Consider the following 55,775-nt stretch of genomic DNA (forward strand, 5'->3'; position numbering starts at 1 on the left):
TGTCACGCAGCAGTTGTCCGAGCTGCTTCGGATCGGTGATCGCTGGGAAATGGCGGGCGCGAGGCGGCGGCAATCCCCCGGTACGGCCGTTCACAAAATTCTTGGCCGGCTCGAGCGCGCCCACGTCGACCGCGTATTGAAAGACGTGCTGCACCGCCTCGCGTACCCGCTGAGCCGTCTCCAGGTGGCCCCGCTCCTTGATTCGGTGCAGGCATCGCACGAGCTCGGTTGGCAAGATGCCATCCATGGGGCGATCGCCAATCCAAGGAAAGACGTGCAACTCAAGGTGCCGCAGCACTTTCTCAGCGTAGCCGACAGACCATTCGCGGTCCTTCCACGCCTGCGCGTGCCAAGCACGGGCCATTCGATCGAAGGTGTTCAGGCGCGCCACGCGCTGCCGCTCCTGATCCTCTCGGCGAACGTCGCGCGGGTCCACGCCCTCGTGGCGCTTTCTCGCCTCGTCAAGAGCCTTCTTGCGCGCGGCCGCCAAGGACACCACTGGATAGCTGCCCAGGCTCATTTTGGTCGGCCGGCCCAGATGCTTGTAGCGGTAGATCCAAACCTTGCCGCCCGGCCGAACGCGAAGATAGAGGCCCTCGCCATCAGCCAGCATGTACTCGGCATCGCGCGGCTGCGCCGCCTTGATCAAGAGATCAGTAAGGTGTCCCAAGGTGTACCCCCAGAAAAACTGCAGTTGAAAAGCAGTCTGGGGTACACCTAGGGGTACACGCAAAAACGGGACGTTGTGGGATTTGACGATACCGCCTGAGCCGCCTTTTCAGGCTAAGTCCTTGAATTACAAGGACTTTTGAGCTGTCTTGGGATCGTCTGAGAAAGAGAGGTGGTGGCCTGGGGCGGAATCGAACCACCGACACGCGGATTTTCAATCCGCTGCTCTACCAACTGAGCTACCGGGCCATGTACGCTTCGGTGACCGAACAATCAGTGGTGGTCTCGAAAGACTCGACCGGCGTTTCGGGCCTTGGCGTGCAGCCGGCGATTATACATTGCCGCGCCGGCCTCTCGACAGGTCGACGCCAAGTTGCTTGAGCTTGCGGTAGAGATGGGTGCGTTCGAGGCCGGTCTTTTCCGCCACCCTCGTCATCGATCCGTTCTCCATCGCCAGATGGAACTCGAAGTACGCCTTCTCGAAGCCGTCGCGCGCATCGCGCAGCGGGCGGTCGAGGTCGAAGCTCTGGACGGAGTGCGGCCCCGGATCGGGCAAAGGCGCCGCAGACGCCGGCGGCACCAGCGCGCTGTCACCGACGGTCGTCACCACGGCGGCAAAGCCGCTCGCTGCCGGCACGACGCTCGCCGCGGCACGGCGCGCGCTCTCGCGCGCCAGACCCTGTTCGACCGCCTTCAGCAGCTTCTGCAAGGTGATGGGTTTTTCGAGGAATGCAAAGGCGCCGATGCGCGTGGCGTCGACCGCGGTGTCGATCGTCGCATGACCGCTCATCATGACGACGGGCATGCTCAGCAGGCCGGCGGCAGCCCACTCCTTGAGCAGCGTCACGCCGTCGGTGTCGGGCATCCAGATGTCGAGCAGCACGAGGTCGGGGCGGGCGCGCTGTCGGGCGGCGCGCGCCTCGGCCGCGTTCTCGGCGAGTTCGACGTTGTGGCCTTCGTCATTGAGAATTTCGAAGAGCAGGTCCCGAATGCCCAGCTCGTCGTCGACCACGAGAATGTTTGCCATGAGTGCCTGAGTTGTGCGCTGCTATTTATGGAGTGATGCGATGCGTCCGCTCGCCGGCTCGCCGCCGCGTTTGCACAGACGCTCAGGCGGTGGACGGCTTCGAATCTTCGGTGTAAGCGACCGCTCCTCGCGGCTCTGCTGCAAGCGCGAATGATAGCGAGACTTGCGCCCCGGCTACAGCCCCCTCGACTATGCGATTGGAAAGTTCGATGCGCGCGCCGTGCTCGTCGGCGATTTTCTTGACCACCGCCAGGCCGAGCCCGGTGCCCTTGGTCTTCGTCGTGACGTACGGTTCGAAGGCTCGCTTGAGAATGTTGTCGACGAAGCCCGGTCCGTTGTCCTGTACGGTGAGGCGCACGCGCTGGCCCGAATCGCCAAGCCGGGTGCGGATGATGACTTCGCCCCTGCGGCCATGGCCGCTGACCGCGGCCTCGGCCGCATCCTGGGCGTTCTGCAGCAGGTTGTGGATGATCTGCCGGATCTGCTGCGCATCGCCGCGGATCGGCGGGCAACGCTCGTCCAGTTCGGAATGCAGTGCAATGGGTGCGTTCTCTGCGGCGTAGAGCTGCAGCACGTCCGTCACCAGCGCGTTCAGATCGACCGGCTTCAGATCGGCCGCGGGCAGGCGGGCGTAGTCGCGGAACTCGTTGACCAGGCGCTTCATCGCATCGACCTGGTCGACGATGGTCTTGACCGACTTGGTGAGGATCGCCTGCTCGGGCGGATCGACCTTGCCGGAGAGTTTCATCTCGAGGCGCTCGGCCGACAGCTGGATCGGCGTCAGCGGATTCTTGATCTCGTGGGCAAGGCGTCGCGCCACCTCGCCCCAGGCCTGGGCGCGCTGCGCCGACACGATCTCGGAGATGTCGTCGAACACCAGCAGCCTTGCCGCCTCCGGCAGCGCGGCGCCGCGGGCGACGATGTTGATGGTGTCCTGCGACATCCCTTCGCCGTCCGGATGAAGCTCGAACGCGTGCTGCCAGTGGTCGAGTCCGTGCTGCAGTCGCTCGACCTCGAACTCGTCGAACTGCTGCTGCACGCCCAGCGCGAATTCGATCAAGCCCGGCACCTCGGCCAGCGGCTGGCCCTCGTAGGCCGCCAGCGGCGCGCGCAGGACGCGGGTCGCGCCGGGATTGGTCGACATCACCACGCCCCGGGCGTCGAGCACGATCACGCCCGAAGTCAGGTTGTCGAGGATGGTCTGCAGGTTGGAGCGCGCGGCGTCGAGCTCGCCCATGGTCTGCTCGATCGCACCGCGCGCATCGGCCAGCTGCTGGGTCATGACGGCGAACGAGCGCGTCAGGCCGCCGAGCTCGTCCTTGCCTTGCAGCACCGCCGTCGGCCGCAGATCGCCGGCGGCGACCTGGCGAACGCCGTCGGCCAGCACCAGGAGCGGCCGCGCAAGCTGGTTGCCGAACAGGACGGCAAGCAGCACGGCACCGAACACGGCGAGGAACAGCGTCAGCGTGAGCGTGCCGATGTACATCCGGCGCAGGCCTTCGCGCCCGAGCGCCCTTTCCTGGTATTCGCGATTGGCTTCCTGCACGGCCAGTGCGTTGGCCACGATCGCCGGCGGCAGCGGCAAGGTGATCTGCAGGAATCGAGGCTCGGTGTTGAACTCGAATCCCGTCCGCTGCACCAGCGCGAGCGATCGCACGCTGGCGGGCGGTGGCGCTGCTGCGCCCGGCGCGGGCGCCTCGTCGAGCCCTTCGATGTGGGCGATCGCCCGATCGGCGCGCACCTGGCGAAACTGCTGCTGCGTCGGCCGCTCGGGATTGAGCTGGAAGCGCGACGTGCCCGCGCCCGCCACCTGCTGGCCGCTGCCGGTCCACAGCACGACGTCGCTGGCACCCAGTTGATCGCGGATGCGTTCGAGCACGAGGCCGGCGCGGGTGTCCGGCACGTCGACCAATTGAAGGCTCGCCGTGCGCGTCTTGCTCACGAGATCGTCGGACAGCGAATCCAGCGTGGCGCGGCCCAGGTTCAGGCCGGCATCGAGCGCGCCTTCGACCTTGACGTCGAACCAGCTCTCGATCGACCGGGCCACGAACTGATAGGACACGACATACACCAGCACGCCGGGCACCACGCCGACCAGCGCGAAGATGGCGGCCAGCTTGATCAGCAGGCGGCTGCCGAACTTGCCCTGGCGCAGGCGCCGCAGCAGCCGGAACGCGACCCATCCGATCACCAGGATCAGCACCACCGCGACAACCACGTTGATGCCGAACAGGCGCGCGTAGTTGCGCTCGTAGAACGCGCGGTTGTTGGTGGCCTGGGCCAGCAGGAACATGAGCACGAGGCCGATGGCGGTCACCAACGCGGCCGTGACGCCCAGCGCCCAGCGCACGGCGCGGGAACGGCGTTTCGGCGCCGCCGCGGTAGCGGCGCCATGCGGACCGGTGCTCATCGGCCCTTCTCCAGCGGCAGCCGGGCGCTGCGCTCGGCCGAGATGTTCCAGTCCGACTGGCCCACCGCACCAATCTGGAAGGGCCGCGGCAGCTGGGAGGTGTCGAGCCGGAAACGGAATGTCACGGGATGGGTCGCTTCATCACCGATCTCGGACATGTCGCCCAGCCGCAACCGGCCCACGCGCCGGATGGCCTCGAGCGCATCCGGCAGCGTGTCGAAGTTCTGGTTGAGCGACACACCGAAGCCCGCGTTGACGATCGGCACCGGCGACACGTTGAGCCGCCAGCGGCGCGTGAGCGGCTGATAGGCCAGGCGCATGTAGCGCGTGACCTGCCCCACCTTGCGGTCGGTCCAGTACCAGCGCTCCCGATAGAGCTCGGCCTCCGCCACGAAGTAGATCGCGATCCCCTTCTCGAGCACGTCTTCGACCAGGGGCGGGAGCTCGAACTGCACCTGGGCGGTCAGGTACACCCCGTCGTCGCCCTCGTCGAGCCGCAGGTGGGTGACCGAGGCGTCGCGCGACTGCGCCGACGCCTGTCCGGGCAGCCAGGCCAGGACCGAGACGAGGAGCAACAGCACGACCAGCCAGGCCGGGCTGCGCCTTTCAGCGCGGCCGCTTTTCAAGCAGGGCGTAGAAGAAACCGTCGTGATCACCCAAGGCATTGTCCGGGACGCTGCGGGCATTCCCTCTGCTTTGAGGCAGCAAATGCCCCGGCGAGAGCAGCAAAGCAGCGTCGGTGTTGTGCGCAAGGAACGCATCGATCTGGTGCGCCCCCTCTTCCCGGAAGACGGAGCAGGTGCAGTAGAGCAGGCGGCCGCCCGGCCGCACCAGGGGCCACAGGGCAGCCAGCAGCATGGCCTGCTGGAGCGCCAGCTGCTCGATATCGCTCTCGCGGCGCAGCCAGCGCACGTCCGGATGGCGGCGCACGATGCCCGACGCGGTACAGGGTGCGTCGAGCAGGATGGCGTCGAAGGGCGTGCCGTCCCACCACTGCGCCGGGCGCGCGGCATCGGCCACGACGATCTTCGCGGCGAGGCCGAGCCGGCCCAGCGTCTCGTCGATGCGCCGGCTGCGTGCGGCATCGATTTCCAGCGCCGTGAGCTCGATGACGCCCGGACCCGCCACCTCGAGCAGATGAGCGGTCTTGCCGCCGGGCGCGGCGCAGGCATCGAGCACGCGCAGCGGCGCAGCAGTCCCTTTCGCTGCCTGGCCGAGGCCGCCGAGCAGCAGCGGCGCCGCGAGTTGCGCGGCGGCGTCCTGCACCGACCATTCGCCTTCGGCGAAGCCCGGCAGCTGATGAACCGGCCGCGCACGCCCCAGCTGCAGGCCGCTGGCGCCGACCCGGACCGCCGGCACGTCGGCGATCTGCAGCCCTGCCATGCAGGACGCCATATCGGTCTTGCGCAGGTTGACGCGCAGCGTCATCGGCGCCTGCGTGTTGTCGGTCGCGAGCACCTGCTGCCAATCGCGCGGATGGTCGCGCTTGAGCCGCTCGATCCACCATCGCGGATGGTTCCATTGCGCCACGGGCTCGCGCTCGGTGGCCGCCACCAGCTCGTCGCGCTCGCGCAGAAAACGCCGCAGGCAGGCATTGACGAAGCTGGCCTGCGCGCGCGTGCCCGGATTGCGCTTCGCGGCCTCGACTGCCTGATCGACCAGCGTGAAGGGTTCGTACGGCGACAACGCCGCATCCCAGGCCAGCGCGAGCGCGGTGCAAAGCAGCGCGTCGGCCGCTGGCGGCGGCGTGCGCCTGGCCAGCTGACGGCGCAGCGCCTCGGCGCGGCCGAGCCAGCGCAGCACCTGGAAGCCGAGCGCCTGCACGCCCGCGCGCAAGCCTGGCTCGACGGCAGCGAAGGCGACCGAGCCCGACACGCCGTCGCGAATCGAAGCGATGGCGACGGCCGTCAACTGCAATTGCCGCCAGAGCGGCGGCGACTGCAGCAATGCGACGGGAAAGGAGTCTGATGGATCTGGCAACTTGTTCCGATGGTAGAGGACCGATCTGGTCGGCACGCCGATCAACGCAGCGGCGCGGCCTGCCGCAGTTGCATGATCCACGCCACCAGCAGCGCCGGGAATTGCGTGATCGCGCCGTTGTACTGCGCCACGGCGAGGTTGAACTGGTTGCGCGCGATCTCGGCGGCCGCCGAAGGCTCGGGCCAGGCGATGGGTGCCGCCCCGTCCGCGGACGGCTCGAGCGTGCCCGTGAGCGGTGCGGGACGGGACAGCACGCCATCCGCATCGAAGCTGACCACCGAATCCGGATGCAGCCGCTGCCAGGCCGACAACAGCACGTGCAGCGCCGTCGCCAGCGCCGCAATGCCGGCCGGATTGAGCGGACGCAGGCGCGTGGCTGCCAGGAGCGTCGCCAACTGCCCAGCCGCCGCGGGCAGCGAGGCGCCGCCGGATCCGTTCTCGAACACGGCACCCGTGGCCGGCTCGGCCGCGACACGCGCCTGCACGAAGTCGAGCTGCCGCACGAGCGCCGCATCGAGCGCCGCGTAGGCCTGCAACGCCGCCGAGCGCAGGCGCACCAGGCGGTTGTAGGCGCCGACGAACCAGAACAGCGCCAGCGCGCCGGCGAGCCAGTACGGCAGTGAATCGGGCAGCTTGCTCATGGAAGCCGCCGGCAGAAAAAAGCCCCCCGTCCGCGGGCGGAAGGGGGGCGTTCGGGACCGGTCATGGCCGGTGATGCTAACCAGTTATTCGGTCGCGGCGCCTTCGCTGGCGTCGACCGTGCTTGCATCGTCCGTCGAGTTGCCCGCCAGCTCGGCGGCTTCCGACTCGGCGATCGCGCGGCGCTCGGCCTCGTCCATCGCGTCCTTGACCTTGCGCGCCTGGTGGTACGCCATGCCGGTGCCTGCGGGAATCAGGCGGCCGACGATGACGTTTTCCTTCAGACCGCGCAGCTCGTCGCGCTTGCCCATGATCGCGGCTTCGGTCAGCACGCGCGTCGTTTCCTGGAACGATGCGGCGCTGATGAAGCTGTCGGTCGACAGCGATGCCTTCGTGATGCCGAGCAGCAGGTTGGTGAAGGTCGCGGGCATCTTGCCTTCGGCGCGCAGGGCGTCGTTGGTGTTGAGCATCTCGCTGCGTTCGACCTGTTCGCCGGCGATGTAGTTGGCGTCGCCGACGTTCTCGACCACGACGCGGCGCAGCATCTGGCGAACGATCACCTCGATGTGCTTGTCGTTGATCTTCACGCCCTGCAGACGGTACACGTCCTGCACCTCGTCCACGATGTAGCGCGCGAGTTCTTCCGAGCCCAGCAGGCGCAGGATGTCCTGCGGATCGGCCGGACCGTCGACCACGCTCTCGCCTTTGTTCACCACCTGGCCTTCGTGCACCAGGATGTTCTTCTCCTTGGGCACCAGGTCCTCCCAGACCTTGCCCTCGGGGTCGGTGATCTGCAGACGGATCTTGCCCTTGGTCTCCTTGCCGAACGACACGGTGCCGGTCATCTCGGCCAGCATGCCCTTGTCCTTCGGCGAACGCGCCTCGAACAGCTCGGCCACACGCGGCAGGCCGCCGGTGATGTCGCGGGTCTTCTGGCCTTCGACCGGAATACGCGCCAGCACCTCGCCGGGGCCCACGTCCTGGCCGTCGCGCACCTGGACCAGCGCACCGATCGGGAAGCCGATGGTCACCGAGTGGTCGGTGCCGGGGATCTTGACCTCGTTGCCCGAGGCATCGATCAGCTTCACCTGCGGACGCACGACCTTGGCCGCGCCGCGGCGCTTCGGATCGATCACCACCAGCGTCGACAGGCCCGTGACCTCGTCGACCTGCTTGGCGACCGTCAGGCCTTCCTCGACGTTCTCGAAGCGGGTCAGGCCGGCGAACTCGGTGATGATCGGGCGCGTCAGCGGATCCCAGTTGGCCAGCACGTGGCCGGCCTTGACCTGCTGATCGGCCTTGACCGCCAGCGTCGCGCCGTACGGCACCTTGTGGCGCTCGCGCTCGCGGCCGTGCTCGTCATGGATGACGATCTCGCCCGAACGCGCGATCACGACCAGCTCGCTCTTGCTGTTGGTCACGTAGCGCATGGTGGCGTTGAAGCCGATCACGCCGTTGGACTTGGCTTCGACGCTGGAAGCGACCGCCGCACGCGATGCCGCGCCACCGATGTGGAAGGTCCGCATCGTCAGCTGCGTGCCGGGTTCGCCGATCGACTGCGCCGCGATCACGCCGACCGCTTCACCGTTGTTGACCAGTCCGCCGCGGCCGAGGTCGCGGCCGTAGCACTTGGCGCAGAGGCCGAAGCGCGTCGAGCAGGTCAGCGCGGTGCGCACCTTGACTTCGTCGACGCCTTCGAGTTCGAGCGCCTCGATCACGTCCTCGTCGAGCATGTCGCCGGCCTGGGCCAGCACGGCGCGCGTTTCCGGATGCACGATGTCTTCGGCCGCGGTGCGACCGAGGATGCGGTCGCGCAGCGATTCGATGACTTCACCGCCTTCGACGATCGCGCGCATCACTGCGCCGTCCTGCGTGCCGCAGTCCTGTTCGATCACGACCAGATCCTGCGTCACGTCGACCAGGCGGCGCGTCAGGTAGCCGGAGTTCGCGGTCTTCAGCGCCGTGTCGGCCAGACCCTTTCGGGCACCGTGCGTGGAGATGAAGTACTCCAGCACGTTCAGGCCTTCGCGGAAGTTCGCGGTGATGGGCGTCTCGATGATCGAGCCGTCGGGCTTGGCCATCAGGCCCCGCATGCCGGCGACCTGCCGGATCTGCGCGGCGGAACCGCGCGCACCGGAGTCGGCCATCATGTAGATCGAGTTGAAGGACTCCTGCTCGACTTCCTTGCCGTGGCGGTCGATGGCCTTCTCTTTCGAGAGCTTGGCCATCATGACCTTCGACACTTCGTCGCCGGCCTTGCCCCAGATGTCCACCACCTTGTTGTAGCGCTCGCCGGAGGTGACCAGGCCCGAGACGTACTGCTGCTCGATCTCCTTCACTTCCTTGGCGGAGCGCTCGATGATGCCGTGCTTCTCGGCCGGCACCAGCATGTCGTCGATGGCGATCGAGATCCCGGCCTTGGTCGCCAGCCGGAAGCCGTTCTGCAACAGCTTGTCGGCGAAGACCACGGTCTCCTTCAGGCCGCACTTGCGGAACGAGACGTTGATGAGCTTGGAGATTTCCTTCTTCTTCAGCGCCTTGTTGATGTTCGAGAACGGCAGCCCCTTGGGCAGGATCTCGGACAGCAGCGCGCGGCCCACGGTCGTGTCGACGAGCTCGGTCGAAGGCTTGAACTCACCCGTTTCCTTGTCCTTCGTGTACTCGGTGATGCGCACGCTGACCTTGGCGGTGAGCTCGGCCACGTTGGCGTCGAGCGCGCGCTGCACTTCGCCGATGTCGGAGAAGATCAGGCCCTCGCCGCGGCCGTTGATGCGCTCGCGGGTCGTGTAGTACAGACCCAGCACCACGTCCTGCGACGGCACGATCGACGGTTCGCCGTTGGCCGGGAACAGCACGTTGTTGGAGGCCAGCATCAGCGTGCGGGCTTCCATCTGCGCTTCCACCGACAGCGGCACGTGGACGGCCATCTGGTCGCCGTCGAAGTCGGCGTTGAAGGCCGCGCAGACCAGCGGATGCAGCTGGATCGCCTTGCCTTCGATCAGGATCGGCTCGAAGGCCTGGATGCCCAGGCGGTGCAAGGTCGGTGCGCGGTTCAGCATCACCGGGTGTTCCTTGATCACTTCCTCGAGGATGTCCCAGACCACCGGCGTGCCGGATTCGACTTCCTTCTTGGCCGCCTTGATGGTGGTCGCGATGCCCATGGCTTCGAGGCGCGAGAAGATGAAGGGCTTGAACAGCTCGAGCGCCATCAGCTTCGGCAGGCCGCACTGGTGCAGCTTGAGCGTCGGGCCGACCACGATGACCGAACGGCCCGAGTAGTCGACGCGCTTGCCCAGCAGGTTCTGGCGGAAGCGGCCGCTCTTGCCCTTGATCATGTCGGCCAGCGACTTGAGCGCGCGCTTGTTGGCGCCCGTCATGGCCTTGCCGCGGCGGCCGTTGTCCAGCAGCGAATCGACCGCTTCCTGCAGCATCCGCTTCTCGTTGCGCGCGATGATTTCCGGCGCCTTCAGTTCGAGCAGGCGACGCAGGCGGCTGTTGCGGTTGATGACGCGGCGGTAGAGGTCGTTCAGGTCCGAGGTGGCGAAACGGCCGCCGTCCAGCGGCACCAGCGGACGCAGGTCCGGCGGCAGCACGGGCAGCACTTCGAGCACCATCCAGTTGGGCTTGATGCCCGACTTGCGGAAGGCCTCAAGCACCTTGAGGCGCTTGGAGTTCTTCTTGACCTTGACTTCGGAGCCGGTCAGGTCGCCGCGCAGCTTCTCGATCTCGCTGTCGAGCTCGATGCCTTCCAGCAGGTCCTTGATGCCTTCGGCGCCCATCTTGGCAACGAACTCGTCGCCGTATTCCTTGCGCTTGGCGTCATAGTCGTCCTCGGACATGATGCCGAACTTCTTCAGCGGGGTCATGCCGGGGTCGGTGATCACATAGGCTTCGAAGTACAGCACGCGTTCGATGTCGCGCAGCGTCATGTCGAGCACGAGGCCCAGGCGCGACGGCAGCGACTTCAGGAACCAGATGTGCGCGCAGGGCGCGGCCAGGTCGATGTGACCCATGCGCTCGCGGCGCACCTTGGTCTGCGTGACTTCGACGCCGCACTTCTCGCAGATCACGCCGCGGTGCTTGAGGCGCTTGTACTTGCCGCACAGGCACTCGTAGTCCTTGATCGGGCCGAAGATCTTGGCGCAGAACAGGCCGTCGCGCTCGGGCTTGAAGGTCCGGTAGTTGATCGTCTCTGGCTTCTTCACCTCGCCGAAAGACCACGAACGGATCTTCTCGGGCGAAGCCATGCCGATCTTGATGGCATCGAAATGCTCATCGGGCGTGAATTGCTTGAACAGGTCGAGTAGCGATTTCATAAGACTCTTTCCCTTTTCAAATTAAGAACGCTCGAGCTCGATGTCGAGCCCCAGCGAACGAATTTCCTTGACCAGCACGTTGAACGATTCCGGCATGCCGGCCTCGATCGAGTGTTCGCCCTTGACGATGCTCTCGTAGACCTTGGTACGGCCCTGCACGTCGTCGGACTTCACCGTCAGCATTTCCTGCAGCACGTAGGCGGCGCCGTAGGCCTCGAGCGCCCACACTTCCATTTCGCCGAAACGCTGGCCGCCGAATTGGGCCTTGCCGCCCAGCGGCTGCTGCGTGACCAGGCTGTACGGGCCGGTCGAGCGCGCGTGCATCTTGTCGTCCACCAGATGGTGCAGCTTGAGCACGTGCATGTAGCCGACCGTGACGGGCCGCTCGAACTGGTCGCCGGTGCGGCCGTCGTACAGGTAGGCCTGGGTGCGCGTGTCGGTCAGGCCCTTGACCTTGGCGATCTCTTCCGGATAGGCCAGCTTCAGCATGCCGCGGATTTCCTCTTCCGAGGCACCGTCGAACACCGGCGTCGCGAACGGCACGCCGGTCGACAGGTTGCCGGCCATCTCGAGCACGTCGGCGTCGCTGAGCTTGCTCAGGTCTTCCTTGCGGCCCGAGCCGTTGTAGAGCTGGTCCATGAACTTGCGCAGCTCGGCCACCTTGGCCTCGGCCTGCAGCATGTCGCCGATGCGCTGGCCGATACCCTTGCCGGCCCAGCCCAGATGCACCTCGAGCACCTGCCCGACGTTCATCCGCGAGGGCACGCCCAGCGGATTCAGGCAGATGTCGCACGGCGTGCCGTCGGCCATGTGGGGCATGTCCTCGACCGGAACGATCTTCGACACCACGCCCTTGTTGCCGTGGCGGCCGGCCATCTTGTCGCCGGGTTGCAGGCGGCGCTTGACGGCCAGGTAGACCTTGACCATCTTGAGCACGCCCGCGGGCAGCTCGTCGCCCTGCGTGAGCTTCTTGCGCTTTTCCTCGAACGCGAGGTCGAAGCTGTGGCGCGTCTGCTCAAGCGAGTTCTTGATCGATTCGAGCTGCGATGCCACCTCGTCGTCCGCCGGGCGGATGTCGAACCAGTGGAACTTCTCGATCGACGACAGGTAGGCGCGGTCGAGCTTGGTGCCCTTGGCCAGCTTGTTCGGGCCGCCGTTGGCGGCCTTGCCGATCAGCAGCTTCTCGATGCGGTCGAAGGCGTCGGCCTCGACGATGCGCAGCTGGTCGTTCAGGTCGAGGCGGAAGCGCTTGAGCTCGTCATCGATGATCTGCTGGGCGCGCTTGTCGCGCGTGATGCCTTCGCGGGTGAACACCTGCACGTCGATCACGGTGCCTTGCGAGCCCTGGTCGACGCGCAGCGAGGTGTCCTTCACGTCGGAGGCCTTCTCGCCGAAGATCGCGCGCAGCAGCTTTTCTTCCGGCGTCAGCGTGGTCTCGCCCTTGGGCGTGACCTTGCCGACCAGCGTGTCGCCCGGCTGCACTTCGGCGCCGACGTAGATGATGCCGGACTCGTCCAGGCGATTGAGCTGCTGCTCGGCCAGGTTCGGGATGTCGCGCGTGATTTCCTCGGCACCGAGCTTGGTGTCGCGGGCCATCACCACCAGTTCCTCGATGTGGATCGAGGTGTAGCGGTCTTCGGCGACGACTCTTTCGCTGATCAGGATCGAGTCTTCGAAGTTGTAGCCGTTCCAGGGCATGAACGCGACCAGCATGTTCTGGCCGAGGGCCAGTTCGCCGAGGTCGGTCGAGGCGCCGTCGGCCACCACGTCGCCCTTGTCGATCTTGTCGCCGCGCTTGACGATCGGGCGCTGGTGGATGTTGGTGTTCTGGTTCGAACGCTGATACTTGATCAGGTTGTAGATGTCCACACCGACTTCACCGGCCGCCGCTTCGGCGTCGTTCACGCGCACCACGATGCGGGTGGCATCGACGTAGTCGACGATGCCGCCTCGGGTCGCGGTGACCACGGTGCCCGAGTCGACCGCGGAGACGCGCTCGATGCCGGTACCGACGAAGGCCTTCTCGGGACGCAGCACCGGCACGGCCTGGCGCTGCATGTTGGCGCCCATCAGCGCGCGGTTCGCATCGTCGTGCTCGAGGAAGGGCACCAGCGAGGCGGCCACCGACACGATCTGCGCCGGTGACACGTCCATGTACTGCACGCGCTCGGCGCCGACCAGGATCGACTCGCCGGTTTCGCGCGCGGACACGAGGTCGCCGGTCAGGCGGCCGTCCTTGTCGAGCGCGGCGTTGGCCTGGGCGATGACGTACTTGCCTTCCTCGATGGCCGACAGGTAGTCGATGTCCATCGTGACCTTGCTGTCGACCACGCGGCGGTACGGCGTCTCGATGAAGCCGTATTCGTTCAGGCGGGCGTACAGGGCCAGCGAGTTGATCAGGCCGATGTTCGGGCCTTCGGGCGTTTCGATCGGGCACACGCGGCCGTAGTGCGTGACGTGCACGTCACGCACTTCGAAGCCGGCGCGTTCGCGCGTCAGACCGCCCGGGCCGAGGGCCGAGACGCGACGCTTGTGCGTGATCTCGGACAGCGGGTTGGTCTGGTCCATGAACTGCGACAGCTGCGAGGCACCGAAGAATTCCTTCAGCGCGGCCGAGATCGGCTTGCTGTTGATCAGGTCGTGCGGCATCAGCGGCTCTTGTTCCGCTTGACCCAGACGTTCCTTGACGGCCTTCTCGATGCGGGCCAGGCCGGTGCGGTACTGGTTCTCGGCCAGTTCGCCGACGCAGCGCACGCGGCGGTTGCCCAGGTGGTCGATGTCGTCGACTTCGCCGCGGCCGTTGCGCAGGTCGACGAGGATCTTGACCACGGCCAGGATGTCCTCGTTGGTCAGCACCATCGGGCCGGTGGATTCGTCGCGGCCGACCTTGGCGTTGAACTTCATGCGGCCGACGCGCGACAGGTCGTAGGTGTCGGGGTTGTAGAACAGGCGCTGGAACAGGGCCTGCACCGCGTCTTCCGTCGGCGGCTCGCCGGGGCGCATCATGCGGTAGATGGCCACGCGCGCGGCGAACTCATCGGCCGTCTCGTCGATGCGCAGGGTCTGCGAGATGTAGGCGCCCTGGTCGAGTTCGTTGGTGTAGATGGCCTGCACGTCCTGCACGCCGGCGGCGCGCAGCTTCTTGAGCAGCGCTTCGGTCAGCTCGTCGTTGGCCTTGGCCAGGATCTCGCCCGAGTCCGTGTCGACGATGTTGCGGGCGATGACGCGGCCGACCAGGAAGTCTTCCGGCACGCTGATGTGCGTGGTGCTCGTCTGTTCGAGCTCGCGCGTGTGGCGCGCGGTGACGCGCTTGTCCTTGGCGACCACGACCTTGCCGGACTTGTCGGTGATGTCGAAGCGTGCGACTTCGCCGCGCAGGCGCTCGGAGACGAACTCCATCTGCGCACCGCTGTCCATCAGGCGAAAGTTGTCGTTGACGAAGAAGTTCGCGAGGATCGATTCCGGGTTCAGGCCGATGGCCTTCAGGAGGATCGTCACCGGCATCTTGCGGCGGCGGTCGACGCGGAAGTACAGCATGTCCTTCGGGTCGAACTCGAAGTCGAGCCACGAGCCGCGATAAGGAATCACGCGGGCCGAGAACAGCAGCTTGCCCGAGCTGTGCGTCTTGCCCTTGTCATGCTCGAAGAACACGCCCGGCGAACGGTGCAGCTGCGAGACGATCACGCGTTCGGTGCCGTTGATGATGAAGGAACCCTTGTCGGTCATGAGCGGCACTTCGCCCATGTAGACCTCCTGCTCCTTCACTTCCTTGACCACCTTCGACTGCGAGGTCGACGACTCGCGGTCATAGATGATCAGCTGGACCTTGGCGCGCACCGCCGAGGCGAAGGTCAGCCCGCGGGTCTGGCATTCACGCACGTCGAAGGCCGGCTTCGCGAGGTTGTACTCGAGGAACTTCATCTCGACGAAACCGTTGTGCGAGACGATCGGGAACGCAGCGTCGAACGCGGCCTGCAGGCCTTCCACGGTGCGTTTCTGGGGCGGGATGCCGGCTTGCAGGAACGCGGTGTAGGCGTCCTTCTGCATCTGCAGCAGGTAGGGAATTTCGACGACGCTGTCGCGATTGCCGAAGTTCTTTCGGATGCGCTTGCGTTCGGTGTAACTGTACGTGGACGTTTGGGCCATGAGAGCTCCGGAGCTTGAGATCTTCAGCGACTTGTCAGCAGTGCTTTCGCACCACTGCTTGGCGGCTGGCCACTACCAGCCGTTGGCGGACGGCGATGCGTTGCACATCGCCCGAACCAAGGGGTCTTCTGCAGTCGGGGTCAGAAGACACTCAAAAACCGTCTTGCGGGAGCGGTTTTTGGGTGCGCTCTGAAAGCGGCAAAGGCTGGAGGGCCTTTCGGCACACTCCAGCCCTCGAGGGGGATCGAATTACTTCAGTTCCACCTTGGCGCCGGCATCTTCCAGCTTCTTCTTGGCGGCTTCGGCGTCTGCCTTCGACAGGCCTTCCTTGACAGCCTTCGGCGCGGCTTCCACCAGGTCCTTGGCTTCCTTGAGGCCCAGGCCGGTGATTTCGCGCACGGCCTTGATCGCCGACACCTTGTTCGCGCCCGCTTCCATCAGCATGACGTTGAACTCGGTCTGCTCTTCGGCCACGGCGGCGGCAGCGCCACCGGCAGCGGCGGGAGCCGACATCGCTGCGGCGCTCACGCCGAACTTCTCTTCGATGGCTTTCACCAGGTCGTTGAGTTCCAGGACCGTCATGCTGTCGAGCGCGGTCAGAAATGCGTCTTTATCGAATGCCATTTTTGCTTCCTAACAATGGGGTTGAATTTTCCAAACGCAAGCCGACCTCAGGCGGGCTGCGCCTCGGCCGGTGCTTCGGCCTGTGCTTCGCCGCCGCCGCGCTTCTCCGCCAGCGCAGCCAGGACACGGGCCGTGCGCGAGATCGGGGATTGCAACAAGCCCAGCAATTGCGCCAGCAGCACTTCCTTCGAAGGAATGCTGGCCAGTTGCTTCACGCCGTTCACGTCCAGGGCCTTGCCGCCGAACGCACCGCCGCGAATCACCAACTTGTCGTTGGTCTTCGCGAAATCGGCCACCACCTTCGCGGCAGCCACAGCGTCTTCGGAAAAGCCGTAGATCAGCGGACCGGTCATCTGGTCGCCGACGATCTCAAACGCGCTCCCGGCGACAGCACGGCGTGCCAGCGTGTTCTTGAACACGCTGAGCGTCACGCCCTTGCTGCGCGCTTCGTTGCGCAGTTTGGTCATATCGGCCACCGTGATGCCACGGTATTCCGCCATCACGAGCGTTTGAGCTTTTGCGGCGAGGTTGGTCACATCACTGATGACCGCTTCTTTCTCACTGCGATTCAGACTCAAGGTCTACTCCTTTTCAATGCGTCGTTCGACCGGAGCCTCGCGACGCGCTTTACGCAGCGACCAACTGTTTCGGAAACAAAATTCCTTGCAGTGGGATCGCCATCTGCGCTGGCCGCCGCACCCGGTGCGGCGATTAAGTGCAGGCTTGCCCTGCACACCAGCGGTCTTGGATGGCCCGCAGCAGCCGAAACCGCTGCGACCCACCACATCGCCCCACCCCGTCAAGGGCAAGGCAAATCTCTCTCTCAGCTCGCCGAGATGGTTTGCGTGTCCACGCGGACACCCAGACCCATGGTCGACGACACCGCCACCTTGCGCAGGTACACGCCCTTGCTGGTCGCAGGCTTGGCCTTGACCAGCGCCTCGATCAGCGCAGCGAGGTTGCCCTGCAGCTTGTCGGTGTCGAACGAACGGCGGCCGATCGTGCCGTGCACGATGCCGGCCTTGTCGACGCGGAACTGAACCTGACCGGCCTTGGCGTTCTTGACTGCCGTGGCAACGTCCGGCGTGACCGTGCCGACCTTCGGATTCGGCATCAGGCCGCGCGGGCCGAGGATCTGGCCCAGCGTGCCGACCACGCGCATCGCGTCCGGCGCGGCGATCACGACGTCGAAGGGCATGTCGCCCGCCTTGACCATCGCGGCCAGGTCGTCCATGCCGACGATGTCGGCGCCGGCGGCCTTGGCTTCCTCGGCCTTGGCGCCCTGGGCGAACACGGCGACGCGCTTGGTCTTGCCGGTGCCGTTGGGCATCACGACGGCGCCACGCACCACCTGGTCGGACTTCTTGGCGTCGATGCCGAGCTGCACGGCCACGTCGATCGACTCATCGAACTTCGCGGTGGCGGCTTCCTTGACGATGCCGATGGCGTCGGCCAACGGGTACAGCTTGTTGCTGTCGACCTTGCCGGCGAGCGTCTTTTGCTTCTTGGTGGTCTTGGCCATTTACACGCCCTCCACATTCACGCCCATCGAACGGGCAGAGCCGGCGATGGTACGAACCGCGGCGTCCAGGTCGGCAGCGGTCAGGTCCTTCATCTTGGCCTTGGCGATTTCTTCGAGCTGCGCGCGCGTGATCTTGCCGACCTTGTCGGTGTGCGGGCGGGCGGAGCCCTTCTCGAGCTTGATCGCCTTCTTGATCAAGGTGATCGCCGGCGGCGTCTTGATGATGAAGGTGAAGCTCTTGTCGGCGAACGCGGTGATGACCACCGGCAGCGGCAGGCCCGGCTCGACGCCCTGGGTCTGCGCGTTGAACGCCTTGCAGAATTCCATGATGTTCAAACCGCGCTGGCCCAGTGCGGGACCGATCGGCGGCGACGGATTGGCTTTACCAGCTGGTACTTGCAGCTTGATGAAGCCGACGATTTTTTTCGCCATGCTTTTCTCCTTGCGGGTGATGACGCCTTGGCTTGTTCAGCCGCAGCTCCCCGGGGTTGACGACTCTTGAAACGAAGTCCGGCGCCGAGTCGGGTAGCGCTGGACCGAAACTGCCTCAGGTCTTCTCGACCTGACTGAATTCGAGTTCGACAGGCGTCGCGCGGCCGAAAATCATGACCGACACGCGCACCTTGCTCTTCTCATAGTTGACTTCCTCGACCGTGCCGTTGAAGTCGGTGAACGGACCTTCCTTGACGCGCACGAATTCGCCGACGATGAACTCGACCTTGTGACGCGGCTTCGCGGTGCCCTGCTGCATCTGGCCGACGATGTCCTCGACCTCTTTCTGCGAGATCGGAGCCGGCCGGTTCTTGGCGCCGCCGACGAAGCCGGTCACCTTGTTGGTGTGCTTCACCAGATGCCAGCTCTCGTCGTCCATGATCATCTCGACCAGCACGTAGCCCGGGAAGAAACGCCGCTCGGTCGTGCGCTTCTGGCCGTTCTTGATCTCGACCACTTCTTCGGTCGGCACCAGGATGCGGCCGAACTTGCTCTGCATGCCGGCGCGGTTGATGCGCTCGAGGATGTTGCGCTCGACGGCCTTTTCCATGCCGGAATAAGCGTGCACCACGTACCAGCGCAGATCCGGATTGGACGCGGGGACCAGCAGAGGATGGATGTCCTGCGCGGCTTCGACGGCTTCGTCAGTCATTATTTTCTCCAGCCCAGAATGAGGTCAAAGAACACCCATTCGAGCGTCTTGTCGGTGAGCCAGAGGAAGATGGACATGATCGCGACAAAGGCGAACACATAAGCCGTCATCTGGATCGCTTCCTTGCGCGAAGGCCACACGACCTTGCGAACCTCGCGCCACGAATCACGGCCAAAGGCCCACAGTTGGCGTCCGCTCTCCGAACTCGCGAACGCGCCGATCGCGGCAGCGAGGCCGACCAGCAAGGCGGCCCACTGCACGATCTCGCCTTGACGAGAGAGCAGATAGAACGCCACGATGGCGCCCACCGCAAGCACGACAGCCGCCGCCAGCTTGGCTTTGTCTGCGCTCGTGCTCACGGTTTCGATTTGAGAAGTGGCCATCTTGGGGCTTTAATCCTGCGGCCTTGCGGCCTTCAATTCATCACGTCTTCCTGAGACGCCGAAGCCCGTCAGGCTATGACGGGCTTTTCGGGGAGCACCACCCTCAGGTGGCAGGGGCAGTAGGAATCGAACCTACAACCTTCGGTTTTGGAGACCGACGCTCTGCCAATTGAGCTATACCCCTTCGAAATCCCTGCTTTAGATGTCGAGGATCTTCGCCACCACGCCCGAGCCCACGGTGCGTCCGCCTTCGCGGATCGCGAAGCGCAGGCCTTCTTCCATGGCGATCGGGTTGATCAGCTTGACCGTGATGCTCACGTTGTCCCCGGGCATGACCATTTCCTTGTCCTTGGGCAGCTCGATGGCGCCAGTCACGTCCGTCGTGCGGAAGTAGAACTGCGGGCGGTAGTTGTTGAAGAAGGGCGTGTGGCGACCGCCTTCGTCCTTGCTCAGCACGTACACCTCGGCGGTGAAGTGCGTGTGCGGCTTGATGGAGCCGGGCTTGCACAGCACCTGGCCGCGCTCGACTTCTTCACGCTTGGTGCCACGCAGCAGCACGCCCACGTTGTCGCCCGCCTGGCCCTGGTCCAGGAGCTTGCGGAACATCTCGACGCCGGTGCAGGTGGTCTTGACGGTCGGGCGGATGCCGACAATCTCGATTTCCTCGCCGACCTTGATGACGCCGCGCTCGACGGCGCCAGTCACCACGGTGCCGCGTCCGGAGATGGAGAAGACGTCTTCGACGGGCATCAGGAAGGTGCCGTCGACCGCGCGCTCGGGCGTGGGGATGTAGCTGTCGAGGGCGTCGGCCAGCTTCATGATGGCTTCTTCACCGAGCTTGCCCTTGTCGCCTTCGAGGGCGAGCTTGGCCGAGCCGTGGATGATGGGGGTGTCGTCGCCGGGGAATTCGTACTTGTCGAGCAGCTCGCGCACTTCCATTTCAACGAGCTCGAGCAGTTCGGCGTCGTCGACCATGTCGCACTTGTTGAGGAAGACGATGATGTAGCCGACACCGACCTGGCGCGCCAGCAGGATGTGCTCGCGGGTCTGGGGCATGGGGCCGTCGGCGGCCGAGCAGACCAGGATGGCGCCGTCCATCTGGGCGGCACCGGTGATCATGTTCTTGACGTAGTCGGCGTGGCCCGGGCAGTCGACGTGCGCGTAGTGGCGGTTGGCCGTTTCGTATTCGACGTGGGCGGTGTTGATGGTGATGCCGCGCGCCTTTTCTTCGGGCGCCGCGTCGATCTGGTCGTAGGCCTTGGCTTCGCCGCCGAACTTGGCAGACAGCACGGTCGCAATGGCCGCCGTCAGCGTCGTCTTGCCATGGTCAACGTGACCGATCGTGCCCACGTTCACGTGCGGCTTCGTGCGGGTGAATTTTCCTTTTGCCATTTTCTCGACTCCGAAAAATAACTAGATCAACACACTGATATGGGGTTGCAGCCGGCGGCTGCAACCCCAAAACTGGTGCCCTTTGCGGGAATCGGACCCGCGACCTCTCCCTTACCAAGGGAGTGCTCTACCACTGAGCCAAAAGGGCAAAACAAACCTGCGCCTAGCGTTGAACGGACTTCTGGAGCGGGAGACGGGAATCGAACCCGCGTCATTAGCTTGGAAGGCTAGGGTTCTACCATTGAACTACTCCCGCGTCGCGGCGCACCCAAGGACACCGAAGCACGATCTTCAAGCGCTCAGCAAAATCCATTCATCGCTGGTGGAGAGGGCTGGATTCGAACCAGCGTACTCGTAAGAGGGCAGATTTACAGTCTGCTGCCATTAACCACTCGGCCACCTCTCCGGCGAACCTCGGAATATAGCACGGTTGGGTGGGCAGGTCGATGACAGCACCCCGGATTTTCGCAGAGCGCTCAGCCGCGCTCGCGCCAGGCCCGCGCCTGCCCGAAATGCCCGCAACCGATGAAGGGCACCGGCGGCCGCAGGGCCGAGAGCGGCGAGGGATGGTTCGCCGTCAGGACCTTGTGGCGGCCGGCATCGATCAGCGCCCGCTTGCTCTGCGCATGCGAGCCCCACAACATGAAAACAACGGCCCGCTCCCCTTGCGCCACGTGCCGGATCACCGTGTCGGTCAGCACCTCCCAGCCGCGTCCTGCGTGACTGGCTGGCTGGCCCTCCTCCACCGTCAGGCAGGTGTTCAGCAGCAGCACGCCGTGCGTCGCCCACTTCACCAGGCTGCCGCCCGGGTCCGGAAACCGGGGCGGCGGCGTGCCGAGGTCGCGCTGCAGCTCCTTGAAGATGTTGCGCAGCGACGGCGGCAGCGCGACGCCGGGCGCCACCGAGAACGCCAGCCCTTCGGCCTGCCCGCGACCGTGGTATGGGTCCTGGCCCAGGATCACGACGCGCACCTGTTCGGGCGGCGTCAGCTCCAGCGCCCGCAGCGGCTGCGGCGGGAAGATCACGGCGCCCTGGTCCAGCCGCTCACGCAGAAAGCCCAGCAGCCGCCGGCCGGCCGCCCCGGCAAAGAAATCGTCGATCAGCGGCTTCCAGCCTGGCGCTACCGGCCAGTCGGCAGGATCGCTGCTCGTCAGCTGTGTCGGTGCATTCATCAGATGACCTCCGCCGGGCGGCCTGCCGGCGCTCATTGGAACAATGCAGCGAGCGCCTCGCCGGGTTCGTCGGCGCGCATGAAGGCCTCGCCGACCAGGAAGGCCTGGACACCGGCCGCGCGCAGCTTCGCGACGTCGTCGCGCGTCGTGATGCCCGATTCGGTCACCGTCAGGCGATCGGCCGGCACCCGCGCCAGCAGGTCGATCGTGGTCTGCACCGAGACCTCGAAGCTGCGCAGGTCGCGGTTGTTGATGCCGATCAGCGGCGTCCTGAGTTTCAGCGCGCGATCGAGCTCGGCGCCGTCGTGCACCTCGACCAGCACCGCCATGCCGAGCCCGGTGGCGATCGCCTCGAAGTCGCGCATCTGCGCGTCGTCCAGGCAGGCCGCGATCAGCAGGACCGCGTCGGCGCCCATCGCACGCGATTCGTAGACCTGGTAGGCATCGACGATGAAATCCTTGCGCAGCACCGGCAGGTCGCAGGAGGCGCGCGCCTGCTTGAGGTAGTCGACGCTGCCCTGGAAGAACTGCCGGTCGGTCAGCACCGACAGGCAGGCGGCACTCACCTTGCCATCGCCCTCGGCATAGCTCTGGGCGATGTCCGCCGGGATGAAATCCTCGCGCAACACGCCCTTGCTCGGGCTGGCTTTCTTGACTTCGGCGATCACCGCAGCGGCACCGGCCGCGATCTTCGCGCGCAGGGCACCGGCGAAATCGCGCGTGAGCACGCGGCTTTCGGCGTCGAAGCGCACCGCTTCGAGCGAGCTTCTCTTCCGCGCCGCCGCGATCTCTTCGCGCTTGACGGCAACGATCTTCTGGAGGATGTCCGACATTCGCCGCTCCTCCTAGGCCGCCGAGGTCGCCCGGACCAGCTCGCCCAGCTTGGCCTTGGCCGCCCCCGAGGCCAGCGCGGCGTTGGCCCGCGCCACGCCGGCGGCGATCGAATCGGCCAGATCCGCCGCATAGAGCGCCGCGCCCGCATTGAGCACCACGATGTCCCGCGCGGGACCGGCCTGGTTGTCGAGCACGCCCAGCAACATGGCCTTCGATTGTTCGGGCGTTTCCACGCGCAGCGCGCGGTTGCTCGACATCGCGAAGCCGAAGTCCTCCGGATGCAGCTCGTACTCGCGCACCTCGCCGCCCTTGAGCTCGCCGACCATCGTGGCGGCGCCGAGCGAGATCTCGTCCATGCCGTCGCGCCCGTACACCACCAGCGCGTGCTCCGCGCCGAGGCGCTGCAGCGCGCGCACCTGGATGCCGACCAGGTCCGGATGGAACACGCCCATCAGGATATTGGGCGCGCCGGCGGGGTTGGTCAGCGGGCCCAGGATGTTGAAGATCGTCTTGATGCCGAGCTCCTTGCGCACCGGCGCGACGTTCTTCATCGCCGGATGGTGGTTGGGCGCGAACATGAAGCCGATGCCGACGTCGGCGATGCACTTGGCGATCTGCTCGGGCTTCAGGTTGATGTTGATGCCCAGCGATTCCAGCACGTCGGCACTGCCCGATTTGCTGCTCACGCTGCGCCCGCCGTGCTTGCTGACCTTGGCACCGGCGGCGGCGGCGACGAACATCGCGCAAGTCGAGATGTTGAAGGTGTGCGAGCCGTCGCCGCCCGTGCCCACGATATCGACCAGGTGGGTGGTGTCGGCCACCGGCACCTTGGTCGAGACTTCGCGCATCACCTGCGCGGCGGCCGTGATCTCGCCGATGGTTTCCTTCTTGACGCGCAGGCCGGTGATGAGCGCCGCCATCATCACGGGCGAGCATTCGCCGCTCATGATGAGGCGCACGATGTGCAACATCTCGTCGTGGAACACCTCGCGGTGCTCGATCGTGCGCTGCAGGGCTTCCTGGGGGGTGATGGGCATGATGAAGGTCTCCCTGGGTTCAGTGGGTCGAAGTCGTTGCAAGAGGATTGTCCGAAAACGCGAGCTTGAGCCCGAAGCCGATGAACATCAGGCCGGCACAGCGTTCCAGCCAGTGCATGCCGCGCCGCACCGCGCCCACGCGGCGCGCCATCCAGCCGGCCAGCGAGGCCCAGCCGATGTTGACGAAGATCGCATTGAAATTGAACAGCACGCCCAGCAGGAAGAAGGCGAGCGGCTTGTTCGCCGCATCGGCGGCGATGAACTGCGGCACGAAGGCCAGAAAGAACAGTGCCACCTTGGGATTGAGCGCATTGGTCCAGAAGCCGCCCAGGAACACGCTCTTCATGTCGACGCGCGCCGGCACGCCGTCGTCAGCAGCAGGATCGGGCACATCCGCCACGGGTGGCCGCGACAGCAGCATGCGCACGCCGACCCAGAGCAGGTAGGCCGCGCCGCCCCACTTGAGCACGGTGAAGGCCGTCATGGAAGCCGCCATCAACGCGCTCACGCCGACCGCCGCCGCGGTGATGTGCACGAAGCAGCCGGCGGTGATGCCGAAGCCCGCGACGATGCCCGCGCGCGTGCCTGCGCGCAGCGCGCGGCTCACGATGTAGAGCACGTCCGGGCCCGGCGTCAGGTTCAGCAGCAGCCCCGCCGCGACGAACAGCAGCAATGCATGGGGTTCAGGCATGGAAGAAGCTCCGGATGGCACCGATGGCGCGGTCGATGCCGGCGGTGTCGACATCGAGATGCGTCGCGAAGCGCAAACGATACAAGCCCGTGGCGAGCACGCCCTGCTGCTTCAGATGCGGCACCAGCTCGGCCGAGCGCGAGCGCGCCTCGCCCGTCAGATCGACGAGCAGCAGGTTGGTCTGCGGCGCCTCGAACTGCAGCCCCGGCAGGCCGGCCAGGCCGTCGGCCAGCCGGCGCGCGAGCAGATGGTCCTGCGCAAGACGCTCGATATGGTGGTCGAGCGCATGCGAAGCGGCCGCCGCCAGCATGCCCGACTGCCGCATGCCGCCGCCGGCCATCTTGCGGATGCGGTGCGCCCGCGCGATGAATTCGCGCGAGCCGCACAAGGCGGACCCGACCGGCGCGCCGAGGCCCTTGCTGAAGCAGACCGACACGCTGTCGAAGCAGCCGGCGATGCGCCGGGCTTCGGTGCGTGCGTCGGTGCCGCGCTGCGCCGCCTGCGCCACCGCCGCGTTGAAGAGCCGCGCGCCGTCGAGATGCCGTGCCAGCCCCTTGCGCCGGGCCAGCTGCGTGGCCTGTTCCACATAGTCGAAGGGCAGCAGCTTGCCGCCCAGCGTGTTCTCCAGCGCCAGCAGGCGGGTGCGCGCGAAATGGGCGTCGTCGGGCTTGATGGCGGCCTCGATGGCCCCCAGCGCGAGCGTACCGTCCGGCTGGTGGTCGAGCGGCTGCGGCTGCACGCTGCCGAACACGGCCGCGCCGCCGCCTTCCCAGCGGTAGCAGTGCGCCATCTGCCCGACGATGTACTCGTCGCCACGCTGGCAATGCGAGAGGATCGCGCAAAAGTTGCTCTGGGTGCCCGTGGGCACAAACAGCGCAGCCTCGAAGCCCAGCATGCCGGCAATCTTTTCCTGCAGCGCGTTCACACTCGGATCGTCGGCGAACACGTCGTCGCCCAGCGGCGCCGCAAGCATGGCCGCACGCATGGCGGCGGTCGGCCGCGTGACGGTGTCGCTGCGCAGGTCGACCACGGTCGGCGAAGAGGATGAGGCCGTCATTCGGATCACTCCAGGAAGTTGCGCAGCATGGCATGGCCGTGCTCGGTGAGGATGGATTCCGGATGGAACTGCACGCCCTCGATGCGCACCGCCTGCGCGAAGCCCGTGTGGCGCACGCCCATGATCTCGCCGTCGTCGGTCCACGCCGTGATCGCGAGCTCACCCGGGCACGCGTCGCGCTCGATCGACAGCGAGTGATAGCGGTTAACGCTGAACCGTTGCGGCAGGCCCGCGAACACGCCTTCGCGCGTGGTCGTGATCTCGCTGGTCTTGCCGTGCATGAGCTGCTGCGCGCGCACGATCCGGGCGCCGAAGGCCGCGCCGATCGACTGGTGGCCGAGGCACACGCCGAGGATCGGCAGCTTCCCCGCGAACTCGCGGATCGCCGCCACCGACACCCCGGCCTCGGCCGGCGAGCAAGGGCCCGGCGAAATCACCAGCCGGTCGACGCCGGCGGCAACGCGCGCCCGCAGGCCGTCGAGCGTGATCTCGTCATTGCGATGCACCTCGACCTCGGCACCGAGTTCGCCGAAGTACTGCACCAGGTTGTAGGTGAAGCTGTCGTAGTTGTCGATCATCAGGAGTTTCATGGCTTGGCTCCGATCCGATGCACGCCCTTCACCACGGGGAACACGTTGAAGTTGATGAGCAACCCCAGCTTGAGTTGCGACAGGCGCACCGTCGCGTGGGCCTGCGCCCGATGCCCATCGGTGAGCGCATCGACCGCCTTCACCTCGACGACCACCGACTGCTCGACCACGAAGCCGGCACGGCAGACCTCGCCGAGCGAGCGGCCCTTGTAGCTGGCCGACACCGGCACGTCGCGCGCGAAGCCGATCTCGCGCTCGGAGAATTCGATCGCCAGCGCCGCAGCATAGACCGCTTCGGGCAGCCCGATGCCGAGCACGCGCTGCACCTCCACGGCGGCGCCGATGATCTCGTGCGAGAAGTCGTCGTTGCGGTTGTCGTCGGCCATCATTCGAGTCCTTCTTCGACCAGTTCGGCTGCGCGCAGCAAGGCGCGCGCCTTGGCCTCGGTCTCTTTCCATTCGAGCTCGGGCACCGAGTCGGCGACCACGCCGGCCGCAGCCTGCACGTGCAGCATCTGGTCCTTCACGATGCCGGTGCGGATCGCGATCGCGACGTCCATGTCGCCGGCGTAGCTGATGTAGCCGCAGGCGCCGCCGTAGAGGCCGCGCTTGGTCGGCTCCAACTGGTCGATCAGTTCCATCGCATGCACCTTGGGTGCGCCGGTCAGTGTGCCGGCAGGGAAAGTCGCCTTGAGCACGTCGATCGCGGTCATGCCGTCCTTCAGTGTGCCTTCGACGTTGCTCACGATGTGCATCACGTGGCTGTAGCGCTCGACCGCGAAGGCCTCGGTCACCTTCACGCTGCCGGTTTTCGCGATGCGGCCGATGTCGTTGCGTGCGAGGTCGATCAGCATCACGTGCTCGGCGCGTTCCTTGGGGTCGTTGAGCAGTTCCAGTTCCGCCGCCTTGTCGAGCTCGAGCGAGGCGCCGCGCGGACGCGTGCCGGCCAGCGGGCGGATGGTGATCTTCTGTTCGCCCTCGCCCGTGTGCTCCTGCCGCACGAGGATCTCGGGCGAGGCGCCGACCACGTGGAAATCGCCCAGGTGGTAGTAGTACATGTAGGGCGAGGGATTGAGCGAGCGCAGCGCCCGGTACAGCGACAGCGGCGATTCGGTGTAGCGCTTGCTGATGCGCTGGCCCACCTGCACCTGCATGAAGTCGCCGGCCGCGATCAGTTCCTTGGCGCGCTCGACCGCCGCGATGTAGTCGGCCTTGGCGAAGCTGCGCTCGGCCGGGTGCGCCTGCGTCGGCTTCACCTGCGGCGCGCTCACCGAGTACCTGAGCTGGTCGCGCAGCGCGCGCAGCCGGCGCTTGGCATTCGCATAGGCCTCGGGCTGGCCGGGATCGGCATAGACGATCAGGTAGAGCTTGCCCGACAGGTTGTCGATGACCGCCAGCTCCTCGCATTGCAAAAGCAGGATGTCGGGACAACCGAGCGTGTCGGGCGGGCAGCTCTTTTCGAGCTTCTTCTCGATATGGCGCACCGTGTCGTAGCCGAAGTAGCCGGCCAGGCCGCCGCAGAAGCGCGGCAGCCCGGGCCGCAGTGCAACCTTGAAGCGCTGCTGGTAGGCGGCGACGAAGTCGAGCGGATTGCCCTGGGCCGTCTCGACGACCTTGCCCTCGGTCACGACCTCGGTGCGCGCATCGGCGCCGAAGCCGCTCGCACGCAGCAGCGTGCGCGCCGGCAGGCCGATGAAGCTGTAGCGGCCGAAGCGTTCGCCGCCGACCACCGATTCGAGCAGAAAGCTGTGGCGGCCGCTGTCCTTGGTGTAGGCGAGCTTGAGGTAGAGGGAGAGCGGGGTTTCGAGGTCGGCAAAGGCCTCGACCATCAGCGGGATGCGGTTGTAGCCCTGCGCGCTGAGGCTTTTGAATTCGAGTTCAGTGATCACGGGTGGGTCTCCGTCGGCCAGCGGACGCTTGGAAGGCGCTGGCGGTGTCATTCGGGTGTGGCCGGGTCGGCAGGACCGGAGCCGCGGGCGCACGGCGTGCGCCGCGCAATCAGACAGGCAACGACGATGGCGTACGCCAGGGCCAGGCTCCCCGGCTGTCTTGCCCTGTCTGGATGACGTGATGAATGAACATGGAAGTGACGAGTTTAGCCGAGCGACAGGGCTCGGACAAACGGCTACATTTCGCCGGTTCGTTTCGACAACAAGGACAACCAGGGGGAACCATGAATCAAGCTGCATGGCGGAGCGGTGTCGCGCTCGCCGTTCTCGCCGCCGCGTCGGCCTGCGCCACGGCCGTGCCCATCGAAGCCGGCGGCGTCCCGTTCGACGAGGCCATCCGGCTCGGCGGCAGCCCGCTGTTGCTGAACGGCGCGGGCGTTCGCAACAAGGCGGTCTTCAAGGTCTACGCGGCCGGCCTCTATCTGAGCACCCGGGCCACGACGACCGAGGAAGTGCTGTCAATGGCGGGGCCCAAGCGACTCGCGATCACGATGCTGCACGACGTCGACGCCGACGTGCTCGGCCGGCTCTTCACGCACGGCGTGGAAGACAATTCGCCGCGCAGTCGCATGTCGCAGCTCGTTCCCGGGCTGCTGCGCATGGGCCAGATCTTCTCGGATCAGAAGGAGCTGAAAGCCGGCGACAGCCTCGTGATCGATTGGATTCCGGGCGCCGGCACGATCCTCACGATCAAGGGCGCGACGCAGGGCGCGCCGATCCGGGAACCCGAATTCTTTGACGCCCTGCTGCGCATCTGGCTAGGCCCAGTGCCTGCCGACTGGAAGCTCAAGGACGCGTTGCTGGGGAAATGACGCACACCCCCAGCGGCATTTCAGATCAGGGGGCCGAGTTCGTCGAGCGAATCGACGAAGCCATCGGCGTCCACGGCGCGGATGGGCTCGCCATGGTTGTAGCCGTAGCTGACCAGCATCACGGCGCAGCCGGCGGCGCGCGCAGCGCGGGCGTCGTTGCTCGAATCCCCGATCATCAGCGTGCGCGCGGGCCGGGTGCCGAGGGCTTCGCAGGTCTTGATCAGCGGCAGCGGGTCGGGCTTCTTGCGCTCGAAGGCATCGCCGCCGAACACCCGGTCGAAGAAGCCGTCGAGTCCTTTCGCCGCCAGCAGCGGCCGCGCGAAGGCCGTGGGCTTGTTGGTCAGGCAGGCCAGCCGCAGGCCGCGGGCGCGCAATGCATGAAGGCCCTCGGGCACGCCCGCATAGACCGTCGAATGGCGGCCGTTGACATCGAGGTAATGATGCAGATAGCGCTGAAGGGCACGGTGGTACAAGGCCGCCTCGGTGCCCGGCGCGGCCACGTGCCGCAGCACCGAATGGATCAGATGTTCCGAGCCCTTGCCGACCATGGCGTTCACGGCCGGCGCATCGACGTGCGGCAGGCCCAGCTCGTCGAGCATGCGGTTGAGCGCAGCCACGAAGTCGCCGACGGTGTCGATCATCGTGCCGTCGAGGTCGACGATGGCGGCATCGAAGCGGTCTGGCGCCGCGGAATTCGAAAAGAAGGACAAGACAGGCTCCGACCAGGCATTCAAAGCCGACGAGCATAGCGACCCCGGCGAGGCGCGCTGCACGTTCAGGCCGGCGCTTCGCGCTGCCCGCGCTCCGGCGGCGGCGCATCCGGGGCCTGCGCCAGCACCAGCCGGAACGCGCTGCCGCGCCCCGGTGCGCTGTCCAGCAGCACCTTGCCGCCGTGCCGCTGCGCGACGGTCCGGACGAAGGCCAGCCCGAGCCCCGCACCATCGACCTGCGTGCCCGAACGGCCGCGCACGAAGGGCTCGAACAACTGCGCCTGCAGCGCTTCGTCGATGCCCGGGCCTTCGTCTTCCACCCGCACGGCCCAGTCCGCGCCAAGGGCCTCGACGGCGCAGGTGATCCATGCGCCTTCGCGCGAGAACTTGAGCGCATTGCCCAGCAGGTTGCCGATGGCGCGCGCCACCAGCTCGCGATCGATCAGGCTCGTCGCCTCCTGCGGCGACGGCGCCATGACGATGCGCAGCTTGCGCCGCCGCAGGGTCTCCCACTGATCGTCGATGCATTCGCGCAGCAGGTCGACCAGGTTGCAGCGCTCGATGCGATAGCCGGACGATTGCGCCCGCACGAGCTGGATGAAGTCGTCCGACAGTGCCATCGCCTTCGTGGCGTGGCGCTCGAGGCGCTGATGGAACTGCGCGTCCGTCATCGCCGCCGGGTTCTGCCGGCGCAGTTCCAGCAAGGTGAGGATGGAGGCTTGCGGTGCGCGCAGATCGTGGCCGAGGAAGCGCATGGCATCGTCGCGTTGGCGCTCGGCCTGCCGCAGCGCGCTCACGTCGACGACGGACAGGATCCAGCCCGAGTGCACGCCGCCGCCGCTGAAGGAAGGCACCTGCTTGACGAGCAGATCGCGCGCGCGGCCGTCGCGTGCTGCGGCCGAGTGCACGCCGGCCGCTGCCGCCAGCGCGTCGACCGTGATGACCGGCTGGTGGTCCTGTTGCGACAGCACGTCGCTCATCAGCACCGGCAGCAGCGCACCGCGCAGCCTTTGATCGGAGTCGACGCCGAAATGCCGCGCCGCCGCCGCATTGGCCAGCAGCACGGTGCCCAGGCGATCGCAGACCAGCACGGCATCGGGCAATCCTTCGAGGCTGTCGCTGACGAACCGGTGCAGGTCGCGCAGTTGCTGCGCCGCCTGCCTGAGCGCCTCCATCCGGCGATCGAGGAAATCGCCCCTCGGCGCCAGAGGCCCGGCCGGTATCGGCATCATGCCGCCGCTCGCACGCAGCTGCCTCAACTCGTCGACGAGGTAGCGCGTGGCGGCATCGAGCCTTCGCCAGCTCCACAGCGCATAGGTCAGGCCGAGTCCGAGCATGCCGGCCGCGGGCGAGAACTGGAGCCGGAAGCCCAGCATGGCGATCGCCGCGGCCAGCGGCAGCGCGGCGATCAGGCCGACGGTGAGCAGCAGCGCCGCCAGCGGACCGAGGAAGGCGAGCCCGGCCAAAGCCAGCAGCACGGCGAGCAGGTTCAGCGCCGCGTCGAGCCAGGCCGGCACGGCCGCGATGCTGTGGCCGCCAAGCAGGCTGTCGAGCACGTTGGCCGAGATCTCGACGCCGGACATCAATTGCGGCCGCCCCGCGACCGGCGTGGCATACAGGTCGCCCAGGCCCGCGGCCGTGGCGCCGACCAGCACGAACTTGTCGCGGAAAGTGCCGGGCGGCACCACGCCGTCGAGCACGTCGACGTACGACACATGCCGGAAGTGCCCGGGCGGGCCGGCGAAAGGCACGATCATCCTGTGCGATCGCTGCCAGGCAAGGACCTGGCCCGAAACCGGATCTTCCATGCGTCTCTCGACCTCGGCCAGGCCCGGCAACTCGGCCGGCACGATGCCCTTGCCGCCGGCGGCCAGCATGGCGACGCTGAAATGGTCCTGCATGCGGCCCGCGAGCCCTTCGCGCAAATACACGTTGCGCGCAACGCCGTCGTCATCGATCGGCAGATGCACGAGGCCCAGGCCCGCGGCACTGTGTGCGAGCAGCGGGATCGGCGCGACGACGACCGGGTCGCCGCCCAGGTTCTGCATCATGCTCGGCAGCACCACGCGCCCGCTGCGCGCCAGCGCGCCGGCGAGCACGACATCGTCGCCGGGAAAACGCTGGTCGGGTTCGCTGAGCAGCAGATCCATGCCGATGGCCCGCGGCCCATCCTTGCCGATGTCGTCGATCAGCGCGGCATGGAAGGAGCGCCGCCATGGCCAGCGTCCCAGCGCGGCCACGCTCTTGTCGTCAATGACGACGATGATCACCTCGCCGTGCGTGAGGTCCCGCATCTGCAGCGCGATCAGGCCGTCCTGGAGCAGCCGGTTCGGCCGTCGCAGCAGGCCCGAGCCTTCGAGCACGAACACCAGCGCTGCCGCGACGAGCGACAGCACGGCCCATTCGAGCCAGCGCGGCGGGCGGCGCCGGGGCGCGAGGGAAGCGGGGATGGGCGGCATGTCGATGGAGGATATGACGTCGACGCGCCGCCGCGCGTCCGGCGCCAGCCTCTACGGCCGTCCCCAGGCGTGGCCTTGGCCGTCGCGCACCGCCGCACCGCTCGAGTCGCGGATCGCGCCGCCGATCCGTACCGCCTGCGCGGCGGAGAACGCACCGGCCTGGCCTTGGGCATCGATCGCCTGCAGCCTGACGTAATAGGTGCCGGGCGCTTGGCCGGACAGATGCAGCAGCGGCTCGGCCTGCGTGCCGTCGTGCACGAGATCGGCAAAACCGCCGTCGCGCGCCACCTGGATCCGGTAGCGCTCGCCGGCCGTGCCCGACCAGTGGACCTGCAGCGCCTCGTCGTCGCTGTCGATCGAGGCCACGGGCGCCTGCGGCGGCGGCGCGACGAGTTCGAAGCCCTGGCTGCCGCCGAAGGGGCCCTGGTCGGTGGCGCCGTCAGCCGCCAGCCGCACGGAGGCCACGCGCCAGAAATACCGCCCCGGCGGCAAGCTGGCCTGGTAGCGGCATTCGTCGAGCGCCGGCGCATCGATCTCCGGCGTTTCGAAGTGCTCGTCCTTCGCGACCTGCAGCCGGAAGCGCCGAATGCCCGCGGGCTGCGTGCAGCTCAGCGCGACCGCGCGGCCGACCACCTTCTCGTCCGGCGCCGGCCGCTCGAACAGCGGCGCGACCGGCGTGGCCTTGACGCGCAGCGCACGCGTGCTTTCGCGGCCCAGCAGGCCGGCCTCGTCGGCGGCGCGCACGCCCAGCGTGTAGGCGCCGTCATCGAGGCCTGCGAACTGCACCCGGCCGTCGCTGGCCATGCCGTCGCGCACGACCTGCTCCAGCGCCGCATCGGTGGCGATGCGCACGCGCCAGGCCGCGACGCCCGGCGCGGCGGGCAGCTGCAGGCGCACGAAGTCGGCGTCGGTCACGGTGTCGGGCAGCGTCGACAGATCGGGCGCCTCGGGCAGGGCGCGCACCGGCCCCATCCGGCCGGTGCCATCGACCCGGACGCCCTGCCCGGCCAGGAGCCGCCGCGATGACGGACGGCCATGGCGATCCTGCAGCACGACCTCACCCTTCAACACCTCGCTCGTGACTGCGGCGTCGCGCTGGATGGCAACGCCGAACTCGGTGCCGCGCACGCTGGCGATCGCCAGCGGCGTGTGGACCTCGAAGCGGCTGGCCTTGTTGCGCCGCGGACGCACGGAGGCATCCACGCGGCCGGCCTCCATCTGGATGATGGTGCGGCCGGCATGCGCGGCTTCGTCCTCCGCGACGCCGGACAGGCGCACGCGCGATCCCGCGGGAATGCGCACCACGGAGCCGTCGCTCAACCGAAGCCGCGCGAAACCGTCGAGACCCACCGTGAGGGTCGATCCCTGCGGCAGGTCCATGCCGGCCTGCAGCGCATGCGCCTGCGTCTCGCCCGGACGCACGAGCTGCACGTCGCCCGTCACATAGGCCGCGGTGGCGAAGACCGCCATGGACGCAAGCAGGTCGGCAGGGATACGCACCGGCGTGCCAGGCGCGATTCGCCGCGGATCGGCGATCGCATTGAGTCGCTGCAGCCGGGGCCAGTGGTCCGCCCGGCCCGTGTACCGCTCGGCCAGCTCGTACAGCGTGTCGCCGGATTGCACGCGATGCACGAGACCGGGTTGCGGCGCCTGCGCCGCTGCAAGACTCAGGTGGAGTGCCACCACGGCACAAGCCGACCCGCGCGCGATGCGCACGAGCGGATGGATCGCATGCGCGCGTCGCGCCGGCGCGTCAGGCCGGGCGGCTGTCATCCGCATGAACGGCCTCGAAACGGTAGCCCTGACCATAGATGGAAGCCAGCCTGAAGCCGTTCTCCGGACGCAGCCGCAATGCGGTGCGCACGCGCGAGATGTGGGTGTCGAGCGAGCGCGACATCAGGTCCGATCCCAGCGGGTTGTTGTTGTTCCAGATGGCTTCCAGCAGGTACTGGCGCGACAGCAGGCGGCCCATGTTGCGGAACAGGGTGAGCGCCAGATCGAACTCCTTGTGCGTCAGCGCGACCGGCTCGCCGTCGACTTCGACATGCCGGCTCGCGAGAACGAAGCGGTAGCGCTCCCAGATCTGTTCGTCGGGCGCGGGTTCGGCATAGGCGCGCCGCAACAGGGCCTGCACGCGCGCCGCGAGCTCGCCGACGCGGATCGGCTTCATCATGAAGTCGTCCGCCCCGGCGGCCAGCCCCTCCACGATGTCGCGCTCCTGGCGGCGATTGGTCACGAACAGGATGGGTATGCGGGCCTGCAGATGGTTGCGCACCCATTGCACGATCTCCGGGCCGGTGGTGTCCGGCAGATGCCAGTCGAGGATCAGCAGGTCGAAGGTTTCGCGCCGCAGTTCGCGCTGCAATGCGGCGCCCTCTGTGAAGACATGGCAATCATGTCCGACGGCCCGCAACGTACTCTTGATGAGATCAAGCTCCTCGACGTCGTCGTCAAGTGCAGCAACTCGCATTTTTCCTACTTTCCCAGTGAGCATCCGGCGACTCGTCGGCACCTCACGGTGAACATGGGAAAGTGTAGCGAGCAATCGAATTCGACCCGCTTGCCAATTGTCAAGCAATGTCAATTAGTTGCGGTTATTTGCCTTGCCCATGCATCCGGGCGCCAGCCGACAGCATGCAGGGACGCAAGATCGGCGCCACGCAGCGCCGCGAGAATTCACCGGATTTCACGCCGCGTTTCGCACTGACAATCGCGCGCCTCCCCGACCGGAGGATTCACTTCAACGAAAGGAATTCACATGCACATCCTCTGGACCATCCTGATCGGCTTCGTCATCGGCCTCATCGCCCGCGCGGTCATGCCCGGCACCCAGTCCATCGGCTTCATCCTGACGGTCGTGATCGGCATCGTCGGCTCGCTGCTCGCCACTTACGTGGGCGATGCGATGCACTGGTACCGGGCCGGCCAGACCGCAGGCTTCATCGCCTCGGTCTTCGGTGCGATCGTGCTGCTGGCGCTCTATCGCCTGGTCGCACGCTGACTCAGGCCTCGGTCAAGGACTGCGCGGCCACCACCGCCTCGGTGCGATTGCGCACGTTGAGCGCACGGAAGATCGCCGCCAGATGGATCTTGACCGTGCCTTCGCTGATGCCGAGCGCACGGCCGATCAGCTTGTTGGGCTTGCCTTGCGACAGCAACTGCAGCACTTCGACCTGCCGCTCGGTGAGCACATTGCGCAGGTGCTCGAGCGTCTGCGCTGCGGCGGCGGCCGAGGCGCGCTGCGCGGCTTCGGCCGCCGCGCCCGGCACCCCGGCCACGACACCGGGCGGCAGCGCCGACAGCATCATCGGCGGCACGTACACGCCGCCGGCCAGGACCAGGCGCACCGCCGACAGCATCACCTCCGGCGAATAGGCCTTGGGAATGAAGCCCAGCACGCCGCGCTCCAGCGCGCTGCGCATGATGGCCGGGTCTTCGTAGCCCGACAGCACGATGACCGGCACCGCCGGATGACGGCGGCGGATCTCGTCGATATGGGCCTGGCCTTCGGCGCCCGGCATGTTGAGGTCGATCACGGCCAGGTCGATGTCGTCGGCGGCACCGGCGAGCAGCTCGTCGACGCTCATCGCCAAGACGAACTCGATGCCAGCCTGGAGCTCGGACAGCTTGGCTTTGACCGCCTCGATGACGAGCCGGTGGTCGTCGGCGATCAGAATTTTCATGGCTTACCCCAGCGTGATGAATGAACTCAGCGACATCGAAGATAACGGCGTTCGCCTCCCGCAGCAAGCCGCGATCGCTCCACGAACGACATAGCTCCCAAGCGGTATGGCGTGGGTGTGCGGCGGACGAAAGAATCTTTTCACACTCAGGAATGGACGGGGACACGGTCATGTGCCATCGATGCCGGCGCAAACGCAGGGTTCCACTCGCCGCAGCCGCATAGCCGCGGGCGCTGCATGGCTCGGCTCGTCGATCGTTTCTCCGCGCTGTTCTCGTTCGGCCTCGAACTCGACCTCGCGATCGCGGCCGGCCGCGCGGCGGGTTCCTGCCAGGCGGCCCAGCAACGTGCGCGCGCGCTGCTCGACCAGGCCCGCACCGCCGCCGCAGCCGCCGGCACCTCGCCCCGCCAGATCGAATCGGCCTCGTTCGCGATGGTCGCCTGGATCGACGAGATCCTCGCGCGGCACCCGGCCTGCACGGCGCGGAACGCGCCGCTGCAGGTCCAGCTCTTCAACTCCAACAACGCGCACAGCGAGTTCTTCCACCACCTGTCCGCGCTGCAGGCCGACGACGGCGAGGTGCGCGAGGTCTACTGGTACGCGCTGGTCCACGGCTTCAAGGGCCAGTATTACTTCGAGAGCGGCGACAGCGGCGAACTCGGCAAGCTCAAGACGCTGCATGCGCAGCAGTTGCCGGTGCGTCCCGCGGCGCTGGACACGCTCGCGCACGAACGCATCACGCCGCAGCCCTACGACGCGCCGGACCCGCCGGGGCCGCGCGATCCCGAGCGCCGCGAACGGGCGCTGCTGCGCGCCGGCGGCGCGCTGACGCTGCTGGTGCCGCTCGCCTGGCTGCTCTGGTGGCTGCTGGCCGGGCCGGGCATCGCGCCGCCGACGCTGGCGCAGCGTGTCGAACAGCGGCTGCAGACCTACGCCTGCTCCGACCTCTCCGCCACCACCGGCGCGGATGGCGCGCTGCGGGTCAGCGGCTTCGTCTCGCTGCCGGAGGACAAGGCGCGCGTGCAGCGCGAGGTCGGCGCCATGTCGGGCGGGCGCACCGCCGTCTTCGACCTGCGCCTGCGCATCTGGCCCTACTGCGAGGTCGCGGCCATCCTCAAGCCCTACCAGGCACGCAACCGCGGCAGCCAGTATGGCCTGCACGTCGGCACCGCGACCGCACGCGACGGCCGGCTGCGCGAAGGCGACACCGTGCTGCTGCAGGTCACCAGTCCCAGCTACGACGCCTATCTCTGGGTCGACTACTACACCGCCGACGGCGCCGTGATGCACCTGAGCACGCACCGGCCGCAGCGGCTGGCGGCAGGCGCAACCATCGAACTGGGCCGCGACATCCCATCGAGCTGGCTCGTGAGCCCGCCCTTCGGCACCGTGATGGTCAGCGCCCTCGCCTCGCCAGCGCCCTTCGATGAAACGGCCGACCGTCCACCGTTCGAGCTGGCCTCGGCCTTCCTGCTGCGGCTGCGCGAAGCGCTGGCAGCCAACAAGGGCGGCGACCGGCTCATCGCCGACTTCGTGTTCTTCGAAACGGTGGAGCGCTGACATGAACGGCCTGAACCCGCCGCCGGTGCATTTCTGGCCGCTGCTCGCGCTGTGCCTGCTGGCCTTCGCCGGCCTCTGGTGGTTCGTGCTGGGCGCCCGGCGGCTGGCGCGCCGGCGCCAGCTGCGGCGGCGCATCGAAGCGCTCGGATCCGCGGCACCGGCGCCCGAGGACACGGCGCCCGCCGCATTGCGCCAGGCGGCCACGCAGACGCGCCAGGCGCTTGCGCAATCGACGGCGCCTCGCATGCGAACGCCGCCGCTGTACCGCATTCCGTGGTTCATGTTCCTCGGCGACGACGCGTCCGATGTCGGCGGACTGCTGGATGCGGCCCAGCGCACCGCGCCGGAGCCGCTTGCGCGCACCGGTGCGGCCGAGGCCTTCTGGCGCTGGCGGCAGCTGCCGTCGATGGTTGCCATCGAAACCCGCCCCGCGCTGCTGCACGAATCCGCGGACGACCTGCAGGAGCGCGCGCTCTGGTGCGAGGCCCTGGTGACACTCGCCGAGCAGCGCCGCCGCCTGCCGCTCAACGGCATCGTGGTGTGCGCGGATGTAGCCGGCCTCGGGGCCGGCGCGCAGGACAGCGGTCCGGTCGCGCGGCGCCTGATCGACGAAGCCGCCGAGGCGCTGCAGCTCCATCTGCCGGTCTACCTGGTCGTGACAGGCCTGGAGCAGCTGCCCGGCTACGACGCGCTGCGGGCCGCGCTGCCGGCCGAGGTCCTGGCGCAAGCGCTGGGCCATCGCCTGCCGAACATTCCAGCGCAAGGCACTTCTTTCGAGGGCCGCTTCGATGCCCTCTTCGACACGCTCACGCTGCGCCTGCATGCCTTGCGCATGGGCCTCTTGCGCGATCCGCGCACGCTTGCGCAGCGCCAGGGCATCCATGCCTTCGTCGAACAGCTCTTCGCGCTGCGGCCCGGCCTCGAAGCGCTGGCCGCCTGCCTGTTCGACAACCCGCGGGGATCGCGGCCGCCGCGCTGGCGCGGCCTTTACTTCGCGGCCGCGCCGTCGGAGGAAGCCGACGGCGGCGCCTTCGTGGCGGATCTGTTCCAGCATTTCCTGCCGGCCGACCAGCCGCTGGCGCGCTCGTGAAACAACAACGCGCCCTACTTCGCCTCGACGCGGATCTGCCGCGCGCCGAAGTTCAGGCCGAGGTTCAGCGGCTTGCCGACCTCGAGCGCGCGCACCTCGCGCCAGCGCGCATGGTCGAGGTCGCGATAGGCCGCCATCACGCCGATGGCCTTGGCATCGGGCTGCAGGGTCATCTCGATCTTCTTGCTTTCGCCGGGGCGCAGCAGCACTTCCTCGCGCTGGATCATCTCGGCACCGAGCGTGGCCTGGTCCTTCTCGAACAGCGAGAAGAAATCGGCCGCCTCGAAGGCGCCCGTGGTCTTGAGCGCATAGACGCGCACGGTGAGCGGCGAGGCGCGTCCGCGCGCGTCGGGATTCGCATCGGTACCGGCCGCGAGCGTGATCGACACCTGCGTCACCACCGGCTTGGGTGGCGGGCTTCCACAGGCGGCGAGCAGCAGTCCCGCCGACAGCAGCGCCGCAGCCCCGAATGCGCGGCGATGCCACGCGATGGCGAAGCGTCCATAGGGCGAACGGCGTGTACCAGGTGCTCTCATGCTATTCCCTTCGTTGCATTGACCGGTCCGTGGGCATCTTTGATTATCCCCAGTGAACTCGAACAGGCAACATGCTGACACCCGAACTCGTCGACGCCCTCCAGGCGCCCATCAGCGAGGCTTCGCCCGCCGGCGAGGATCTTGAGTACGACCCGGCCTTCACCGCGCTGGAGTCGGCCGCACAGGGCAAGCCCGAGCAACAGTTCGGCGACACCGTCATTCCTGCGGTCGAACCCGAATGGCGCGCCGTGGCCGAACAGGCGCAGGCGCTGCTCGGCCGCGCCAAGGACGTGCGCACCGCCGTGCTGCTGCTGCGCGCCGCGACGAGGATGCAGGGCGTGGCCGGCTTCGACCTCGGCCTGCAATTGCTCACCGGCCTGCTCGACCGCTACTGGGACGGCATACATCCAAAGCTCGATGCCGACGACGACAACGATCCGACGATGCGCCTGAATGCGCTCGCGCCGCTGACCGACGAAGGCATGGTGCTGCGCGACCTCTACGACGCGGGCGTGGGCAATGCGCGCGGCGTCGGCCCGATCCGCGTGCGCGACATCGCGATCGCGCACAACGCGCTGGCCGCGGTCGGCACCGACGCGACCTATTCGCAGGCGCAGATCCAGGGCGGCCTCGAAGCCATCCATGCCGAAGCGCCGCAGGTGCTGCAGACCCTGGCCGAGGTGCCCGCGCGGGTCGCGCGCCTGCAGGCGCTCCTGAACGAACGCACCGGCCGCGGCGATGCGATCGACCTCGCGCCGCTGCGCGCGATCGGTGGCGTGCTGGGCAAGGCCTGCGCGGGCGTCGCCGGCGCCGCGGGCAGCGCCGACCCTGCGGCCTCGGAAGACGAGCCCGCCGAAGGCACCGCTTCGGGCAAGCCCGGCGCGCCCGCACGCAGCGCCGCCGCGCACGGCGAGATCCAGACCCGACAGGACGCGCTGCAGATGCTCGACCGCGTGATCCGCTACCTCGAACAGGCCGAGCCCGGCAACCCGGCGCCGCTCCTGATCGCGCGCGCCAAGAAGCTCATCGGCGTGAGCTTTCTCGAAATCATGGCCGACCTGGCGCCGAACGCGATGGACACCATCGAGACCGTGACCGGCAAGCAGGCGGCCGAATAGGCCCATCCAACCCGCCCCCTTCATCCAGGATTTCCAAGGAGCAACCCATGTCCAAGAGCAGCCAGAAATTCATCGCCCGCAACCGGGCGCCCCGGGTCCAGATCGAGTACGACGTCGAGCTCTACGGCGCCGAGAAGAAGGTCCAGCTGCCTTTCGTGATGGGCGTGCTGGCCGATCTCTCGGGCAAGCCGGCCGATCCGCTGGCGCCGGTGGGCGACCGCAAGTTCCTCGAGTTCGACACCGACAACTTCGACTCGCGCATGAAGGCCATGAAGCCGCGCGCCGCCTTCGCGGTGCCCAACACGCTGACCGGCGAAGGCGACCTCAAGGTCGACATCACCTTCGAGAACATGGACGACTTCTCGCCCGCCGCGGTGGCGCGCAAGGTCGACGCACTCAACAAGCTGCTCGAAGCGCGCACGCAGCTCTCGAACCTGGTGACCTACATGGACGGCAAGGGCGGTGCCGAGGATCTTCTCGCAAAGGTGCTGGAGAACCCCGAGCTGCTCAAGACGCTGGCCGCCAGCAAGAAGCCCGAGGACGGCGCCACGCCGGCCGCCTGACGCCCCATTGTCCGAACACGAGGAGAACCCACCATGGCCACCGAAGCACTCGAGCAGCAGAGCGCACTGAAAGATGTCGCTTACGAGGGAAGCGATTTCTCGTCGCTCCTGCAAAAGGAATTCAAGCCGCGCAGCGACGAGGCCAAGAGCGCCGTCGAAGCCGCGGTGCTCACGCTGGCGCAGCAGGCGTTGGCCAACACCAAGGTGATCGGCAAGGACGTGACCAAGTCGATCCAGGCCATGATCGCCGCGATCGACCAGAAGCTCACCGACCAGGTCAACCAGATCCTGCACAACGAAGAGTTCCAGAAGCTCGAGAGCGCCTGGCGCGGCCTGCACTACATGGTGAACAACACCGAGTCGGACGAGAACCTCAAGATCCGCGTGATGGACATGTCGAAGAAGGAACTCGGCAAGACCTTGAAGAAATTCAAGGGCGCGGCCTGGGACCAGAGCCCGCTGTTCAAGAAGATCTACGAGCAGGAATACGGCCAGTTCGGCGGCGAGCCCTTCGGCGCCATCGTCGGCGACTACCACTTCGATCAAAGCCCGCCCGACGTCGAGATCCTCGGCGAGATGGCCAAGATCGCCGCCTCTGCGCACGCGCCCTTCATCACCGGCGCCAGCCCGAACCTGATGCAGATGGAATCGTGGCAGGAGCTCGCCAATCCGCGCGACCTGACCAAGATCTTCGGCACGCCCGAATATGCCGGCTGGCGCTCCTTGCGCGAATCGGACGACTCCAAGTACCTCGGCCTGTGCATGCCGCGCTTCCTCGCGCGCACGCCCTACGGCGCCAAGACCAATCCGATCGAGGAGTTCGACTTCGAGGAAGACACCGCGGGCGCCGACCACAGCAAGTACGCCTGGGCCAATGCGGCCTACGCGATGGCCACCAACATCAACCGCTCCTACAAGCTCTACGGCTGGGGCTCGCGCATCCGCGGTATCGAGTCCGGCGGCGCGGTCGAGAACCTGCCGCTGCACACCTTCCCGAGCGACGACGGCGGCGTCGACCAGAAGTGCCCGACCGAGATCGCGATCAGCGACCGGCGCGAGGCCGAGCTGTCGAAGGCCGGCCTGCTGTCGCTGATCCACCGCAAGAACTCCGACTTCGCCGCCTTCATCGGCGCCCAGTCGCTCAACAAGCCGGCCGAGTACGACGACCCCGATGCCACAGCCAATGCCAACCTGGCCGCGCGTCTGCCTTATCTATTTGCCTGCAACCGCTTCGCGCACTACCTCAAGTGCATCGTGCGCGACAAGGTCGGCAGCTTCAAGGAACGCGACGAGATGCAGCGCTGGCTCAACAAGTGGATCACCAACTATGTCGACGGCGACCCGGTCAACTCATCCGAAGAAACCAAGGCGCGCAAGCCGCTCGCCGCAGCCGAAGTGGTGGTGGAGGAAGTCGAGGGCAACCCCGGCTACTACAGCTCCAAGTTCTTCCTGCGGCCGCACTACCAGCTCGAAGGGCTGACGGTGTCGCTGCGGCTGGTGTCGAAGCTGCCCTCGGCCAAGGGCGGCAAGTAGGCCAGGTTGCGGCGCGATTTTTTCAACGAAGCTTTTCAAGTTCGCGCCGCACGTTCGTTCTCGAGGCAGCTGGGCTGAACGGCATCCGCCGACGGCCAGGCGCCAAGCGGTTCCAGTCGACGATCAACCACCCGCCCGCAATCGGGTTTCATGAAGGAGCATCGAAATGAGTTCAGATTTCTACGCCAAGGTCACCAAGGCGGATGGTGAGTCCAAGAAGGAAGGCCACGTCAACGAGATCGAGGTCCTGTCCTGGTCATGGGGTGTCTCGAACGCCACGACCGCCGGCGTGGGCGGCGGCGCGGGCAAGGGCAAGGCCACGCCGCAGGACATCAGCTTCACGCACCTGTACGACAAGGCCTCGCCGGTGCTGGCGGGCTTCTGCATCAAGGGCACGCACATCGACGAGCTCAAGCTCACGGCGCGCAAGTCGGGCGACGGCCAGCAGGATTACCTGATCGTCACGCTCTCGGGCGCCTTCATCACCAGCGTGGCGGTGGGCGGCTCGGCTGGCGGCGACATGGTCGAGACCGTGAGCTGCGCCTTCCAGAAGATCAAGACCGAATACAAGCTGCAGGACAAGGAAGGCAAAGTCAGCGCCGGCCCCGAGTTCACCTGGAACCTGGAAGACGGCAAGCTCACCTGAGCGCGCCGGGAGCAGGCCATGGCATTCAGCTTCAAGTACATCGGCTCGACCAGCCACGTCGAGCGCGTGCTCTACAACCTGGACTGGTCGGTGGGGCGCATCGGCGGCAACCTGCGGGAGGACGTCATGCTGGCGCAGGCCTTGCTGCGGATGGTGTTCTACGAGCTCGCAGGCAAGGGCGGCCTGCTGCCGCCGCTGGGGGCAGACGGCATCGAGGTCGACGGATGGATCGGCCCGAGCACGCTGCGCCACATCGCGCAATTCCAGGACCAGGCGATCTCGCTGGGACAGAAAGTACTGCGCGACGGCAACTTCGATCCGTTCAGGAAAGTCGGGCAATCGAGCACGATCTCCCATACGAGGTATTCGATCGAGCTGCTGAACAATTTCTGCGCCAACAACTGCGACACCAACCGGATGCGCAACTTCGACGATCTGCCGGTTCGTCTGGATGTGCCGCTGCAGTTGCGCAATGCGTTGAAGACGGTCAAGAAGACCGCGGCGCAGTATCAGTGAGGAGGCCCCCTCCTTCCCCCTCTCCCTCCGGGAGAGGGCTGGGGTGAGGGCGCCGGGCCTTCAAGCAACCTGCACGATGGCTTCGACTTCCACGGTCATGCCGTTGGGAAGCGATCCCATGCCGACGGCGGATCGCGCATGCCGGCCAGCCTCTCCAAACACGTCGATCAGCAGTGCGGAGCAACCGTCGATCACCTTGAAGTGCTCGGCAAACGTTACCTGCGACTTCGCACGGATGCTGCCTGGCTACTTCACGGCCAGCGTGCCGCGGTCTTCGGTCCGCTGAGTGCGAGCGAGTTCGCCGAGCCGCCGAACCCCCTTGTCGATTCGCTCGCTCCAGGTGCTGCCGGCGCTCAGGCGCAGGCAATTCCGGAATCGACGGCTCGCAGAGAAGACGTCCCCTGGCGCGAAGCAGATGCCATGCTCGAGCGCTTCGTCGAACAGAGCCCGGGAGTCGAACCCTTTGGGCAGCTCGACCCACAGCGCAAATCCACCCGCGGGCCGGCTGACGCGCGTCCCGGCCGGGAAGCTCGCCTCGATGGTGCGGGTCAGGCGCAGCAGGTTCTCTTCGAGCAGGCGGCGCAGCCGGCGCATGTGCGCATCGTAGGCGCCGCTGGCCAGGTAGTCTGCAAGCGCGACCTGAGGAAGGACGGGGCTGCAAAGGCTGAAGGCCAGTTTGCGATCCATCACTTGTTGCGCAAAGGCGCCCGGCGCAATCCAGCCAATGCGGTATCCGGGTGCGAGGCTTTTCGAGAACGAGCTGCAGTAGATCGTGTTGGCACCGCCGTCGAGCGCGATGAACGGCCTGGGCCGTTCGCGCATGAAGTGGATGTCGCCGTAGACGTCGTCCTCGATCAGGGGCACGGCATGCCGCGCGAGCAGCGCGAGCAGTTCGCGCTTCTGTGCTTCGGGCATCAACGAGCCCAACGGATTGCTGAAGCTCGACGACAGCATGCAGGCCGCCACGGGTTCCGTGTCGAGCAGCCGGGCGAGTGCGTCGACATGGACGCCGCGGGTCGGATCGGTGGGAAGCTCCAGGGCCTTGAGGTCGAGCATCTCCAACGTGTGGAGAAGCCCGAAGTAGGTGGGCGATTCGACCGCGATCGTGTCGCCGGGCTTGGCGACGGAGCTCAGCGCGAGGGTCACGGCTTCCGTGCAACCGCTCGTGATGACCACGTCGTCCGGCGACAACGCATGCCCGATGCGCATCGCCCGCCTCGCGATTTCACGGCGCAGCCGCAGCTCACCGCGCGGCGCGCCGTAGACGTTGTAGTGCGCGCCGTGCTGACGTGCGGCACGCGCCAGCGCCAGGTCGAGTCGATGGGACCGCAGCAACGCCGCGTCCGGCACGGCGCAGCCGAGCGGCACGAGCGCCGAGTTGGACGCGTGCTCCAGCAAGGCTGCGACGGCGCCGCTGATGGACACGGTCGACGCCTTCGAACGCAGGCGCGAGGTGGACGGCAGCGCGAGCGTTCCACCCTGCGTGGCAGCGACGTAGAAGCCTGACTGTGGCCGCGCGACCAGAATGCCGCGGTCTTCCAGCAGGCGATAGCCCTGCAGCACCGTCGAGATGCTGATGCCGTACTGCGCGCCGATGGCACGCACCGACGGCAGGCGCACGCCGGGCGCCAGCGTGCCGTTGTCGATCATGCGGACGATGAGGTCCGCGAGCTGTTCGTAACGGTGAGTCGTGGTGTCTGCATCCATGGTGCGCTCGTGGCCGGACCGGGCACGATTGTCGGCGATGTGCCTTTGGGAAGCACGCAAATTGTGCTGATCGAATCCGAGGCAAATTGTGGCTGTTCTGGTCGCCTGCCAATCACTAGGATGCGCATTCCAACATCCGTGCAAGGTTGAACGAATGACTGCGCTTGAAGAGAAGGTCGAGTGGCGAGGCAGGTTCCCCCGCAACGAGATCATTTCCCTGCTCGACGTGAACCGACCCTTCAACCTGGCGGAGAGCACATCGCAGGACCTGACGGTCGGAGACGTGCTGGACCTGGCCGGGCTCCAGACCCTGCGCGGCTTGAAGCTCGGCTACGGCCGGTCCGCGGGCGCAGTCGAGCTTCGCGAGGAGATTGCCAAGGCCTGCAAGGTTTCTGCCGAGCAAGTCGTCACGACGCAGGGCACAGCGCTGGGACTCTTCCTGCTGGCCTTCGAGGTCTGCCGCCCCGGCGACGAGGCGGTCCTCGTGACACCGTGCTTTCCGCCGAGCCGCGACTGTCTTCTCGGCGCAGGTGTCGCCGTCTGCGAGATCAGGCTGACCTTCGAGAACCACTACCAGCTGGACCTTGACGAACTCGCCGCCAGCCTGTCGCCGAAGACCAGGCTGGTCAGCCTCGCTTCGCCGCAGAACCCCAGCGGGGTCCGGACGCCGCGTGCCATCGTCGGGAAGCTCCTCGCATTGCTGGAAAGCAAGGCACCGCAGGCCATCCTCTTCATCGACGAGACCTATCGCGAGGCCACCTACGGCAACGAAGCCGCGCCCGACAGTTTCGCCGGACTGCACCCGCGCATCGTCACGGGCGCCTCCGTGTCCAAGGCGCTGGGCGCGCCCGGCTTGCGCACGGGCTGGCTCACCGTCGCAGACGCGGACCTCCGATCGCGCCTGGTCGTCGCCAAGATGAACACCGTGATCTCCGGCTCGGTGCTCGACGAGGCGCTGGCCGCTGCACTGCTGCGCCATCGCGAGAGCGTGCTCGCGCCGCGTCGTCGACTGCTCGCCGAAGCGCTCATGGAGTTGGCGGCCTGGTGCGACGTCGAGCGCCGGCGCATCGAATGGATTCGCCCGGATGGCGGCGCCTTGTGCTGCCTGCGCCTGCGCGACGACAAGTTCGACACCGCCGCCGTCTCGCGGTTCTGGGACCTGCTGCCCCGGCACGAACTGCAACTGGCGTCCGGCGAGTGGTTCGGCGAGAGCGATCGCATCTTCCGGCTGGGCTTCGGGTACCTGCCGCCTGGGCGCCTGGGCCTCGCGCTGTCCGCCCTTTCGACGGTGCTGGACGCCGCCATCGCAAAGTGACACCCGACATTCAAGGAGAAGCCATGCAGATCAAACGCTACGACACCAGCAAGCGCATGAGTCAGGCCGTCGTCTACGGCGGGTTCGCTTTCCTGGCGGGGCAGGTCGCGGACGACACGAGCCAGGACGTGAAGGGCCAGGCCGCGCAGATCCTCGCCAAGATCGACGCGCTGCTGGCCAAGCTCGGGGCCGACAAGACCCGAATCCTGTCGGCCAGCATCTGGCTCGCGCGCCACGCCTCGTACGACGATGTGAACGAAGTCTGGGACGCCTGGGTTCCCGAAGGCCAAGCGCCCGCCCGCGCATGCGTCGAATCGAAGCTGGCATTCCCGCAGTACAGCGTCGAGATCGGCGTGATCGCGGCGGTGTAGCCGACATGCCGAAACGATCTCACCGCTACGCCGTGGTCGACGTCTTCAGCGCGCGACCGCTGGCAGGCAATCCGGTGGCCGTCGTGTTCGATGCCGATGGCCTGGACGCCGAGGCCATGCAGGCCATCGCGCGCTGGACCCATCTCTCCGAGACGACCTTCGTCCTGCCACCAACGACGCCCGCGGCGGACTATCGCCTGCGGATCTTCACACCGCGCAGCGAATTGCCCTTTGCCGGGCATCCGACGCTGGGCAGTGCGCATGCCGTGCTGGAAGCGGGACGGGCCACGCCGCGCGAAGGCGGGCGATTGGTTCAGCAGTGCGACATCGGCCTTGTCGACGTGACGATCGATAACAACGAAGCCGATGGCCGCGAGCTCAGCTTTGCCCTGCCGTCCGCGCGCATCGAGCCGCTGTCGGCCGCCGACATCGCGGAACTCGCGCTCATCCTGGGATGCAAGCTGCACCACGAGGTCGCGCCGGCCATCGTGAACGTGGGTGCGATCTGGGTCGTCCTGCCGATGACCGATGCCGCTGCCGTGCTGGATCTGCAGCCCGACTTCGCGAGACTGGCGGCATTCGAGCGCCGTCTTGGCGTCACGGGCCTCACCGTATTCGGCCGATACCCGCAAGGGGACGTGGCCATCGAAGTCCGCGCCTTCGCGCCGTCGTGCGGGGTCGAGGAAGATCCCGTCTGCGGAAGCGGCAATGCCAGCGTGGCGGCCTTCCAGTGGGAGCGCGGCATGCTGCCGGCGGACGGCGTGGCCTACGTGGCCGCTCAGGGGCGCTGTGTCGGGCGGGATGGGCGTGTGAAGGTGCGCGTCGGCGTGGACGGCCAGGTCCGCGTGGGTGGGTCGTGCATCACCTGTGTGGATGGCGTGCTTGGGCTGCAGGACCAGGAGCAAGCGAAATGAAACGTGGCCCGCTATGGTTGACCGCCAAAGGTCTCGAGCTCCTCCGCGAACGCCACCCATGAAAGACGACGCTGCGTCCAGATTTGCCGCTGCGGTGTGCTCAATTCATGTCGCTGCTTCAGCGTGCCGATGCGCAACGAGTACGCCTGCGGGTTCTCCGCAGCGCAGGCATAAAGAGAACTGCCACAGACCTCGCAGAATGCAAGAACCCGCTTTGCTCCGCTGGCTGCAGTCTTGATGTAGGTTCGAGGCGTGCCCTTCACCAGCCGGAAGCCGCTCGCAGGCGCGGGAATGTTGGCCCGAAATGCGGAGCCCGATTGGGTCTGGCAGTCAGTGCAATGGCAGATCGTGATGGTGCCGGGCTGCACTTCTGCTTCGTATGCAATTGCGCCGCAATGGCATTGGCCTTCGACTTTCAAGTACGACTCCTGCGCAGGAACACATGCGTGGCGCGCTCGCCGGCCACCTGCCGTTCGCAGCTGTAGCCCAGCGCCGGCAGGTCCAGGCCTGCGAACAGCGCTTCGCCCTTCCCCAGCAGCACCGGCCGCACGGCCAGGTGCAGTTCGTCGATCAGCCCGGCCTTCAGATATTCGCGCACGGTGGCCACGCCGCCGCCCAGGCGCACGTCGCGCGCACCCGCGGCGGCCTGCGCCAGTGCCAGTGCCTCGTGGATGCCGCCGGTGACGAAGTGGAAGCTGGTACCGCCCTGCATCGTCAGTGGCGCGCGGGCATGGTGGGTCAGCACGAAGACCGGCACGTGGTACGGGGGCTCGTCGCCCCACCAGCCTTTCCAGCGCTCGTCGGGCCAGGGACCGCGCACCGGCCCGAACATGTTGCGCCCGAGGATCCAGGCACCCATCTCGGCGAAGCCTTGTTCGGCGATCTCGTTGTCGATGCCGGTCTCGCCGTTGGCCTCGCCCGTCTTGTGCATCTGCTGCCAGACGCGCGTGGGAAAGAACCAATCCATGAGTTCGGGACCGCGAACGCCCAGCGGGTGCTCCAGGCTCTGGTTCGGCCCGGCGGCGAAGCCGTCGAGCGAAACGCCGAAACTGCGCACCAGCAAGCGGGTCATGGGATCGACTCCTGTAAAGAAGGGGATGCCACACTTTAGCGCGGGCGGCACCCCTCGGCGCTCGTCGCGCCGATGGCCCGGTGCCCCGCACTGCTTTCACGGTCGGCGGATACTCTTCGCGGACTCCCCACTGACGAGCCAAGCATGCCATTCCCGAAGTTCGGACTCATCCCTTGGTTGCTCCTCGGTGCAGCGCCCGTGCTTGCGCAGATCAACGCCGGAACGCTGCCCCCCACCCCATCGCCTCCGTTCAAGCTCACGAAGGTCGCGCAGTTCGATCTGCCATGGCGCATCGCCTTCCTGCCGGACGGACGCATGCTGATCACCGAGAAGATCGGCAAGCTCTTCCTCGCCACCCCGTCCGGGCAGAAGCTCGAAGTCACCGGCGTGCCGCCGGTGCAGTACCAAGATCAGAACGGCCTGCTCGGCGTCTACCTGGCCCCGTCCTATCCGAGCGATGGGGCCAGCGCCCAACTTGCGCTTGTCGTGGTCCCGTGACCGCCGTTCCCACCTCCCTTGCTGTGGAAGTCACGCTTGACGCTTTTCGATCCAGTGAATTCTCTCGCCATAAAGGCACTCACGCGCCGTTACCAAATGGACAGCGACATGAGCCGGTGTCTTACATGAGCCCGCAATCGACCATAGGACAAAGGACTTATTCGATGTGAATTTCTCCCATTCTCCAAGCGAGACTCATGAACAAATCTGTCACACAGCCGTCAAGAAGCCCGAAGGCAAGAGGTCGTCGTCCCATGTCCGGTACTCGCTATGTCAGAAGCGCCTCTCGCGTCCTGCCCGGTACCGAAGCCCAGCAGAAGCGAGATGCGTGGATGGGCGCGATTCGGGTGCGCAGGGCGGTGCAGGCCCGCATCGTCCAGGCCTTCCGCCGGCAGCTTGACGGCGCGGGCCCCGGGCCCTTGGACGAAGACCTGCTGATGTTCGCAAAGCTGGCCGTTGCCGAGCAGCGGCTCATGCGTCGCGCCGGCTGACGGACGCCATCCCCACTCTCGCGAGGACAAGCCATGACGACAACTGCCATCTTCAACGCGCGCCCGTCGGATGCGGTCGCTTTCGGAACCGTGATCGACCTTGCGTTACTGCGCACGGGTGTGATCCAGGCAGAAGTTTGCGAAGCCTGCAGCACCATCAATCTCGGCGCTCCGCGCTTTTGCAAGGGCTGCCATCACAAGCTGCCGGCGTACTACGCGGCCGATCTGGAGGACTCGCAGGCTACGCAGCCTAACCTGTGGCATCGCTGGGCGCAGGCCTGGGACCTCGTGGCGTTCTGGCTTGTGATCAATTCGCTGGCGGGCGCGAGGGCCCTCATTTCTCGCGTCACGGCCCAGTAGGGTCCTGCTATGCCAAACCTTGCCAGCCAAGCCAAGAGGAAGTCCGGCGAGCCCGATTGGAGCGATTGGAAACCACCCGGGCCGGCCATCCAGCCACACCAGATGACGAGGGTTTGCGATGCCTGCCGGACGCTCAATCGGGACACGGCGAAATACTGCCGGGGCTGCGCAAAAAAGCTCGCGACGATGGGAAATCTGCGTGCGGTCGGCCCGGGTTGGACCGACCCCGGCGAAGGGGCCGCGCAGACCACGGCGCTGGATTCGCCCCCTTTCGCGCGCAAGCGGCGCGAAGGCGCCGATACCTCGCTCGTGTGGCTCCTGCTGGTGCCAGCGCTACTCGTAGCGTTCGTGCTCTGGTACCTGGGGCGGTCGGCCACGGAAGGATCGTCGCTGACGCCACCCGGCGCGGACATTCGGTCATCGGCATCGCCCTGGCCGGCAGCCGGCACCGCGACTGGCGCACCAGCCAACCCGCGCTCTGTCTCGACACAACCTGCGGCATCGCCACCGCCAGAGGCCGAAGTCGCCCGAGCGCCGAAACCACCGCGCGCCCACGAGGAAGCAGTGGACTCGCGGACCTCTCCGTCACCCGGGCATGGCACCTCCGGAGGCGCCCTGGTGATCATCCCGACCGAGCCGGTGCCGGCAGAGGCATCCGCGACGCCCTCGGCCATCGATGACCCCGCGCCATCGCAGGGACTCGCGTCCCCACCCCCACCGACTTTTCCTCGACAGGTCGCCACGGTGAGAGTGCAACCGCCGGCGAAGATGCCTGCAGTGACACGGTCCGTCACAGCGGCGGAAGTCCGGCAGGCTCCGGTTGAGGCGCGTACGTTTGCACCGCTGCAGCGGAACGAGCCGCCGAGCATCGCGTCTGTACCTACCCCAGCGCCGGTACCGCCGACCGCGGTCGAATCGCGAGCCAGTCCGATGCTTGCGCAACCGATCCAGACCGTCTCGCCGCACTCCACAGTTCCTTCGAGCGAATGCGACCGCTACAACCCCTACGGCGAAACGCCGTGCGCGGCACGTGCCGTCAACCTGGTTGCACAGCCATCGCGGCCGGCGCCGCGGAGCACCCAAAACCCTTTGGCGTGGGGGGGCCCGGACGTGAGCAAGAACGACCGATGGGTCTTCGCGGCGGGCGGCGGAGGTAGCGGGACTGGCGCCAGCGGGGGCGCGGGAGCTGGTGCCGGTGCGGCTGGCTCCGGCGCGGCTGGCTCCGGCGCGGCTGGCTCCGGTGCGGCTGGCTCCGGTGCGGCTGGCTCCGGTGCGGCTGGTGCCGGTGCGGGCGGTGCCGCAGGTGCAGGTGCAGGCGGTGCAGGCGCTGGAGCCGGAGCGGGTGCTGGAGGCGCTGGAGCCGGTGCTGGAGCCGGTGCTGGTGCTGGTGCTGGTGCTGGTGCTGGTGCTGGTGCCGGTGCTGGTGCCGGTGCCGGTGCTGCTGGAGGCGGCGGAGCCGGTGCTGCTGGAGGCGGCGGAGCCGGTGCTGGTGCTGGAGGCGGTGCTGGTGCTGGAGGCGGTGGAGGCGGTGCTGGTGCTGGCGGTGGAGGCGGTGCTGGCGCTGGGGGTGGCCCAGGGGCGGCGGGGGTCGGTAGTCAAAATCAGCACGCATCCACTCGAACTCATCCGTTACGTGACTACCGGCTCGGTGGCCGGTTCAGACCTCACACGATGTTCGCCTGGATGAAGGGCTGCAAGGCAGCTTCGCGCTGCGCTGAGCTCTCATGGAGTTTGGCATGGGCCCACTCTCGCAAGCTGGTCTGTACGAAGCGCTCGGCCTTGCCATTGGACCTGGGCGGTATAGGGCCGGGTTCGCACATGCCGGATGCCAAGTTCGTCGCAGGCGGCCTGGAAGATCTTCTTGTAGCCCGCGCCGTTGTCGGTCATCACGCAATCGATGCGCATGCCCAGACCGACGATGTCGTTGTTCAGGGGAATGCAGAAGAGGTCCCCGGTCGAAAAGCACCACCCTGGGATGCATGCGCGTGATGGCCACGCGCTGCTGCTGGCCACGCCTCGGATTGCTCAGGTTCCTGCCCTTGCACCACCACCAAACTCCTGGCGACGCGACGCATCTTGCTCAACTCGGTAGGTCATGGTGTCGTCGCTCCTTCAATGTCGGCTCCTGGCAGGGTCCGGCCCGTCGCAGTATCGGAGTCGACGGCCGCTTCCGTTGCACAACTACCGCTCGTCGCCACCTCTTAACGACCACAACGGAGCGCCAAGCTTCCTCTGATCTACAAAGGGATGGTGGCAAACGAAATCTCGCGATCAGCGCCCCGCCCGCCTGGCGCTGCTGGCGTTGAACAGCGACAGATTCTTCAAGCCGCGTTCGATCTGGCTGATGCAAGTCACATGCAACTCACCGAGTTCTACCGACTGTGATCTACCGCGACATGGTTTGCCAATATAGATTCATCGTCTATGGATTCATCGACCAAGTCTTTGGAAACTTGGCCGGATGCGCAAATCAACAGCAAAGCCCGTGCAAGCCCCTGGCAAGGTGGCAGCTTCGAGGCTCCGGGCCTCCACCGGGCCGAGCATGAGACGCCGCTGCGCGACCTGTTGGTACGCCTGCCGCAACTGCGAGTGGATGGCCGAGGCCGGTTGGATCTGCGGACCTCTTCGCCCATCCTGGTCCGCGAAGTCGCAGAACGCGCCGAGCGCGCCGCGCAAGCCATCAGCTGTCGGAGTTGGGGGAGATGGGTGCGACGCTGTTGGTGTGGGCGGCGGCTTGTCGGTGGGTGCATCAGGGGCCGTAGCGATTCACGGGCCCGGCGCCCTCACCCCAGCTCTCTCCCAGGGGGAGAGAGAGCGCAAGTCCGGGGACGGGAGCCAGTCAGGGGGACGGAGCGAGAAGCTGGGTCACATCCTCATCATCCGGATGCAACCACAGCGCCACCGCCGTGTAGTTGTCATGCCCCGGCTTCGCACGCGCCTTGATCTGCGCATCGATCTGCTCGACCCATTGGCTCGGATTGCGCGAAGCCTGCAGCGTCTCGCGCAGGCACTCGTCGCCGAGCGGTTCCCAGACGCCGTCGCTGCACAGGAGCACCACGTCGCCGACCTCGAGCGCCATCGGCGCGGCAACGCTGATCTCCGGCATTTCGTCCACCGAGCCCAGCGCCGACAGCAGCATGTTGCGCTGCGGATGCAGGCGCGCGCCTTCCTCGTCGATCATTCCGCCGTCGACCAGTTGCTGCACCAGGCTGTGGTCGACGGTGCGTGAGACCAGCGCGCCGGCGCGAAACAGGTAGGCCCGGCTGTCGCCGCTGTGGGCCCACGCAAGCAGATGGTCGTGCAGATCGATCGCGGCCAGCACCACGGTCGAGCGCATCGCGGCCAACTTGCCGCCTTCGGCCTGTCGTGCCACCACGTCGCGATTGGCTTGCTCCAGCAACAGCCGCAGCCCCTCACCACCAAGCCCCGGCCCTGCCGCGAAGCCGCCGAGCACGCTGCCGCGCACCGTCGCCGCGGCCACGTCGCCGCCGCCGTGGCCGCCCGCGCCGTCGGCCACCAGGCAGGCGACAAAGCGGCCGTCGTTCCACTGGCCGAACACGTCTTCGTTGTAGGGCCGCCCGCCCTGCTTGGTCAAGGTGACGATCTCGATTTCCACGGCGCCTCCTCCTTCTTTCTTTCTTGCTTTCCTTCTTGCGCTTGCTTCGATTCAGCCGCCGGACTTCAGCCGCGCCATCTGCGCCTCGTAGGCCTCGATGAAGGCCTTGCCGAACAGCGCATGGAAATCGTCCTCGGCCTCGCTCGCGATGCCGGCGTAGAGCGCGATGAACTGGTCCCACAGCTTGGCCTTGCGGTTGGCGGCGAACAGGCTGTCGAGCGCGGACTTGGCGGCGATCTTCTTTTCGAGCTCGTCGGGCCCGAAGCGCTCGATGACGTGCGCGAGCGCCGCGCGCATGCCGACCATCACGCCGAACTGATGGGCGCGCAGGTCGTCGAAGGCATCGCGCATCGCGGCCTCGGCCGGCATGAAGCCGCGCACGCCGGGGCCGAGCAGATGCGCAAGCGCGACCTCGACCGTGGGCGAGAACTTGAGCGGGTTGTTGGCCTGCGCCGCGATCATGGTGACCTCGGCCCGCACTTCGCGCTTGAACTCCTGGCGCGTGAGCAGCAGCTGCAAGGTGCCCTCGGTGGCCGAACGCAGCAGCACGCCGATGCGCTCCATCATCCCGGGCGTGAGTACCTCCGGCATCTGGTGCGTGCTGCCGAGCCCGCGCAGGAACGCAGCCAGCAACGCATCGGACGCCGCGCCTGATGAAGCGGCGGAAGCGGTTGCGGAGATCGGCGCGAACGCGGGTGCCCGCGCGGCGATCGGCGCAGGCGGCGGCACGGGCGATGGCACGGGCGCAGGGATCGGCGTCGCCGCGATCGGCAATCCGGTCATGTCGTCGAACTTCAATGCACCACCCGGCGGCGGTGCGAGATCGTCCAGCAGGGACGACGCGGCAGGCGGCGCCATCGCTGCGGGCGGCACGTAGCCGAACTGCCCGATCGGCAGATGGTCGCTGCGCGGCGCCTTGGCCACAGGCGCCGGATCCTGAAAGGCCGCGAGCGGATCGAGCCCACCGGCCGTGTTCGGCTGCCGCAGCGGGTCCGCGAGCGGCGAGAGCGCCAGCGGATCGCCGCCCAGGCCGCCCGGCCCGGCGCTGCCGCCGAACAGCGCATCGATGCCCGCGGCCCGGCCGGCCGGCGGCGCGCCGAGGTCCGAGAAATCGTCGAGCGCGCCCAGGCCTGCCGCAGGCTTCGCGGCGCCGGACGGCGCAGGTGCGAGCAGATCGGCGAAGGGATCATCGGCCGCCCCGGCAGCCGCGCCGGCTGCGAACGGATCGGGCAACGAAGCCGACACGGCGGCGCCGGCCGGCGGCGCGCCGCGCGCGGGCACGGGCGCAGGCGGTGTCGCGGGTCCGAGCCCCGCAAGCAAGTCGGCGAACGGATCGACGTCGCTCGACGCAGCAGGCGCGGCCGCGAAGGCATCGAGCGGATCGGCCGCGGCCCGCACCGCTTGCACCGAGAGCTCGAAACTGCCGATGGTCAGCCGGTCGCCATCGGCCAGCGCGGCTTCGCGGCCGGCGCCGAGCAGCTGGCCGTTGTGCCCCATCGGGTTGCTGCCGCGATCGACGACGAAGAACTGCGTGCCGCGGCACAGCACCTGCGCATGCACACGCGAGACCGTGCGGTCCGGGTCGTCGAGCACCAGCGTGTTGCTGTCGCCGCGGCCGATGGTGCCGCCGTCCGGTCCGAACTGCGCGCTGCGCGGCGCCGCCACCGGCGCGCCGCGCAGGCTGACCACGGCCAACTTGATCACGATGCGTGCTCCCCGTTCATGGCGCGAGCATCAGGATCTTGACCTGGCTCGGCACCAGCCGGCAGCCCGGCGCATTGGTGCTGTTCTGCAGCGACACGCTGGTCATGCGCGTGGCCGGCATGCCCTTGAGCAGCACGGTGAAGGCGCCGGTGAGATGGCGGCTCGGCCCCATCACCATGCCCGACGCGACGCCGGTCGCGACGCCCGCGTTGTCGCCATTGGTCATCGGGATGGTGGTGCCCATGTTGTGCGCCGGCGCACCCATGAAGAGGATGGTCGGCACATTGGGCACGGCCGTCGGGCCCATCGCGATGTTGGGATAAGGGATCGGCACCGGGCCCACGGGACTGGGCGTGAGGCAGACGTCGGGGAACGCGAGGTCGGTTCCCATCAATTGGCAATTCGCGAACATGAAGCCGCCCCTTCCTATCCGAGATGTATTTGATCGCCGTCGGCCTTGACGAGCTTGGTCGCATTGGCCACCAGATTCTCCGCCTGAAGCTGCATCGTCTGGTCCGCACGGTAGTCGATCTGGCTGGCGCGCACCTGGTCGATGCCGTCGACCGTGCGCTGGCTCCAGCGCGAGAACTGGATCACGCGTTCGGCAAAGGATTCGATCAGCTCGCCGATGAGCTTGATGCGGCCGAAGGACCAGGTCGCCTCGCGCCCGACACCGGTGAGCTTGCCGACGCAGAGCGCGGCCGCATCCGCCTGCACCGTGAGCTGCTGCCGGCCGACGAGGTGCAGCGCATCGGCGCGCAGCGTCAGCGCACCTTCGGCGACTTCGAGCGTGCCGTGCGCGGGCAGCCGCACGCGCGCCTCGGAGGCCGGATCGCCGCGCTCGAGGATCGCGGTCACGTAGAGCCCCTGTTCGAGATCGCCGGCGAACCATACGCGGTCGCCGGCCTGCGGCGCCAGCA

The 55,775-nt window shown here is 67.1% G+C and carries 52 protein-coding genes, 5 tRNA genes and 2 pseudogenes (2 of these 59 only partly in view); 16 read left to right on the forward strand and 43 right to left on the reverse strand.

The window, feature by feature from the left end; genetic code table 11:
* The 28 genes from E5P2_RS24750 to trpE all read right to left on the reverse strand — a co-directional run.
* Positions 1-649, reverse strand: the 5' portion of a protein-coding gene (locus tag E5P2_RS24750; protein WP_232080837.1) for a tyrosine-type recombinase/integrase. It extends 698 nt beyond the left edge of the window; 649 of the gene's 1,347 nt are visible here — the first part of the coding sequence; it begins with the start codon at positions 647-649; its stop codon lies beyond the left edge, outside the window.
* Between the two features lie 193 nt (positions 650-842).
* Positions 843-918 (reverse strand) — tRNA-Phe (locus tag E5P2_RS24755).
* An 82-nt stretch (positions 919-1,000) separates the two neighbouring features.
* Entirely contained in the window at positions 1,001-1,696 is a 696-nt protein-coding gene (locus tag E5P2_RS24760) for a response regulator (protein WP_162569753.1), read from the reverse strand.
* Between the two features lie 82 nt (positions 1,697-1,778).
* Positions 1,779-4,106: a sensor histidine kinase gene (locus E5P2_RS24765; RefSeq protein ID WP_162569754.1), complete on the reverse strand. Its 2,328-nt coding sequence runs from the start codon at positions 4,104-4,106 to the stop codon at positions 1,779-1,781.
* The gene (locus E5P2_RS24770) at positions 4,103-4,732 is read right to left on the reverse strand and encodes a DUF4390 domain-containing protein (RefSeq protein ID WP_443083530.1); all 630 of its coding nucleotides are present in this window, start codon (positions 4,730-4,732) and stop codon (positions 4,103-4,105) included. Before E5P2_RS24770 ends, E5P2_RS24765 begins: the two co-directional genes overlap by 4 nt.
* Entirely contained in the window at positions 4,713-6,086 is a 1,374-nt protein-coding gene (gene rsmB, locus E5P2_RS24775; protein ID WP_174262697.1) for a 16S rRNA (cytosine(967)-C(5))-methyltransferase RsmB, read from the reverse strand. Before rsmB ends, E5P2_RS24770 begins: the two co-directional genes overlap by 20 nt.
* 41 nt (positions 6,087-6,127) lie before the next feature.
* Complete coding sequence (locus tag E5P2_RS24780; protein ID WP_162569756.1) at positions 6,128-6,727, reverse strand: LemA family protein; 600 nt, start codon at positions 6,725-6,727, stop codon at positions 6,128-6,130.
* An 84-nt stretch (positions 6,728-6,811) separates the two neighbouring features.
* Positions 6,812-11,041, reverse strand: a complete 4,230-nt coding sequence (gene rpoC, locus E5P2_RS24785) for a DNA-directed RNA polymerase subunit beta' (protein ID WP_162569757.1) — start codon at positions 11,039-11,041, stop codon at positions 6,812-6,814.
* Positions 11,042-11,062: 21 nt separating this feature from the next.
* Entirely contained in the window at positions 11,063-15,187 is a 4,125-nt protein-coding gene (gene rpoB / locus E5P2_RS24790) for a DNA-directed RNA polymerase subunit beta (protein WP_162569758.1), read from the reverse strand.
* Between the two features lie 249 nt (positions 15,188-15,436).
* On the reverse strand, positions 15,437-15,811 hold the full coding sequence (gene rplL / locus E5P2_RS24795) for a 50S ribosomal protein L7/L12 (RefSeq protein ID WP_162569759.1): 375 nt from the start codon (positions 15,809-15,811) through the stop codon (positions 15,437-15,439).
* A gap of 47 nt (positions 15,812-15,858) precedes the next feature.
* Positions 15,859-16,389: a 50S ribosomal protein L10 gene (rplJ, locus tag E5P2_RS24800; RefSeq protein WP_162569760.1), complete on the reverse strand. Its 531-nt coding sequence runs from the start codon at positions 16,387-16,389 to the stop codon at positions 15,859-15,861.
* Positions 16,390-16,634: 245 nt separating this feature from the next.
* Positions 16,635-17,333: a 50S ribosomal protein L1 gene (gene rplA / locus E5P2_RS24805; protein WP_162569761.1), complete on the reverse strand. Its 699-nt coding sequence runs from the start codon at positions 17,331-17,333 to the stop codon at positions 16,635-16,637.
* Positions 17,334-17,765, reverse strand: a complete 432-nt coding sequence (gene rplK, locus E5P2_RS24810) for a 50S ribosomal protein L11 (RefSeq protein ID WP_007831051.1) — start codon at positions 17,763-17,765, stop codon at positions 17,334-17,336.
* Positions 17,766-17,880: 115 nt separating this feature from the next.
* Positions 17,881-18,477 carry a transcription termination/antitermination protein NusG gene (gene nusG / locus E5P2_RS24815; RefSeq protein ID WP_162569762.1) on the reverse strand — a complete coding sequence of 199 codons (597 nt, stop codon included), beginning with the start codon at positions 18,475-18,477 and terminating at the stop codon, positions 17,881-17,883.
* Complete coding sequence (gene secE / locus E5P2_RS24820; RefSeq protein ID WP_162569763.1) at positions 18,477-18,860, reverse strand: preprotein translocase subunit SecE; 384 nt, start codon at positions 18,858-18,860, stop codon at positions 18,477-18,479. Before secE ends, nusG begins: the two co-directional genes overlap by 1 nt.
* Positions 18,861-18,968: 108 nt before the next feature.
* A tRNA-Trp gene (locus E5P2_RS24825) sits at positions 18,969-19,044 on the reverse strand.
* A gap of 14 nt (positions 19,045-19,058) precedes the next feature.
* Positions 19,059-20,252: an elongation factor Tu gene (gene tuf, locus E5P2_RS24830; RefSeq protein WP_162565439.1), complete on the reverse strand. Its 1,194-nt coding sequence runs from the start codon at positions 20,250-20,252 to the stop codon at positions 19,059-19,061.
* Positions 20,253-20,325: 73 nt separating this feature from the next.
* Positions 20,326-20,400 (reverse strand) — tRNA-Thr (locus E5P2_RS24835).
* A 34-nt stretch (positions 20,401-20,434) separates the two neighbouring features.
* A tRNA-Gly gene (locus tag E5P2_RS24840) sits at positions 20,435-20,508 on the reverse strand.
* A gap of 64 nt (positions 20,509-20,572) precedes the next feature.
* A tRNA-Tyr gene (locus E5P2_RS24845) sits at positions 20,573-20,658 on the reverse strand.
* Positions 20,659-20,728: 70 nt separating this feature from the next.
* A complete protein-coding gene (locus E5P2_RS24850; RefSeq protein WP_162569764.1) occupies positions 20,729-21,424 on the reverse strand; it encodes a uracil-DNA glycosylase in 696 nt (231 codons plus the stop codon).
* Positions 21,425-21,456: 32 nt separating this feature from the next.
* Positions 21,457-22,257: an indole-3-glycerol phosphate synthase TrpC gene (gene trpC, locus E5P2_RS24855; protein ID WP_162569765.1), complete on the reverse strand. Its 801-nt coding sequence runs from the start codon at positions 22,255-22,257 to the stop codon at positions 21,457-21,459.
* A gap of 12 nt (positions 22,258-22,269) precedes the next feature.
* Entirely contained in the window at positions 22,270-23,295 is a 1,026-nt protein-coding gene (trpD, locus tag E5P2_RS24860) for an anthranilate phosphoribosyltransferase (protein ID WP_162569766.1), read from the reverse strand.
* 19 nt (positions 23,296-23,314) lie between these two features.
* Positions 23,315-23,986 (reverse strand): LysE family translocator, encoded by a 672-nt coding sequence (locus E5P2_RS24865; protein WP_162569767.1) that lies wholly within the window; start codon positions 23,984-23,986, stop codon positions 23,315-23,317.
* A complete protein-coding gene (gene ltaE, locus E5P2_RS24870) occupies positions 23,979-25,043 on the reverse strand; it encodes a low-specificity L-threonine aldolase (RefSeq protein WP_162569768.1) in 1,065 nt (354 codons plus the stop codon). The genes E5P2_RS24865 and ltaE overlap by 8 nt, the downstream gene beginning before the upstream one ends.
* Positions 25,044-25,048: 5 nt before the next feature.
* Positions 25,049-25,633, reverse strand: a complete 585-nt coding sequence (locus E5P2_RS24875; protein ID WP_162569769.1) for an anthranilate synthase component II — start codon at positions 25,631-25,633, stop codon at positions 25,049-25,051.
* Positions 25,630-26,022, reverse strand: a complete 393-nt coding sequence (locus E5P2_RS24880) for a GxxExxY protein (protein WP_162569770.1) — start codon at positions 26,020-26,022, stop codon at positions 25,630-25,632. The genes E5P2_RS24875 and E5P2_RS24880 overlap by 4 nt, the downstream gene beginning before the upstream one ends.
* Positions 26,019-27,521 (reverse strand): anthranilate synthase component I, encoded by a 1,503-nt coding sequence (gene trpE / locus E5P2_RS24885; protein ID WP_162569771.1) that lies wholly within the window; start codon positions 27,519-27,521, stop codon positions 26,019-26,021. Before trpE ends, E5P2_RS24880 begins: the two co-directional genes overlap by 4 nt.
* 284 nt (positions 27,522-27,805) lie before the next feature.
* Between trpE and E5P2_RS24890 the strand changes: the two genes are divergently transcribed.
* A complete protein-coding gene (locus E5P2_RS24890; protein WP_162570657.1) occupies positions 27,806-28,393 on the forward strand; it encodes a chalcone isomerase family protein in 588 nt (195 codons plus the stop codon).
* A gap of 20 nt (positions 28,394-28,413) precedes the next feature.
* On the opposite strand, the gene E5P2_RS24895 is transcribed toward E5P2_RS24890, so the two are convergent.
* The 4 genes from E5P2_RS24895 to E5P2_RS24910 form a co-directional block, all read right to left on the reverse strand.
* Entirely contained in the window at positions 28,414-29,103 is a 690-nt protein-coding gene (locus E5P2_RS24895) for a phosphoglycolate phosphatase (protein WP_269475702.1), read from the reverse strand.
* A gap of 65 nt (positions 29,104-29,168) precedes the next feature.
* Positions 29,169-31,562, reverse strand: a complete 2,394-nt coding sequence (locus E5P2_RS24900; protein ID WP_162569772.1) for a CHASE2 domain-containing protein — start codon at positions 31,560-31,562, stop codon at positions 29,169-29,171.
* A gap of 51 nt (positions 31,563-31,613) precedes the next feature.
* Positions 31,614-33,341 carry a FecR domain-containing protein gene (locus tag E5P2_RS24905; protein WP_162569773.1) on the reverse strand — a complete coding sequence of 576 codons (1,728 nt, stop codon included), beginning with the start codon at positions 33,339-33,341 and terminating at the stop codon, positions 31,614-31,616.
* On the reverse strand, positions 33,316-34,032 hold the full coding sequence (locus E5P2_RS24910) for a response regulator transcription factor (RefSeq protein WP_162569774.1): 717 nt from the start codon (positions 34,030-34,032) through the stop codon (positions 33,316-33,318). Before E5P2_RS24910 ends, E5P2_RS24905 begins: the two co-directional genes overlap by 26 nt.
* 288 nt (positions 34,033-34,320) lie before the next feature.
* On the opposite strand from E5P2_RS24910, the gene E5P2_RS24915 reads away from it, so the two are divergent.
* Positions 34,321-34,563: a GlsB/YeaQ/YmgE family stress response membrane protein gene (locus E5P2_RS24915; protein WP_162569775.1), complete on the forward strand. Its 243-nt coding sequence runs from the start codon at positions 34,321-34,323 to the stop codon at positions 34,561-34,563.
* A gap of 1 nt (position 34,564) precedes the next feature.
* Here E5P2_RS24915 and E5P2_RS24920 read toward each other — a convergent pair whose 3' ends face one another.
* A complete protein-coding gene (locus E5P2_RS24920; RefSeq protein WP_162569776.1) occupies positions 34,565-35,245 on the reverse strand; it encodes a response regulator transcription factor in 681 nt (226 codons plus the stop codon).
* A gap of 237 nt (positions 35,246-35,482) precedes the next feature.
* Between E5P2_RS24920 and E5P2_RS24925 the strand changes: the two genes are divergently transcribed.
* Both E5P2_RS24925 and E5P2_RS24930 read left to right on the forward strand, forming a co-directional pair.
* Entirely contained in the window at positions 35,483-36,805 is a 1,323-nt protein-coding gene (locus tag E5P2_RS24925) for a DotU family type IV/VI secretion system protein (RefSeq protein ID WP_162569777.1), read from the forward strand.
* 1 nt (position 36,806) lies between these two features.
* A complete protein-coding gene (locus tag E5P2_RS24930; RefSeq protein ID WP_162569778.1) occupies positions 36,807-37,895 on the forward strand; it encodes a type VI secretion system protein in 1,089 nt (362 codons plus the stop codon).
* A gap of 14 nt (positions 37,896-37,909) precedes the next feature.
* Here the strand turns inward: E5P2_RS24930 and tssJ are convergent, their stop codons facing one another.
* The gene (tssJ, locus tag E5P2_RS24935) at positions 37,910-38,431 is read right to left on the reverse strand and encodes a type VI secretion system lipoprotein TssJ (RefSeq protein ID WP_162569779.1); all 522 of its coding nucleotides are present in this window, start codon (positions 38,429-38,431) and stop codon (positions 37,910-37,912) included.
* Between the two features lie 71 nt (positions 38,432-38,502).
* Between tssJ and tssA the strand changes: the two genes are divergently transcribed.
* The 5 genes from tssA to E5P2_RS24960 all read left to right on the forward strand — a co-directional run bounded on the left by tssA (position 38,503) and on the right by E5P2_RS24960 (position 42,807).
* Positions 38,503-39,549 carry a type VI secretion system protein TssA gene (gene tssA, locus E5P2_RS24940; protein ID WP_162569780.1) on the forward strand — a complete coding sequence of 349 codons (1,047 nt, stop codon included), beginning with the start codon at positions 38,503-38,505 and terminating at the stop codon, positions 39,547-39,549.
* 47 nt (positions 39,550-39,596) lie between these two features.
* On the forward strand, positions 39,597-40,112 hold the full coding sequence (tssB, locus tag E5P2_RS24945) for a type VI secretion system contractile sheath small subunit (RefSeq protein ID WP_162569781.1): 516 nt from the start codon (positions 39,597-39,599) through the stop codon (positions 40,110-40,112).
* 33 nt (positions 40,113-40,145) lie between these two features.
* Entirely contained in the window at positions 40,146-41,645 is a 1,500-nt protein-coding gene (tssC, locus tag E5P2_RS24950; RefSeq protein ID WP_162569782.1) for a type VI secretion system contractile sheath large subunit, read from the forward strand.
* A gap of 166 nt (positions 41,646-41,811) precedes the next feature.
* Positions 41,812-42,291 carry an Hcp family type VI secretion system effector gene (locus E5P2_RS24955; RefSeq protein ID WP_162569783.1) on the forward strand — a complete coding sequence of 160 codons (480 nt, stop codon included), beginning with the start codon at positions 41,812-41,814 and terminating at the stop codon, positions 42,289-42,291.
* Between the two features lie 18 nt (positions 42,292-42,309).
* Positions 42,310-42,807, forward strand: a complete 498-nt coding sequence (locus E5P2_RS24960) for a peptidoglycan-binding protein (protein ID WP_162569784.1) — start codon at positions 42,310-42,312, stop codon at positions 42,805-42,807.
* 60 nt (positions 42,808-42,867) lie between these two features.
* On the opposite strand, the pseudogene E5P2_RS24965 reads toward E5P2_RS24960, so the two are convergent.
* A pseudogene (locus E5P2_RS24965) lies at positions 42,868-42,981 on the reverse strand (RidA family protein); the annotation flags it as partial.
* Between the two features lie 72 nt (positions 42,982-43,053).
* Entirely contained in the window at positions 43,054-44,514 is a 1,461-nt protein-coding gene (locus E5P2_RS24970) for an aminotransferase-like domain-containing protein (protein ID WP_162569785.1), read from the reverse strand.
* Positions 44,515-44,668: 154 nt separating this feature from the next.
* On the opposite strand from E5P2_RS24970, the gene E5P2_RS24975 reads away from it, so the two are divergent.
* The 3 genes from E5P2_RS24975 to E5P2_RS24985 are packed head-to-tail and all read left to right on the forward strand — an operon-like array spanning position 44,669 to position 47,114.
* Complete coding sequence (locus tag E5P2_RS24975) at positions 44,669-45,829, forward strand: pyridoxal phosphate-dependent aminotransferase (protein ID WP_162569786.1); 1,161 nt, start codon at positions 44,669-44,671, stop codon at positions 45,827-45,829.
* A gap of 23 nt (positions 45,830-45,852) precedes the next feature.
* Complete coding sequence (locus E5P2_RS24980) at positions 45,853-46,200, forward strand: RidA family protein (RefSeq protein WP_162569787.1); 348 nt, start codon at positions 45,853-45,855, stop codon at positions 46,198-46,200.
* A gap of 5 nt (positions 46,201-46,205) precedes the next feature.
* Complete coding sequence (locus E5P2_RS24985) at positions 46,206-47,114, forward strand: PhzF family phenazine biosynthesis protein (protein ID WP_162569788.1); 909 nt, start codon at positions 46,206-46,208, stop codon at positions 47,112-47,114.
* An 11-nt stretch (positions 47,115-47,125) separates the two neighbouring features.
* Here the strand turns inward: E5P2_RS24985 and E5P2_RS24990 are convergent, their stop codons facing one another.
* The gene (locus tag E5P2_RS24990) at positions 47,126-47,533 is read right to left on the reverse strand and encodes a GFA family protein (protein WP_162569789.1); all 408 of its coding nucleotides are present in this window, start codon (positions 47,531-47,533) and stop codon (positions 47,126-47,128) included.
* Positions 47,530-48,186 carry a dihydrofolate reductase family protein gene (locus tag E5P2_RS24995; RefSeq protein ID WP_162569790.1) on the reverse strand — a complete coding sequence of 219 codons (657 nt, stop codon included), beginning with the start codon at positions 48,184-48,186 and terminating at the stop codon, positions 47,530-47,532. The genes E5P2_RS24990 and E5P2_RS24995 overlap by 4 nt, the downstream gene beginning before the upstream one ends.
* Positions 48,187-48,330: 144 nt before the next feature.
* Here E5P2_RS24995 and E5P2_RS25000 point away from each other — a divergent pair, with 144 nt between their 5' ends.
* The 4 genes from E5P2_RS25000 (at position 48,331) to E5P2_RS25015 (ending at position 51,222) form a co-directional block, all read left to right on the forward strand.
* Entirely contained in the window at positions 48,331-48,684 is a 354-nt protein-coding gene (locus tag E5P2_RS25000; protein WP_232080840.1) for a PQQ-dependent sugar dehydrogenase, read from the forward strand.
* Between the two features lie 254 nt (positions 48,685-48,938).
* Positions 48,939-49,175 carry a hypothetical protein gene (locus E5P2_RS25005; RefSeq protein ID WP_162569791.1) on the forward strand — a complete coding sequence of 79 codons (237 nt, stop codon included), beginning with the start codon at positions 48,939-48,941 and terminating at the stop codon, positions 49,173-49,175.
* Positions 49,176-49,208: 33 nt separating this feature from the next.
* A complete protein-coding gene (locus tag E5P2_RS25010; RefSeq protein WP_162569792.1) occupies positions 49,209-49,535 on the forward strand; it encodes a hypothetical protein in 327 nt (108 codons plus the stop codon).
* Positions 49,536-50,724: 1,189 nt separating this feature from the next.
* The gene (locus E5P2_RS25015) at positions 50,725-51,222 is read left to right on the forward strand and encodes a hypothetical protein (protein ID WP_162569793.1); all 498 of its coding nucleotides are present in this window, start codon (positions 50,725-50,727) and stop codon (positions 51,220-51,222) included.
* Here the strand turns inward: E5P2_RS25015 and E5P2_RS25020 are convergent.
* The 5 genes and pseudogenes from E5P2_RS25020 to E5P2_RS25040 form a co-directional block, all read right to left on the reverse strand.
* Positions 51,218-51,443, reverse strand: a pseudogene (locus E5P2_RS25020) (integrase core domain-containing protein); the annotation flags it as partial. The gene E5P2_RS25015 and the pseudogene E5P2_RS25020 sit on opposite strands and share 5 nt — an antisense overlap.
* A gap of 931 nt (positions 51,444-52,374) precedes the next feature.
* A complete protein-coding gene (locus E5P2_RS25025) occupies positions 52,375-53,151 on the reverse strand; it encodes a PP2C family protein-serine/threonine phosphatase (protein WP_162569794.1) in 777 nt (258 codons plus the stop codon).
* A gap of 51 nt (positions 53,152-53,202) precedes the next feature.
* Positions 53,203-54,855, reverse strand: coding sequence for a type VI secretion system-associated FHA domain protein TagH (gene tagH, locus E5P2_RS25030; RefSeq protein WP_162569795.1), 1,653 nt, complete (start codon positions 54,853-54,855; stop codon positions 53,203-53,205).
* Positions 54,856-54,871: 16 nt separating this feature from the next.
* Positions 54,872-55,267, reverse strand: coding sequence for a DUF4150 domain-containing protein (locus E5P2_RS25035; RefSeq protein ID WP_162569796.1), 396 nt, complete (start codon positions 55,265-55,267; stop codon positions 54,872-54,874).
* Positions 55,268-55,281: 14 nt separating this feature from the next.
* Positions 55,282-55,775 carry the 3' portion of a DUF3540 domain-containing protein gene (locus E5P2_RS25040; RefSeq protein WP_162569797.1) on the reverse strand. The gene runs 145 nt beyond the window's last position, so the window shows 494 of its 639 coding nt (coding positions 146-639); the start codon falls outside the window, past its right edge; it ends in the stop codon at positions 55,282-55,284.

The sequence above is a fragment of the Variovorax sp. SRS16 genome, assembly GCF_901827165.1.
GTDB lineage: Bacteria > Pseudomonadota > Gammaproteobacteria > Burkholderiales > Burkholderiaceae_C > Variovorax.

Excerpts from the sequence above, each read along its gene's own strand:
- E5P2_RS24760 (WP_162569753.1), bottom strand. The coding sequence starts at position 1,696 with ATGGCAAACATTCTCGTGGTCGACGACGAGCTGGGCATTCGGGACCTG.
- E5P2_RS24765 (WP_162569754.1), bottom strand. The coding sequence starts at position 4,106 with ATGAGCACCGGTCCGCATGGCGCCGCTACCGCGGCGGCGCCGAAACGC.
- E5P2_RS24780 (WP_162569756.1), bottom strand. The coding sequence starts at position 6,727 with ATGAGCAAGCTGCCCGATTCACTGCCGTACTGGCTCGCCGGCGCGCTG.
- rpoC (WP_162569757.1), bottom strand. The coding sequence starts at position 11,041 with ATGAAATCGCTACTCGACCTGTTCAAGCAATTCACGCCCGATGAGCAT.
- rpoB (WP_162569758.1), bottom strand. The coding sequence starts at position 15,187 with ATGGCCCAAACGTCCACGTACAGTTACACCGAACGCAAGCGCATCCGA.
- rplL (WP_162569759.1), bottom strand. The coding sequence starts at position 15,811 with ATGGCATTCGATAAAGACGCATTTCTGACCGCGCTCGACAGCATGACG.
- rplA (WP_162569761.1), bottom strand. The coding sequence starts at position 17,333 with ATGGCCAAGACCACCAAGAAGCAAAAGACGCTCGCCGGCAAGGTCGAC.
- rplK (WP_007831051.1), bottom strand. The coding sequence starts at position 17,765 with ATGGCGAAAAAAATCGTCGGCTTCATCAAGCTGCAAGTACCAGCTGGT.
- nusG (WP_162569762.1), bottom strand. The coding sequence starts at position 18,477 with ATGACTGACGAAGCCGTCGAAGCCGCGCAGGACATCCATCCTCTGCTG.
- secE (WP_162569763.1), bottom strand. The coding sequence starts at position 18,860 with ATGGCCACTTCTCAAATCGAAACCGTGAGCACGAGCGCAGACAAAGCC.
- tuf (WP_162565439.1), bottom strand. The coding sequence starts at position 20,252 with ATGGCAAAAGGAAAATTCACCCGCACGAAGCCGCACGTGAACGTGGGC.
- E5P2_RS24850 (WP_162569764.1), bottom strand. The coding sequence starts at position 21,424 with ATGAATGCACCGACACAGCTGACGAGCAGCGATCCTGCCGACTGGCCG.
- trpC (WP_162569765.1), bottom strand. The coding sequence starts at position 22,257 with ATGTCGGACATCCTCCAGAAGATCGTTGCCGTCAAGCGCGAAGAGATC.
- trpD (WP_162569766.1), bottom strand. The coding sequence starts at position 23,295 with ATGCCCATCACCCCCCAGGAAGCCCTGCAGCGCACGATCGAGCACCGC.
- E5P2_RS24865 (WP_162569767.1), bottom strand. The coding sequence starts at position 23,986 with ATGCCTGAACCCCATGCATTGCTGCTGTTCGTCGCGGCGGGGCTGCTG.
- ltaE (WP_162569768.1), bottom strand. The coding sequence starts at position 25,043 with ATGACGGCCTCATCCTCTTCGCCGACCGTGGTCGACCTGCGCAGCGAC.
- E5P2_RS24875 (WP_162569769.1), bottom strand. The coding sequence starts at position 25,633 with ATGAAACTCCTGATGATCGACAACTACGACAGCTTCACCTACAACCTG.
- E5P2_RS24880 (WP_162569770.1), bottom strand. The coding sequence starts at position 26,022 with ATGATGGCCGACGACAACCGCAACGACGACTTCTCGCACGAGATCATC.
- E5P2_RS24890 (WP_162570657.1), top strand. The coding sequence starts at position 27,806 with ATGAATCAAGCTGCATGGCGGAGCGGTGTCGCGCTCGCCGTTCTCGCC.
- E5P2_RS24900 (WP_162569772.1), bottom strand. The coding sequence starts at position 31,562 with ATGCCGCCCATCCCCGCTTCCCTCGCGCCCCGGCGCCGCCCGCCGCGC.
- E5P2_RS24905 (WP_162569773.1), bottom strand. The coding sequence starts at position 33,341 with ATGCGGATGACAGCCGCCCGGCCTGACGCGCCGGCGCGACGCGCGCAT.
- E5P2_RS24910 (WP_162569774.1), bottom strand. The coding sequence starts at position 34,032 with ATGCGAGTTGCTGCACTTGACGACGACGTCGAGGAGCTTGATCTCATC.
- E5P2_RS24915 (WP_162569775.1), top strand. The coding sequence starts at position 34,321 with ATGCACATCCTCTGGACCATCCTGATCGGCTTCGTCATCGGCCTCATC.
- E5P2_RS24920 (WP_162569776.1), bottom strand. The coding sequence starts at position 35,245 with ATGAAAATTCTGATCGCCGACGACCACCGGCTCGTCATCGAGGCGGTC.
- E5P2_RS24925 (WP_162569777.1), top strand. The coding sequence starts at position 35,483 with ATGGCTCGGCTCGTCGATCGTTTCTCCGCGCTGTTCTCGTTCGGCCTC.
- E5P2_RS24930 (WP_162569778.1), top strand. The coding sequence starts at position 36,807 with ATGAACGGCCTGAACCCGCCGCCGGTGCATTTCTGGCCGCTGCTCGCG.
- tssJ (WP_162569779.1), bottom strand. The coding sequence starts at position 38,431 with ATGAGAGCACCTGGTACACGCCGTTCGCCCTATGGACGCTTCGCCATC.
- tssA (WP_162569780.1), top strand. The coding sequence starts at position 38,503 with ATGCTGACACCCGAACTCGTCGACGCCCTCCAGGCGCCCATCAGCGAG.
- tssB (WP_162569781.1), top strand. The coding sequence starts at position 39,597 with ATGTCCAAGAGCAGCCAGAAATTCATCGCCCGCAACCGGGCGCCCCGG.
- tssC (WP_162569782.1), top strand. The coding sequence starts at position 40,146 with ATGGCCACCGAAGCACTCGAGCAGCAGAGCGCACTGAAAGATGTCGCT.
- E5P2_RS24955 (WP_162569783.1), top strand. The coding sequence starts at position 41,812 with ATGAGTTCAGATTTCTACGCCAAGGTCACCAAGGCGGATGGTGAGTCC.
- E5P2_RS24960 (WP_162569784.1), top strand. The coding sequence starts at position 42,310 with ATGGCATTCAGCTTCAAGTACATCGGCTCGACCAGCCACGTCGAGCGC.
- E5P2_RS24970 (WP_162569785.1), bottom strand. The coding sequence starts at position 44,514 with ATGGATGCAGACACCACGACTCACCGTTACGAACAGCTCGCGGACCTC.
- E5P2_RS24975 (WP_162569786.1), top strand. The coding sequence starts at position 44,669 with ATGACTGCGCTTGAAGAGAAGGTCGAGTGGCGAGGCAGGTTCCCCCGC.
- E5P2_RS24980 (WP_162569787.1), top strand. The coding sequence starts at position 45,853 with ATGCAGATCAAACGCTACGACACCAGCAAGCGCATGAGTCAGGCCGTC.
- E5P2_RS24985 (WP_162569788.1), top strand. The coding sequence starts at position 46,206 with ATGCCGAAACGATCTCACCGCTACGCCGTGGTCGACGTCTTCAGCGCG.
- E5P2_RS24995 (WP_162569790.1), bottom strand. The coding sequence starts at position 48,186 with ATGACCCGCTTGCTGGTGCGCAGTTTCGGCGTTTCGCTCGACGGCTTC.
- E5P2_RS25000 (WP_232080840.1), top strand. The coding sequence starts at position 48,331 with ATGCCATTCCCGAAGTTCGGACTCATCCCTTGGTTGCTCCTCGGTGCA.
- E5P2_RS25005 (WP_162569791.1), top strand. The coding sequence starts at position 48,939 with ATGTCCGGTACTCGCTATGTCAGAAGCGCCTCTCGCGTCCTGCCCGGT.
- E5P2_RS25010 (WP_162569792.1), top strand. The coding sequence starts at position 49,209 with ATGACGACAACTGCCATCTTCAACGCGCGCCCGTCGGATGCGGTCGCT.
- E5P2_RS25035 (WP_162569796.1), bottom strand. The coding sequence starts at position 55,267 with ATGTTCGCGAATTGCCAATTGATGGGAACCGACCTCGCGTTCCCCGAC.